This is a genomic window from Paraburkholderia aspalathi, assembly GCF_900116445.1.
Taxonomy (GTDB): Bacteria; Pseudomonadota; Gammaproteobacteria; order Burkholderiales; family Burkholderiaceae; genus Paraburkholderia; species Paraburkholderia aspalathi.
On sequence record NZ_FPBH01000008.1, the window covers coordinates 115,344 to 172,272 of the forward strand.

General features: G+C 61.7%; 56 protein-coding genes (2 of these 56 only partly in view). 32 read left to right on the forward strand and 24 right to left on the reverse strand.

Going from position 1 to position 56,929, the window contains the following annotated elements:
* Positions 1-520: the 5' portion of a LysE family translocator gene (locus BM438_RS14970; RefSeq protein ID WP_093635011.1), read on the reverse strand. 116 nt of this gene lie to the left of the window's left edge; only the first 520 of its 636 coding nucleotides appear in the window; the start codon lies at positions 518-520; its stop codon lies beyond the left edge, outside the window.
* A gap of 460 nt (positions 521-980) precedes the next feature.
* On the opposite strand from BM438_RS14970, the gene BM438_RS14975 reads away from it, so the two are divergent.
* Positions 981-1,244 (forward strand): H-NS family nucleoid-associated regulatory protein, encoded by a 264-nt coding sequence (locus tag BM438_RS14975; protein ID WP_093635012.1) that lies wholly within the window; start codon positions 981-983, stop codon positions 1,242-1,244.
* Between the two features lie 192 nt (positions 1,245-1,436).
* Here BM438_RS14975 and pcaG read toward each other — a convergent pair whose 3' ends face one another.
* Positions 1,437-2,024 carry a protocatechuate 3,4-dioxygenase subunit alpha gene (gene pcaG / locus BM438_RS14980; RefSeq protein WP_093635013.1) on the reverse strand — a complete coding sequence of 196 codons (588 nt, stop codon included), beginning with the start codon at positions 2,022-2,024 and terminating at the stop codon, positions 1,437-1,439.
* 3 nt (positions 2,025-2,027) lie between these two features.
* Positions 2,028-2,732: a protocatechuate 3,4-dioxygenase subunit beta gene (gene pcaH / locus BM438_RS14985; protein ID WP_093635014.1), complete on the reverse strand. Its 705-nt coding sequence runs from the start codon at positions 2,730-2,732 to the stop codon at positions 2,028-2,030.
* Between the two features lie 107 nt (positions 2,733-2,839).
* On the opposite strand from pcaH, the gene pcaQ reads away from it, so the two are divergent.
* Together pcaQ and BM438_RS14995 are read left to right on the forward strand one after the other, a co-directional pair.
* Positions 2,840-3,838, forward strand: a complete 999-nt coding sequence (pcaQ, locus tag BM438_RS14990) for a pca operon transcription factor PcaQ (RefSeq protein WP_093635015.1) — start codon at positions 2,840-2,842, stop codon at positions 3,836-3,838.
* A 292-nt stretch (positions 3,839-4,130) separates the two neighbouring features.
* On the forward strand, positions 4,131-5,264 hold the full coding sequence (locus tag BM438_RS14995) for a 4-hydroxyphenylpyruvate dioxygenase family protein (protein WP_093635016.1): 1,134 nt from the start codon (positions 4,131-4,133) through the stop codon (positions 5,262-5,264).
* A gap of 29 nt (positions 5,265-5,293) precedes the next feature.
* Here the strand turns inward: BM438_RS14995 and BM438_RS15000 are convergent, their stop codons facing one another.
* On the reverse strand, positions 5,294-6,226 hold the full coding sequence (locus BM438_RS15000; RefSeq protein ID WP_208620659.1) for a LysR substrate-binding domain-containing protein: 933 nt from the start codon (positions 6,224-6,226) through the stop codon (positions 5,294-5,296).
* A gap of 168 nt (positions 6,227-6,394) precedes the next feature.
* Between BM438_RS15000 and BM438_RS15005 the strand changes: the two genes are divergently transcribed.
* Both BM438_RS15005 and BM438_RS15010 read left to right on the forward strand, forming a co-directional pair.
* A complete protein-coding gene (locus tag BM438_RS15005; RefSeq protein WP_093635018.1) occupies positions 6,395-7,432 on the forward strand; it encodes a DUF1338 domain-containing protein in 1,038 nt (345 codons plus the stop codon).
* A gap of 54 nt (positions 7,433-7,486) precedes the next feature.
* Positions 7,487-10,504, forward strand: a complete 3,018-nt coding sequence (locus BM438_RS15010) for an FAD-binding and (Fe-S)-binding domain-containing protein (RefSeq protein WP_093635135.1) — start codon at positions 7,487-7,489, stop codon at positions 10,502-10,504.
* Positions 10,505-10,522: 18 nt separating this feature from the next.
* Here the strand turns inward: BM438_RS15010 and BM438_RS15015 are convergent, their stop codons facing one another.
* Positions 10,523-11,155 carry a helix-turn-helix domain-containing protein gene (locus BM438_RS15015; RefSeq protein WP_093635019.1) on the reverse strand — a complete coding sequence of 211 codons (633 nt, stop codon included), beginning with the start codon at positions 11,153-11,155 and terminating at the stop codon, positions 10,523-10,525.
* A gap of 316 nt (positions 11,156-11,471) precedes the next feature.
* Between BM438_RS15015 and BM438_RS15020 the strand changes: the two genes are divergently transcribed.
* Positions 11,472-11,765: a GYD domain-containing protein gene (locus BM438_RS15020; RefSeq protein ID WP_093635020.1), complete on the forward strand. Its 294-nt coding sequence runs from the start codon at positions 11,472-11,474 to the stop codon at positions 11,763-11,765.
* Positions 11,766-11,872: 107 nt separating this feature from the next.
* Here the strand turns inward: BM438_RS15020 and BM438_RS15025 are convergent, their stop codons facing one another.
* Positions 11,873-13,183, reverse strand: a complete 1,311-nt coding sequence (locus BM438_RS15025; protein ID WP_093635021.1) for an MFS transporter — start codon at positions 13,181-13,183, stop codon at positions 11,873-11,875.
* A gap of 381 nt (positions 13,184-13,564) precedes the next feature.
* Between BM438_RS15025 and BM438_RS15030 the strand changes: the two genes are divergently transcribed.
* Positions 13,565-14,014, forward strand: a complete 450-nt coding sequence (locus tag BM438_RS15030; RefSeq protein ID WP_054034851.1) for a MarR family winged helix-turn-helix transcriptional regulator — start codon at positions 13,565-13,567, stop codon at positions 14,012-14,014.
* A 32-nt stretch (positions 14,015-14,046) separates the two neighbouring features.
* Here BM438_RS15030 and BM438_RS15035 read toward each other — a convergent pair whose 3' ends face one another.
* The 5 genes from BM438_RS15035 to BM438_RS15055 are packed head-to-tail and all read right to left on the reverse strand — an operon-like array spanning position 14,047 to position 19,681.
* Positions 14,047-16,326: a xanthine dehydrogenase family protein molybdopterin-binding subunit gene (locus BM438_RS15035; RefSeq protein WP_093635022.1), complete on the reverse strand. Its 2,280-nt coding sequence runs from the start codon at positions 16,324-16,326 to the stop codon at positions 14,047-14,049.
* 35 nt (positions 16,327-16,361) lie between these two features.
* Positions 16,362-17,006 (reverse strand): isochorismatase family protein, encoded by a 645-nt coding sequence (locus BM438_RS15040; RefSeq protein ID WP_093635023.1) that lies wholly within the window; start codon positions 17,004-17,006, stop codon positions 16,362-16,364.
* A gap of 11 nt (positions 17,007-17,017) precedes the next feature.
* Positions 17,018-18,058, reverse strand: a complete 1,041-nt coding sequence (locus tag BM438_RS15045) for a 2,5-dihydroxypyridine 5,6-dioxygenase NicX family protein (RefSeq protein ID WP_093635024.1) — start codon at positions 18,056-18,058, stop codon at positions 17,018-17,020.
* 13 nt (positions 18,059-18,071) lie between these two features.
* Complete coding sequence (locus BM438_RS15050; protein WP_093635025.1) at positions 18,072-18,905, reverse strand: alpha/beta fold hydrolase; 834 nt, start codon at positions 18,903-18,905, stop codon at positions 18,072-18,074.
* Between the two features lie 23 nt (positions 18,906-18,928).
* Entirely contained in the window at positions 18,929-19,681 is a 753-nt protein-coding gene (locus BM438_RS15055) for a maleate cis-trans isomerase family protein (protein WP_028194760.1), read from the reverse strand.
* Between the two features lie 298 nt (positions 19,682-19,979).
* Here BM438_RS15055 and BM438_RS15060 point away from each other — a divergent pair, with 298 nt between their 5' ends.
* From BM438_RS15060 to BM438_RS15070, 3 genes are all read left to right on the forward strand, one after another.
* Positions 19,980-21,131, forward strand: coding sequence for an FAD-dependent monooxygenase (locus tag BM438_RS15060; RefSeq protein WP_093635026.1), 1,152 nt, complete (start codon positions 19,980-19,982; stop codon positions 21,129-21,131).
* 109 nt (positions 21,132-21,240) lie between these two features.
* Positions 21,241-21,756 (forward strand): (2Fe-2S)-binding protein, encoded by a 516-nt coding sequence (locus tag BM438_RS15065; RefSeq protein WP_093635027.1) that lies wholly within the window; start codon positions 21,241-21,243, stop codon positions 21,754-21,756.
* Positions 21,740-24,211 (forward strand): c-type cytochrome, encoded by a 2,472-nt coding sequence (locus BM438_RS15070; RefSeq protein ID WP_093635028.1) that lies wholly within the window; start codon positions 21,740-21,742, stop codon positions 24,209-24,211. The genes BM438_RS15065 and BM438_RS15070 overlap by 17 nt, the downstream gene beginning before the upstream one ends.
* A 20-nt stretch (positions 24,212-24,231) precedes the next feature.
* Here BM438_RS15070 and BM438_RS15075 read toward each other — a convergent pair whose 3' ends face one another.
* The 5 genes from BM438_RS15075 to BM438_RS15095 all read right to left on the reverse strand — a co-directional run bounded on the left by BM438_RS15075 (position 24,232) and on the right by BM438_RS15095 (position 29,200).
* Entirely contained in the window at positions 24,232-25,149 is a 918-nt protein-coding gene (locus BM438_RS15075; RefSeq protein ID WP_093635029.1) for a LysR family transcriptional regulator, read from the reverse strand.
* 153 nt (positions 25,150-25,302) lie between these two features.
* Positions 25,303-26,019 (reverse strand): EthD family reductase, encoded by a 717-nt coding sequence (locus BM438_RS15080; RefSeq protein ID WP_093635136.1) that lies wholly within the window; start codon positions 26,017-26,019, stop codon positions 25,303-25,305.
* Positions 26,020-26,021: 2 nt separating this feature from the next.
* The gene (gene hpaC, locus BM438_RS15085) at positions 26,022-26,558 is read right to left on the reverse strand and encodes a 4-hydroxyphenylacetate 3-monooxygenase, reductase component (protein ID WP_093635030.1); all 537 of its coding nucleotides are present in this window, start codon (positions 26,556-26,558) and stop codon (positions 26,022-26,024) included.
* 13 nt (positions 26,559-26,571) lie between these two features.
* The gene (locus tag BM438_RS15090) at positions 26,572-27,789 is read right to left on the reverse strand and encodes an acyl-CoA dehydrogenase family protein (protein WP_093635031.1); all 1,218 of its coding nucleotides are present in this window, start codon (positions 27,787-27,789) and stop codon (positions 26,572-26,574) included.
* Positions 27,790-27,862: 73 nt separating this feature from the next.
* The gene (locus BM438_RS15095) at positions 27,863-29,200 is read right to left on the reverse strand and encodes an MFS transporter (protein WP_093635032.1); all 1,338 of its coding nucleotides are present in this window, start codon (positions 29,198-29,200) and stop codon (positions 27,863-27,865) included.
* Positions 29,201-29,595: 395 nt separating this feature from the next.
* Here BM438_RS15095 and BM438_RS15100 point away from each other — a divergent pair, with 395 nt between their 5' ends.
* Together BM438_RS15100 and BM438_RS15105 are read left to right on the forward strand one after the other, a co-directional pair.
* A complete protein-coding gene (locus tag BM438_RS15100) occupies positions 29,596-30,243 on the forward strand; it encodes a TetR/AcrR family transcriptional regulator (RefSeq protein ID WP_244179371.1) in 648 nt (215 codons plus the stop codon).
* 117 nt (positions 30,244-30,360) lie between these two features.
* Positions 30,361-30,765 (forward strand): VOC family protein, encoded by a 405-nt coding sequence (locus tag BM438_RS15105; protein WP_093635138.1) that lies wholly within the window; start codon positions 30,361-30,363, stop codon positions 30,763-30,765.
* 53 nt (positions 30,766-30,818) lie between these two features.
* On the opposite strand, the gene BM438_RS45510 is transcribed toward BM438_RS15105, so the two are convergent.
* Both BM438_RS45510 and BM438_RS15110 read right to left on the reverse strand, forming a co-directional pair.
* Entirely contained in the window at positions 30,819-30,977 is a 159-nt protein-coding gene (locus BM438_RS45510) for a hypothetical protein (RefSeq protein ID WP_167378395.1), read from the reverse strand.
* A gap of 40 nt (positions 30,978-31,017) precedes the next feature.
* Positions 31,018-31,224, reverse strand: coding sequence for a hypothetical protein (locus BM438_RS15110; RefSeq protein ID WP_054034863.1), 207 nt, complete (start codon positions 31,222-31,224; stop codon positions 31,018-31,020).
* A 415-nt stretch (positions 31,225-31,639) separates the two neighbouring features.
* Here BM438_RS15110 and BM438_RS15115 point away from each other — a divergent pair, with 415 nt between their 5' ends.
* The 9 genes from BM438_RS15115 to BM438_RS15155 all read left to right on the forward strand — a co-directional run bounded on the left by BM438_RS15115 (position 31,640) and on the right by BM438_RS15155 (position 41,762).
* Positions 31,640-32,890, forward strand: coding sequence for a metal-dependent hydrolase family protein (locus BM438_RS15115; RefSeq protein ID WP_093635033.1), 1,251 nt, complete (start codon positions 31,640-31,642; stop codon positions 32,888-32,890).
* A gap of 50 nt (positions 32,891-32,940) precedes the next feature.
* On the forward strand, positions 32,941-34,311 hold the full coding sequence (locus BM438_RS15120; RefSeq protein WP_093635034.1) for an MFS transporter: 1,371 nt from the start codon (positions 32,941-32,943) through the stop codon (positions 34,309-34,311).
* A gap of 270 nt (positions 34,312-34,581) precedes the next feature.
* Positions 34,582-34,980, forward strand: coding sequence for an RcnB family protein (locus BM438_RS15125; RefSeq protein ID WP_093635035.1), 399 nt, complete (start codon positions 34,582-34,584; stop codon positions 34,978-34,980).
* A 168-nt stretch (positions 34,981-35,148) separates the two neighbouring features.
* Positions 35,149-35,883, forward strand: a complete 735-nt coding sequence (locus BM438_RS15130) for a FadR/GntR family transcriptional regulator (RefSeq protein WP_093635036.1) — start codon at positions 35,149-35,151, stop codon at positions 35,881-35,883.
* Positions 35,884-36,383: 500 nt separating this feature from the next.
* Positions 36,384-37,424 carry a sugar ABC transporter substrate-binding protein gene (locus BM438_RS15135; protein ID WP_211700927.1) on the forward strand — a complete coding sequence of 347 codons (1,041 nt, stop codon included), beginning with the start codon at positions 36,384-36,386 and terminating at the stop codon, positions 37,422-37,424.
* Positions 37,425-37,432: 8 nt separating this feature from the next.
* A complete protein-coding gene (locus BM438_RS15140; RefSeq protein WP_244179372.1) occupies positions 37,433-38,419 on the forward strand; it encodes an ABC transporter permease in 987 nt (328 codons plus the stop codon).
* Positions 38,419-39,189, forward strand: coding sequence for an ATP-binding cassette domain-containing protein (locus BM438_RS15145; RefSeq protein ID WP_093635039.1), 771 nt, complete (start codon positions 38,419-38,421; stop codon positions 39,187-39,189). Before BM438_RS15140 ends, BM438_RS15145 begins: the two co-directional genes overlap by 1 nt.
* A 334-nt stretch (positions 39,190-39,523) precedes the next feature.
* Complete coding sequence (locus BM438_RS15150) at positions 39,524-40,603, forward strand: serine hydrolase domain-containing protein (protein ID WP_244179373.1); 1,080 nt, start codon at positions 39,524-39,526, stop codon at positions 40,601-40,603.
* Positions 40,604-40,817: 214 nt separating this feature from the next.
* Positions 40,818-41,762, forward strand: a complete 945-nt coding sequence (locus BM438_RS15155) for a cupin domain-containing protein (RefSeq protein ID WP_093635041.1) — start codon at positions 40,818-40,820, stop codon at positions 41,760-41,762.
* On the opposite strand, the gene BM438_RS15160 is transcribed toward BM438_RS15155, so the two are convergent.
* Positions 41,759-42,712, reverse strand: coding sequence for a LysR family transcriptional regulator (locus BM438_RS15160; protein ID WP_093635042.1), 954 nt, complete (start codon positions 42,710-42,712; stop codon positions 41,759-41,761). The two genes, BM438_RS15155 and BM438_RS15160, sit on opposite strands and share 4 nt — an antisense overlap.
* 328 nt (positions 42,713-43,040) lie before the next feature.
* Between BM438_RS15160 and BM438_RS15165 the strand changes: the two genes are divergently transcribed.
* Positions 43,041-43,358, forward strand: coding sequence for a DUF4148 domain-containing protein (locus tag BM438_RS15165; RefSeq protein WP_093635139.1), 318 nt, complete (start codon positions 43,041-43,043; stop codon positions 43,356-43,358).
* A gap of 359 nt (positions 43,359-43,717) precedes the next feature.
* Entirely contained in the window at positions 43,718-44,839 is a 1,122-nt protein-coding gene (locus tag BM438_RS15170) for a YncE family protein (RefSeq protein ID WP_093635043.1), read from the forward strand.
* A 50-nt stretch (positions 44,840-44,889) separates the two neighbouring features.
* Here the strand turns inward: BM438_RS15170 and BM438_RS15175 are convergent, their stop codons facing one another.
* The 4 genes from BM438_RS15175 to BM438_RS15190 all read right to left on the reverse strand — a co-directional run bounded on the left by BM438_RS15175 (position 44,890) and on the right by BM438_RS15190 (position 47,088).
* A complete protein-coding gene (locus BM438_RS15175; RefSeq protein WP_093635044.1) occupies positions 44,890-45,147 on the reverse strand; it encodes a hypothetical protein in 258 nt (85 codons plus the stop codon).
* Positions 45,144-45,560, reverse strand: coding sequence for a VOC family protein (locus BM438_RS15180; RefSeq protein WP_093635045.1), 417 nt, complete (start codon positions 45,558-45,560; stop codon positions 45,144-45,146). Before BM438_RS15180 ends, BM438_RS15175 begins: the two co-directional genes overlap by 4 nt.
* 20 nt (positions 45,561-45,580) lie before the next feature.
* Positions 45,581-46,099 carry a helix-turn-helix domain-containing protein gene (locus BM438_RS15185; protein WP_093635046.1) on the reverse strand — a complete coding sequence of 173 codons (519 nt, stop codon included), beginning with the start codon at positions 46,097-46,099 and terminating at the stop codon, positions 45,581-45,583.
* A gap of 104 nt (positions 46,100-46,203) precedes the next feature.
* The gene (locus BM438_RS15190; protein WP_093635047.1) at positions 46,204-47,088 is read right to left on the reverse strand and encodes a LysR substrate-binding domain-containing protein; all 885 of its coding nucleotides are present in this window, start codon (positions 47,086-47,088) and stop codon (positions 46,204-46,206) included.
* A gap of 167 nt (positions 47,089-47,255) precedes the next feature.
* Between BM438_RS15190 and BM438_RS15195 the strand changes: the two genes are divergently transcribed.
* The 9 genes from BM438_RS15195 to BM438_RS15235 all read left to right on the forward strand — a co-directional run bounded on the left by BM438_RS15195 (position 47,256) and on the right by BM438_RS15235 (position 56,867).
* A complete protein-coding gene (locus BM438_RS15195; protein ID WP_093635048.1) occupies positions 47,256-48,107 on the forward strand; it encodes an ABC transporter permease in 852 nt (283 codons plus the stop codon).
* Positions 48,108-48,111: 4 nt separating this feature from the next.
* The gene (locus BM438_RS15200) at positions 48,112-49,158 is read left to right on the forward strand and encodes an ABC transporter ATP-binding protein (RefSeq protein ID WP_093635049.1); all 1,047 of its coding nucleotides are present in this window, start codon (positions 48,112-48,114) and stop codon (positions 49,156-49,158) included.
* A 30-nt stretch (positions 49,159-49,188) separates the two neighbouring features.
* A complete protein-coding gene (locus BM438_RS15205) occupies positions 49,189-50,289 on the forward strand; it encodes an extracellular solute-binding protein (RefSeq protein WP_093635050.1) in 1,101 nt (366 codons plus the stop codon).
* Positions 50,290-50,299: 10 nt separating this feature from the next.
* Complete coding sequence (locus BM438_RS15210) at positions 50,300-51,130, forward strand: ABC transporter permease (protein ID WP_167378396.1); 831 nt, start codon at positions 50,300-50,302, stop codon at positions 51,128-51,130.
* A 58-nt stretch (positions 51,131-51,188) separates the two neighbouring features.
* Positions 51,189-51,677 (forward strand): TIGR00725 family protein, encoded by a 489-nt coding sequence (locus BM438_RS15215; protein ID WP_143131708.1) that lies wholly within the window; start codon positions 51,189-51,191, stop codon positions 51,675-51,677.
* Positions 51,678-51,783: 106 nt separating this feature from the next.
* A complete protein-coding gene (locus BM438_RS15220) occupies positions 51,784-52,983 on the forward strand; it encodes a porin (RefSeq protein ID WP_093635140.1) in 1,200 nt (399 codons plus the stop codon).
* A 283-nt stretch (positions 52,984-53,266) separates the two neighbouring features.
* Complete coding sequence (locus BM438_RS15225; RefSeq protein WP_093635053.1) at positions 53,267-54,727, forward strand: trypsin-like peptidase domain-containing protein; 1,461 nt, start codon at positions 53,267-53,269, stop codon at positions 54,725-54,727.
* A 169-nt stretch (positions 54,728-54,896) separates the two neighbouring features.
* A complete protein-coding gene (locus BM438_RS15230) occupies positions 54,897-56,354 on the forward strand; it encodes an NCS1 family nucleobase:cation symporter-1 (protein WP_093635054.1) in 1,458 nt (485 codons plus the stop codon).
* Between the two features lie 129 nt (positions 56,355-56,483).
* Positions 56,484-56,867 (forward strand): hypothetical protein, encoded by a 384-nt coding sequence (locus BM438_RS15235; protein WP_054034881.1) that lies wholly within the window; start codon positions 56,484-56,486, stop codon positions 56,865-56,867.
* A gap of 14 nt (positions 56,868-56,881) precedes the next feature.
* Here BM438_RS15235 and BM438_RS45515 read toward each other — a convergent pair whose 3' ends face one another.
* Positions 56,882-56,929, reverse strand: partial view of a hypothetical protein gene (locus BM438_RS45515; RefSeq protein ID WP_054034882.1) — the 3' portion only. Its footprint extends 411 nt past the window's final position; only the last 48 of its 459 coding nucleotides appear in the window; the start codon falls outside the window, past its right edge; it ends in the stop codon at positions 56,882-56,884.

A 56,929-nucleotide genomic window follows, 5' to 3' on the forward strand; every position in this document is an offset into this window, starting at 1 on the left:
TGCTCGAAAAGCACAACGCGACCACGGTGTACCAGCCGGCTTCAATGGCGAAGATCGCAGGGGGCAATGCAAAGTAGCACCACAGCGGCGGATGTTGCGGAAGCAAGGCCGCGAAGATACTGCCGTAGTAGACCGCTGTTTTCGGATTGCTGAGTTGTGTACTCAAACCGATCCAGAAGGATTTGCGCACGTTGGTAGCGGCGGCTTGCGCAGCATCGAACGCGAGCGGTTTGGCCGCACCGCGCCAGATCTTCGACGCGAGGTAGATCAGATAAAGACCGCCGGCCACTTTCAAGCCGACGTACAGCCATTCCACTGTCGCCAGCAAGGTGTACAGGCCGAGCAAGGCGATACCGCTAAAGAACACGCCGCCGATGCCCATGCCGGCCGCTGTCGCGAGGCCGTCGCCGCGCGAGAGTCCGATTGCATTGCGTGCAACGATAACGAAGCTCGGTCCTGGACTCATGGCGCCGAGCAGCAGTGCGGCCAGGATCGTGACGATGGCGGTCGAAGCGGGCATTTTTGCGTGTCTCCTACAGGCGCTGATGCGGTCAGTGAAACATAGCATGGGAAGGCGCGGTTTTGTTTTTGGCCAGAGCCAACAGACCCATTAAAGCACCAATAAGAATCGAAAAAGCCGCTAAAGAATGCCAACCGAATGACCAAGTAAGCTCGCCATCGAATGCCGGCAATCAGTTGCTGCAAGCAGCGGAAATTGGATGCTAGAATGCCCTCCCATACGCTAAAGCAGCCTTGGAACACCAAGGCCGATCGGGCGCGATTCGAGCCGTTTGCCGACGAATTCCCCTAAATCCAGGATTTATTGGGCATGACCCTGATGCGAGTTCCCACGCATCGGGAGAGGCATCGCAAGTTCGATTTGCACTCAACCCATCTGATTTACGCATAGGCTTCGCGTTTTTTTGCGAAGCTTTTTGTTTTTCAAACGCGCGCACTATCAGCCGCGAAACCGGTACGTTATGAAAGAGCGAGAGGAACAACGGCTGTTCGACCTCGACGGGAATGCGCGTGAGCGCCTGATCGTGTGGATCCGCCGACGTATGGACGAATACGGCATTACGATTGAAGCGCTTGCTGAAGCAATCGAAGCCGACAAAGCCGCAGTCCGCGCTGTGATGTATCGCGATGCCTACGGAAATACGTGGGACGGTCATGGCGAAAAGCCGGATTGGCTGGCGCGCGCAATCTACGCTGGGCAGAACATCGACCATTTCCGCTGTTGAGCGGAGCCGCGGTTTTTTCTGCCAGTCGTTTTCCTGCGTGGCTGCGCGATATTGCGTTCGGCCAATTGATTCGGCATCCAAAAAAAAGCCCGCGCGGGGCGGGCTTAACCTACTCGGAGTTTCGCGATCCAGTCGCTAGACGGATCATCTCCAGTGTATGTGAAAGCTTTATGAAAGTATAGAAAATCCGCGTCACAGGTCGAAAAACACGGTTTCCTTGTCGCCCTGCATATAGATGTCGAACCGGTACACATTGGCCGTGTTCGGCTCGCGGCGCGCGATCAGCGTGCCACGCCGGTCCGCTGGAACCGCTGCCAGCACGGCATCCCGTTCGTTAGCCTCGGCTTCGTCCTCGAAATAGATGCGCGTGAAGGTGTGCAGCAGCATGCCGCGCATCGTCACAATCACATTCAGATGCGGCGCTTCGTCCGGGTTTGCGCGGCCGGGTTTCACCGTTTCAACGACAAAGCGTTGGAGCGGATCGGTGCCCGTACCGACGCGGGCGAAGCCGCGAAAACCGGTCTTCAGGGTTTCCTCGCGTGATTCCGGGTAGTGGCCGTGCGCGTCTACCTGCGACACTTCCAACATCGCATCGCCGATCACCTTGCCGTCGCCGTCGAACACCTGCCCGACGATCGTGATGTGCTCGCCGGCCGCTTCGCGGTCGGCCAGAACTGGCGTAAACAGGCTCTTGAAGGCGAAGTCGTATTGCTGCGGGCACAGACCGTAGGCGAAGTACGGTCCAACCGTTTGCGAAGGCGTTTGCTTGAGGGTCGTCATGGCTTAGCGCTCCATCGGGGTTTCGTTGCGGCCGCGCAGCACGATGTCGAAGTCGTAGCCGAGCGCATAGGCCTCCTGCGTCGTATCGAGCGAGAAGCCTGCAATCATGCGGTCGCGTGCGTGCTCGGGCGTGCCCTGAAAAATCGGGTCGAAGGCCAGCAGCGGGTCGCCCGGGAAATACATCTGCGTGACGAGGCGCGAGCCGAAATGGTCGCCGAACAGCGAGAAGTGAATATGATTCGGACGCCACGCGTTCGGATGATTGCCCCAAGGGTAAGCGCCCGGTTTGATCGTCAGAAAGCGATAGCGGCCTTCGTTGTCGGTGATGCAGCGGCCTGCGCCGAGGAAGTTCGGGTCGAGCGGCGCGTCGTGCTGATCGTTCTTGTGCACATAGCGGCCGGCAGCATTGGCTTGCCAGATTTCAACCAGCGTATTGCGCACCGGGCGGCCGCCCTCGTCGAGCACACGGCCGGTCACGATGATCCGCTCGCCGAGCGGCTCGCCGTTGCGCATCGCATTGCGCGTCAGATCGTGATCGAGCGCGCCGAGGTCTTCGGTGCCGTAAACCGGTACACGTTGGTCGCGCAGTTTTTCCTTCAGAGGAATCAGCGGACGCGTCGGGCCGCGTTTGACCGAAGAACCGTAGCCGGGATAGACGTAGGCGGGGTGGGACGCGAAGTCGCGCGCGGTGAGAAAGGAATCGTCCATCAGTGTCTCCTTCGAGAATTGTGGGATACGGCTTTATGGAGCGACTTTATCTAACCTGAGAGGTTATGCAAAATGACGTTTTCGCCCATTTCGTATAACCTGCCGTTATGCAACGCAGCCTCGCGGACAGCCGCGTCAAATTCCGTCATCTCCAGTGCTTTCTGGCCGTCGCCCAGTTCGGCGGCGTGCAGCGGGCCGCCGAAAGCTTGTCCATTACGCAGCCCGCAGTCTCCAAGACGGTTGCCGAACTGGAGGCGATTCTCGGCGTGAAGCTCTTCGAGCGCGGCCGCCACGGCGCCGTGCCGACCCGCGAGGGGCAGCTCTTCATGCCGCATGCGAGCGCCTGCGTCAGTGCGTTGCGACAGGGTGTGGACCTGCTGGCGCGCGCGGAAGGCGCGGCGGCCGCCACGCTCGAAATCGGCATTCTGCCGACCGTCGCGGCTGCGCTGGTGCCGCCGGTGCTGAAGCGCTTCGCCGCGCTTTGGCCGCGCGTGATCGTGCGCCTTGCCACGGGCGCCAACCCCGAATTGCTCGAGCGTTTGAAGGCCGGCGCGATCGAATTCGCGATCGGGCGTCTGGCGGACCCGGAACGGATGGTCGGGCTCAGTTTCGAGCAGCTTTTCAGCGAACCGTTGATTGCCGTAGTCCGCGCCGGGCATCCGTTGGCGCTGGGGGCCGGCTTGCCGGCCACGTCGCTGGAGGAATTTCCGGTGGTGCTGCCGCCGTTCGGCACGCTGATCCGGCAATCGGCTGAGAGCCTGTTGAGCGCGTGGGGCGTGCCGCCGTTGTCGGGGTTTGTCGAAGTGCTGTCGGTATCGACGGGGCGTGCGTTGACGCTGGAGAATGACGCGGTGTGGTTCGTGCCGCTGAGCGCCGTCGAATATGAACTGGGGCACGGCATGTTGGTGCGTTTGCCCTTGCAGTTCGCGGGCACCGGCGAACCTGTGGGGCTGATCCGGCGTTCGGACACGCAGCCGTCACCGGTGGGACGGGCGTTTATCGATGCCGTGCGCGAGGTTGCCCAGCTGCGCATGACGGCCGCCGCCGGCAAGCCTGCGGTCAAACGTGCGTCCAGGCGCAGCCGCGGCGGCATGTCCAGGACCTAAGGCACGCCGCCAGGCGGCACGGGAGATGCGGGAGGCGCAGTAGACGCAATAGACGCAATAGACGCCCGCCGCGGCCCGATTCTCCCCGCGTGAACCATCCAGTACAAAATAAAGTTTGCGAACGCCCCGTCACCCGGTGTACAAACACGATGCAAAAGCCGTCTCGGGCCGCATTGCCGCGGCACACCACGCATGCGGTGTCACACTGCAGGTGAAAGACGGCGCGCACCGAACAGCAGAAACATCACGAACACGCGCAACAGCGTACGAAAGACTGCACAAGGAGATTGCCATGCCCAGCGACTTGCCCACTCCAGACGCCGCGCTGCGCGCCGTGTCGGCGCCTGAGCACAATCCGCTCGGCACCGCCGGCCTCGAATTCGTGGAGTTCGCCTCGCGCGAGCCGAAGGCGCTCGGCGAGACCTTCACGAAACTCGGCTTCAAGGCAATTGCGCGCCATATCAGCAAGGACGTCACGCTGTATCGCCAGGGCGAGATGCATTTCCTGATCAACGCCGAGCCGGATTCGTTTGCCGAGCGCTACGCCGAGGAATACGGCGCTGGCATCTGCGCGATCGGCATTCGCGTGGCCAATGCGCAGCGCGCCTTCGACCGCGCGATCGAACTCGGTGCATGGGCGTTCGAAGGCGAACGCCTCGGTGCGGGCGAGTTGCTGATTCCGGCGATCCAGGGCATTGGCGATTCGCACATCTATTTCGTCGACCGGTGGCGCGGCCGTGGCGGCCAGCGCGGCGGCCTCGGTGACATCTCGATCTTTGACATCGACTTCCGTCCGATCGAGATCGATACCGCGCACGCCGATCTGAGTCACGCGGGCACCGGTCTCGTCGCGGTCGATCATCTGACGCAAACAGTCGGTGAGGGCCGGATGCAGGAGTGGCTCGACTTCTATCGCGACCTGCTCAACTTCCGCGAGATTCACGAGTTGCACGCGAACTGGCATGTGTCGGCGGAGTCGCGCGTGATGGTGTCGCCATGCGGCGCGATCCGCGTGCCTTTGTATGAAGAAGGCACGCGCCGCACGAATCTGATGCACGACTATCTGCCGGATCATCCGGGCGAAGGCGTGCAGCACATCGCGCTCGCCACCGACGATATCTTTGCGTGCGTCGAGCAACTCCTCGCGAACGGTGTCGAGTTCGTCGAGCCCCCGCCGCGCTATTACGAACAACTCGATGCCCGTTTGCCGGGTCATGGGCTCGATGTCGAGCGGCTCAAGCGCACGCACGTTCTGGTGGACGGCGAGATTGGGGCCGACGGCGTGCCGTTGCTGTTCTTTCAGACCTTTGTGCGGCGCGGTGCCGGAGAGATCTTCTTTGAGATCGTGCAACGGCAAGGTCACCACGGTTTCGGCGAAGGCAATCTGAGCGCGTTGGCGCAGGCACGCGAGCAAGCCGGCGCTTAACGCTTTGCCGTTTGCCGCTTACCGTTGAATCAATCAGTCTCGGGATTGCCCGCCAGCCCAGGATTCACCGCGCTGTACGCCGCCGCTTCCCGCAACAGCCACTCGCGAAAGCTCGTGAGCGGCTTGCCGTGACTCAACTCCGTCGGATAGACGAGGTAATACGCCGAGTCCGCGACGGCGGGTGCGTCAAGCGGAATCACAAGTCCGAGTTGTTCGAGCTGAGCGTCGACGAAAAAGCGCGGCACCAGCGCGATGCCGAGACCGGCCGCTGCAGCGCTGATCAGCATCGTGTGGAGTTCGTAGCGGACCCCTTGCATCGTCCGGTTATCGTCGACACCGAGGTTGGCGAACCACGACGCCCAGCCGTCAGGCCGGGTGGTGGAATGCAGTAGCGGGTAGTCCAGCAGATCCGCCGCAGTTTCCACGGGCCGGGCCAGCAGACTTGCCGCACACACCGGCACGACTTCCTCGCTAAACAGAAAATCGGCCGATGTGCCCGGCCATGTCGGCTTGCCGTAGTGAATCGCGGCTTCGAAATGCGTCTCGGCGAACGGGAATGTGCCGGTGCGCACACCCATATTGACCCGCACGTCCGGATACTGCGCATTGAATGCCGCCAGCCGCGGAATCAGCCATTGCGATGCGAAAGTCGGCAGCACCGCCAGTTCCAGATACCCACCGCCGCTGCCATGCGCAATGATCGACAGCGTGTCGCGGTCCAGTTGTTCGAGCGAGCGCCGCACCTGCGCGCTATAGACCTTGCCCGCCTTGGTCAGCACCACCCGCTGTTTGACGCGCACGAACAGCCGCACGCCGAGATTGCTCTCCAGCGTATTGATCTGCCGGGACACCGCGCTTTCGGTGAGGAACAGCTCGCGCGCCGCATGCGTGAAGCTCTCGTGCCGCGCGGCGGCTTCGAAAGCGAGCAGCGCGCCCATGTTGGGGATCTTGAACTTTCGCACGTTGATTCCAAAAACGCATCAAGTGGCGATTTTATCTCGCTTTACGGCGCCGCTGCGAATTTGAATAATCTCGCATCCAACGATGCCGTGCTTGCGCCTTGAAGCCATGCCGGCAAGCCATCTTCATACACACGAACGCGTGCTCACCGCACTCCGCCCGGAACCGATATGCGAAACATCAAGAATGCGAATGTCGAACAACTGCTGCTGAAATTGCTCGGCGCAGAGAAAACCGCGAGGCTGTTCGCCACTCTGAACCATCCGCAGATCCTCAATGAATGGGAGGACGGCACCGTCACCCGCGCCGAACTGGCGCAGGCGATGAACATGGCGCTGTTCGAAGACCTGCTGGCGCGCTCGGCGAATGGCCGTCGGTACACCGAGGAGGCGATCGCCGCTGGTGGCAGCGTCTACTTCGATCATGGCGCATTGCGCACGGTGCGCTGGGCGGAGAGCGGCGCGTTGCCGCCGGGTGAGGCTGCCTTCGCGCGCATCCTGCGGCCGCTCGGCTTCAGCATCAACGGCCGTTATCCGCTCGACCGTTTGGGCATGACCGGCCGCGCCTGGGCGCACGATGACGCCCCCGATGAGATCGCGCAGTTCTTCGTCAGCGAATTGCACCCCGAGCGTTTCTCGGCGGAGTTTCAGCAGGCGGTGACGAAAGTGATCGGCGCCTCTCGCGATCCGTTGACGCCGCAAGCCGCCGGCCAGTTGTGGGAGCTCGAACGCGAAGGCGTGTTGTCGCTCGAGGCGGCTCACGCATTGCTGCCGGTGATCGTCGGCGCCTTCGCGCGTCAGCATGAGACGCCACGCGAAGCCGATTACGAAGTATTGTTGAAGGAGTCGGCCGAAATGGCGTGGATCGCGACCGAAGGCAACGCCTTCAATCACGCTACCGATCGCGTCGCGGACGTGTTCAAGCTCTCCGACGACGAAAAGGCAAAGGGTCGTCCGATGAAGCCGGAAGTGGAGCGTTCGCGTTCGGGCCGCGTGTTTCAGACCGCGTACCGTGCGGACATCGTGCGGCGCGAATTTCGCGCGGCCGATGGCAGCATCGTCACGCGCGACGTGCCGGGCTCGTTCTACGAGTTCATCACGCGCAAGCGGACCTTCGATCAGGACGCGCGCCGCTGGGAAACGGACCTGCGTTTCGACGCCGGCAACGCACAGGGCATCTTCAAGATGACCGCGAGCCAGGCGGCTTAATTCGTAAGTGCAGGGCGATAGCGTGGGCGTTGAACACGAGACATGAGGGGCAAGGTGGGAACGTCATTGGATGAAGAGCAGGGCGCAGGCGTGAAGGCTTCGTTGAGCGACGCGGCTCATGGCTCGTCGAAAGCGCCGCGCGTTGCCAGGCCCTTTCAAGGGACTGCTGCTGTTATGCAGGCGCTCGAAGCTGACCTGCGCCGCAACGTACGCGGCGAAGTACGCTTCGATCAGGGCTCGAAAGCGTTGTATGCGGCGGATGCATCGAACTATCGGCAAGTCCCACTCGCCGTGGTCGTGCCATCGGACGTCGACGATCTGCTCGAAACGCTCGCCGCTTGCCGCCGCAATGACGTGCCCTTTCTCCCGCGCGGCGGCGGCACCTCGCAGAACGGTCAATGCGTGAACGTCGCGGTGGTGGCCGACGCGAGCAAGTATGTGAACCGTGTCGTGTCGGTCGACCCTGTCGCGGGCGTAGCGATCGTCGAACCAGGCGTAATCTGCGACACCTTGCGCGACGCTGCCGAAGCGCACGGCCTCACATTCGCACCCGATCCCGCGACGCACAGTCGCTGCACGCTCGGCGGCATGATCGCCAACAACTCGTGCGGCGCGCATTCGGTAATGGCCGGCAAAACGGTGGAGAACGTCGAGGCGCTGGAAATCGCGACCTTCGACGGCGCGCGTTTCTGGGTCGGGCCTACTTCGGACGACGAACTCGAACGCATCATCGCAGCAGGCGGCCGCCAGGGTGAAATCTACGCCGCGCTCAAGCAACTGCGCGACACCTACGCCGGTCAGATTCGCGCGAAATTCCCGCAGATCAAGCGGCGCGTGTCGGGCTTCAATCTCGATCAACTGCTGCCGGAAAACGGCTTCAACGTCGCGCGGGCGTTGGTCGGCACCGAGGGCACCTGTGCGGTGACCTTGCAGGCGAAAGTGCGGCTCGTAAAGAGTCCGGCGAAACGCGTGATCGTCGTGGTCGGCTTTACCGATATCTACACCGCCGCGGACGCCGTGCCGCATTTCATGCGCTGCGGGCCGATCGCGATCGAAGGACTCGACCGTGCGATCATCCGCGGCTTGCAGGCGCGCGGGTTGAAGAAGGATGAGATCGCCTTGCTGCCGGCAGGCGATGCCTGGGTCGTGCTCGAATTCGGCGCGGATACGCAAGACGATGCCGTGCATCAGGCGCACACCGCCGCGGCGTATTTTTCGTCGGGCGCAGCAGGACCGAACGTGTCGGCGATGCTTGTCGAAGATCGTGCACTTCAGGCCAAGGTGTGGTCGATCCGCGAGACGGGGGCGTCGGCGGTGGCCTTGTCGGTGGATGCGGGCACGCCCGATCCAGTGGTCGGCTGGGAAGATGCGGCAGTCGATCCCATGCGTCTCGGCGATTATCTGCGTGCGTTTCAGGCGCTGGTGGATCGATATGGCTACGAGACGAGCCTATACGGCCATTTCGGCGACGGTTGCGTCCACGCGCGCATTACCTTCGATCTACGCAGCGTGGAAGGTGTCGCGACGTGGCGTAAGTTTCTACGCGAAGCGGCGGAACTGGTGGTCGAATTCGGCGGCTCGCTCTCGGGCGAACACGGCGACGGTCAGGCCAAGGCCGAGTTCCTGCCGATCATGTACGGCCCCGATCTGATGCAGGCGATGGAGCAGTTCAAGGCGATCTGGGACCCGGCCAATCGATTGAATCCCGGCAAGGTCGTGCATGCGTATCGCGCCGACGAAAACCTGCGTATGGGGCCGGCCTACAAGCCCGTGACACTGCAAACGAAGCTCACCTTCGCGAGTCAGGAAGGTGAGGGTTTTCAGCGTGAGATCGAACGATGCATCGGCATGGGCAAATGCCGCTCGCTCGAAGGCGGCACGATGTGCCCGAGCTTTCGCGCAACACGTGAAGAGAAATACTCGACACGTGGCCGCGCGCATCTGTTCTGGGAAATGCTGCAAGGCGACGTGATCGCCGATGGCTGGCAAAGCCGCGAAGTGAAAGATGCACTCGATACGTGCCTCGCGTGCAAGGGCTGCAAATCCGATTGCCCGACGCATACGGATATGGCGTCGTACAAAGCGGAGTTTCTTTCGCATTACTACGAGACGAATCGCAGGCCGCGCCAGGCATTGTTTATGGGGCGGATTGGCGAATGGGCGCCGTGGGCGGCGCGCTTTCCGCGTTTCACGAATTTTATGACGTCGACATCGGGGTTGGCTGCAGTTGGGAAATGGGTCGCCGGTGTCGCGCAAGCACGTGAGTTGCCGAAGTTTGCTACGCAGACGTACCGGCAGATTGCTCGGCGTTCGCCTCAGACGGAGCTCGATGCTCGCTCTTCTGGCGACGTGAAGAAAGTCATCCTGTGGGTCGATACGTTCAATGATCACTTCACGCCCGAGATCGCGCAGGCCGCGGCCGATGTGCTGACGCAAATGGGGTGGCACGTCGTGCTGCCGAAGAACCGTTTGTGCTGCGGGCGTCCGCTGTATGACTTTGGCTTACTCGACCGTGCGCGCGAGTTGCTGACCACCATTCTCAATGACCTCGGAGAGGACATCGCCGCCGGCGTGCCGTTGGTCGGTCTTGAACCCGGCTGCTTATCGGTGTTCAAGGACGAACTGCTGAAGCAATTCCCCGATCACGCTTTAGCGACGCAACTGTCTGCGCAGACGTTTCTATTTTCCGATTTCGTCGCGCGTCAGCCGTTCGATTGGCCGACGCTTCCCGCGGACGTGATCGTGCACGGCCATTGTCATCAGAAGGCGCTATTCGGTATGCAAGGCGATACCGCGCTGCTGAACAAGCTTGGCGTGAAGTGGAAATTGCTCGATACGGGATGCTGCGGCATGGCGGGATCGTTCGGCTTCAACGACGAGCATCACGCGCTGTCTGAGAAGATCGGCGAAGACACGCTGTTTCCAGCGGTGCGTGCTGCGGCGGCGGCAAACGCGGAAACGATCGTACTGACCAACGGCTTCAGTTGCCGGGAGCAGATCGAACAGGGGACCGGGCAACACGCGATGCATATCGCGCAACTAGCGCAGCGGGCGTTGGCGGCGCGCCGTTAAGGGGCCGTAGCGCCGTCGCTATTTTTTCGCCGGCTCTGAGGTAGCCGACGTCTGCGGAATGTCGGCGCTGGTTGCCATCCACAACACCTCGGCGTCTTCGTCGCTGGTGGACACTGCTGCGTGGCCGGTGCGGCTGTCGAAGTAAAGGCTGTCACCTGCGTTGAGATGCGTCGGCGCGTACAACTCGGAATAGAGGCACACGCTGCCGCTGATCACGTACAGGAATTCTTCACCCTCGTGACGGCCCCAGTCATCGAAGGCATCCAATGTGTGCGCCGAAATGCGGATGCGAAACGGCAACATCGCTTTGTGCGCCAGATCCGTGGCGAGCAACTCCATCTGATAGCCGCGGTAGGCGTGACGCTGGCCTTCGTTTTTGCGGGTCAACGCGCGGCGGCCGCTCGCGCTGACTTTGGGCGTCGAACCGAACAGCTCACCGATTTCAATCTTCAGACCGAGTACGATTTTCTGCAGGACGTCGAACGTCGGGGACATCAGACCGTTTTCGACTTTGGAGAGGGTCGAGCGTGAAACGCCGCAGAGGCGGCTCGCGGTTTCGAGCGTCAAATCCTGCGCCTGGCGGGCCGCACGGACGCGGCGGCCGAGGTCGGTTGTCGATGGATCGGCGGGTTTGGTGAGGTGGGTGTCCATGGGGCTGGCTTAAATGCTCGCCTTGCGCGGCGTTCGATGTTTCCGATAATAACATTTGGGAGGGGCGGGGCTCGGTAGTGTCCGGCTCATGCGACCACCTAGCAACTTTTCCCATCGGAAACGCTGCGACGTCGGAATTCACTAGACCCTCACGCCTCCTTACCTGCCCAGACCGCCAAACAGCCGGCGACGGCGATTCCATTGCCTACAATCAGGTTACGTGCAGGACGCTTTCGAGCAACTCGATTGCAGTAGCGTTCGCAGTCGAGCCTGTGCGCCCGAATCCCGACTTGTAGTAATCGTAAGGGGAATCGTCATGGCAACTTATGTGGTTCTTGCGCAATTTACTGATCAAGGTATCCGCAACGTCAAAAACAGCGCACAACGGGCTGGTCAAGCGGCAGAGATGGGCAGGAGTTTTGGCTGTGAAATGAAAGAGATCTACTGGACGATGGGCCAATACGACATTGTCACGATCGTGGAAGCGCCGGATGAACAAAGCTTCATGTCGTTCGGCCTGGCGCTCGGCTCCGCAGGCAATGTCCGCACGCAAACGCTCCGTGCATTGAAGAAAGACGAATTCAGCGCTCTTCTCGGCAAACTCCCATAAAACAGCCCGACACCAGGCTCTCCAACCGCCTCTCTCCGCGATTCTTTTTCTACGCCGGCAAGCGTCACGATGCGCTGCGGCGAGGCGCGCGCATCGCAACGAATCGATCAGCGGTTCACGAGCTTGGCGGAATACGTCAACGCAAGCGCGCAGCCGACGATCATGCATGCGGCGAAGCCGAACAGACCTGCGCTTTGCGAATGGAACGTATCGCGCAACCAGCCGATGAAATACGTGCTGCCGAAACCGCCGAGGTTCGCGATCGAACAGGCGAAGGCGATGCCTGCCGCCGCCGCGGGCCCCTTAAGGAAGGTCGAAGGCAGCGACCACACCACAGGCATCGCAGCGGCCGCGCCCGCGTTGATCAGCGAGAACAGAATGACCGTTGCGACTGTGCCGTGGTGGCCCGCACCGGCGATAACTAGCGCAACTGCCGCGACGAGGAACGGGACCACGATATGCCAGCGACGTTCGCGCATCCTGTCGGAACTGGCGCCGCAGTAAAGCGTGCTCAGCACGGCTAACGCGTTCGGAATCGCCATCAGCCACCCGATGTGATACGGATCAGCTACACCGGTATCGCGCAAGATCGACGGCAGCCAGAAGCTCGTTGCGTACAGCCCGAGCAGCACGCACAGATCGATGAGACCGAGCGCCCACACCTTGAAATCGACGAAGGCGCCGCTCAGCGAATGACTCTTGTTGCCGGACGGCTCCGCGTCGAGATTCGCGCGCAGCGTTTTCTTCTCCGCGGCGCTGAGCCAGCGGGCGGATTCGATGTTATTCGGCAGCCACGCGAGGATCGCAATGCCGAGCGCGATCGACGGCAGCGCTTCGAGCAGGAACAGCCATTGCCAGCCGCCCAGGCCGTGCGCCCCATTGAAGAACGCCATGATCCAGCCGGAAATCGGGCTGCCGATCATGCTCGACAGCGGCAAGCCGACCATGAACAACGCCACGATGCGAGCACGGCGCGCATCGGGATACCACTGCGTCAGATAGAGCAGCACGCCCGGCAGAAATCCGGCTTCGGCGACGCCGAGCAGGAAGCGCACGGTATAGAACTGCATCGGTGTGGTGACGAACAGCGTCGCGCCCGACAGCAGACCCCAGGTAATCATGATGCGGGCGATCCACAAGCGCGCACCGACCCGCTGCAGAATCAGATTGCTCGGTACTTCGAAGAGGATATAGCCGGCGAAGAACAGACCCGCGCCGAGACCGTAGACGGTATCGCTGAACTTGAGCGCGTCGAGCATCTGCAGCTTCGCGAGACCGATGTTGATCCGGTCGAGATACGCCGCGAAATAACACAGGCAGAAGAACGTGATGAGACGGATCGTAACCTTGCGATAGAGATCGCTGTTGTCGGTGCTGCTCGTGTCGAGCACGGCACTGCCCTGATAAACATTCGCCATGACTGCCACTCCCGGAAGGTGGTGCGAAAAAAGGTGGATGTCGTGCGACAGAGATCACTCGCACTTCGCTTGCAGATGTCTGTGTATCACGCTAAAAACGTAGCGTATACACTCCAAAATACGGTGTGTAAAAATACCGGTTGAAGCGCGTAAAATTTCCTCGTTGATTCGCTCAATTCCTCGTGGAATTGCCTGCAATTCGTGCTTTTCTACGAGCATGTGCGTGCCTGTTGCACAACGGAAGTGCATGAAAAATGTAAAGCGTGTTAGCTACAAATAAGCTGCACGACGCGACAGCTTGATCAAGGTCGTATTGAGGGCCTGGTTAGAGGGTGTACACTCTTTCTCTTTCGTCTTCAGGCCGCCCGGCCTTGTACCCCTATGGCGCCGCGCAAGGATTCCTACGACTTTCACGATCAGATCGGCCACTTGTTGCGTCGTGCGTATCAACGGCACGTCGCGATTTTTCAGGAAGCGATTCCCGATTCCGATCTGACCGCCGCGCAGTTCGTCGCATTGTGTGCGGTCAAAGAGCAGCAACCGTGCTCGCTAAACGACATCGTCAAAGCAACTGCAATCGATCAGGCGACGATCCGCGGCGTCGTCGAGCGTCTGAAGGCGCGCGCGCTGATCGAGGTGGGCGCCGACCCGAACGACGGACGCAAGCTCGTCGTGCGTCCCACCGCGGCCGGCCTCGCATTGATCGAGCGCACCGTGCCGTTCGCCCAGGAGGTCACGGAGCGCACCTACGGCGCGCTGAATGCGGGCGAGCGCGTCGCCATGCTGTTTCTGCTGCGCAAAATGATGGAGTCGGACGCGGACGGCGAGTAGGCGAGTCACGCCGCGATCGTCTTGCCTGGCTCCTAAGTATTCGCCGCCTGCGCCGGTTCAGCCGCCAGCAGCTTACCGGCGGCGCGCAAACCTTCGCGCACTGTCTCTTGCGTGAACGGCGGCGCGAGCAGGCGCACGCCAGTCGCGTCGTAGATCGCATTCGCGAGCGCGGCGGGTCCAGGCACGGAAGCCGATTCGCCGGCGCCCAGCGGCGGTTCGCCTTGACGCGGCATCAGCACGATATCGACGGCCGGCAATTCCGGAAAAGTCAGGATCGGATAACTGCCCCATTCTCGGCTCGCCACCTTGCCGTCGACGAATCGCACGCGCTCCTTCAGCGAGCGGCTCAGTACCTGGATCACGTTGCCGTGAATCTGATGACGTACGCCGTCGGGGTTGATCATCGTGCCGGTGTCCTGGCCGACCGTGATGCGCTCGACCCGCACCTGCCCGGTCACACGATCCACCACGAGTTCCACTGCCCACGCCGACCATGCAGCGCCAAAACCCGGAAAGCGGCTGTGCACATAGCGTGCGTAAGCGATGCCATGTCCGCGCGCATAGCGCTCGTCAGGCGCTTCGCTGCTGCGCTTGCGATGCTTCCATCCGGCGCGCGCGGCAACCGCTTCAAGCAGTTCGGCAGCGCGTGTGTCGTTCAGATGGCGCAACCGAAATTCCAGCGGGTCGCAGCCGGTTAGGGCGGCCATTTCATCGGCGAACGAATCGTGCGCGAACGAGTTGGGCAGCGCCGATACGCCACGAAACCATGACGAACGCACGAGCGGGGCGAGATCGTCGCATACGAAACGGCGGTGCGGGCTTTCGTACGGCGAGACAGCGGTGCGGTCACCCATTTCGAAGACGCGCGCTTGTGGAGCGACGGCGCCTGTCAGCAGCGAGGCGAGCAGCGGTGCATCGTTCGACGGATAGCGCGTCACGAAGTCGTAGCCGAGCAGACGGCCGTCGTCGCTGACCGTGCCGGTGACGTCCACCACCTGGCCACAGCCTTTCGGCTCCCAAGTGTGTTCGTCGGCACGCGAGAGCTGCACGCGCACCGGCGCACCGACCGCGCGCGAGAGCAGCAGCGCATCGCCGCAGACGTCGTCCGCACAATTGCGTCCGTAGCAGCCCGCCGCTTCCATGCGGACGACGTCGATGTCGGCTTCGTCGCGTTGCAGGAGGGTCGCGAGATCGCAGCGTAGCGAGACCGGATTCTGCGTGCCCGACCAGACGGTGATGCGTCCCTTGCCGGGCTCCCGGTAGTCGGCCACCGAACACGATGGACCGATCGAGCCATGCATCTGATAAGGCCACACGTAGGTGCGCGACAGCGTGGTCGTGCCCGGCAGGCCACGCACGGATTCGACGTCGCCTTCTTCCAGCAGAGGCCGTCGTTTTGCCGGCGCAGCGGAGATCGCAGCGCCTGGATCGTCCAGAGATTCGAGCGGCGGCAGCGGCTTCCATTTCACGCGCAACTCGCGTGCGGCACGAATCGCCTGTTCTTCGCGCTCGGCCACGACGCCCACGAAATCGCCGATCACCACCACGTCTCGCACACCGGCAATATGGGCGACGGATTCGCGTTCAACCCGCTCGAAAGATGTGCCGACGAAAGCGCCGCTATCGATGCCGCTATAAGGCGGACGTACCACCCGCCCATGCAGCATGCCGGGCACGCGCATGTCATGAACAAAGGTCAACGCGCCGGTTGCCTTTGCCGGCAGATCGACGCGCGGCGATGAACGCCCGACGAGCCGGTACGTCGATGGATCCTTGACGGGCGTGCCGGTGTCGAGTTCAAGCGTCATGCTGCGGCCAGCGAGCAGTTCGGCAAACGTCACGCGTGCGCCATGCGGGTTGGCCGCGCAGAAAATCTGGGAGTCGTCAGTGGCAAGCTGTTCTATAGCGACACCGAGGCGCTGCGCAGCGAGTTCGAAGAGCGCGCCGCGCGCCTGCGCCGCCGCACAACGCAGCGGCACCGCCGAAATCTGGATCGTCGCACTGGCGATCGTGGGACCCTGATTCGGCGTGGCGGCGGTGTCGCCGAGCAGCACTGTGACGCGCTTCGCCGGCACGTCGAGTTCTTCCGCGACGATCTGGCCGAGCGATGTGCGTATGCCCGTGCCGAGATCGACGTGACCGTTGAACGCGAGGATCCGTCCGTCATCGAGTATCGCGACGAAGACTTCGGGTACGTCCGGCACGTAGGTCGAGAGGCTGCCTGGCTGTCCGGCGGCGGGCGTGACGGGCGCAGCCGGCCGCCGGATTACGGCAAGACGGCCGATGCGTGCCAGAAGTTCGGAGCGATTCACGGGCGGAGTCCCTGGATGTGCGCCACGCTCATGCGTCAACGCACGCGCTGCTCGATCGCGACCAGCGCGTCCGCGAGCGGCATCACCGCCGCGTACTTCTGCTGCATGTCAAACAGGTTCGCGTCGTGCGGGCCGATTGCGCGATCGCCGACGCAGTCGGACAACACCAGCGGCCGAAACCCATACGACATCGCATCGACAACACTGGCGCGCACACAACCACTCGTCACCGCCCCGGCCACGAGCAGCGTTTGCACGGCGCGCTGCGTAAGCCACGGCGCGAGTTGCGTGCCGAAGAACGCGGACGGCACGGTCTTGCGCACCACCAGTTCGCCTTTCGCGGGTGTCAGTTGCGGCACGATCGCGCTATTGGGATGGTCTTCGGTGAGCGTCGCCATGCCCGGCACTTTCAGTGAGAACACGTTGTCGTCGCTGCCGTCCTCTGCGTAGACGATGCGGCTGTGCGCGACCGGCCAACCCGCGGCGCGGGCGTGGGCAAGCGCCGTCACGGTACGTGCAATCGCCGGCGCGATATTGCCGCCGCCGAATGTAGACGGATCAGCAAAGCCGACCACGAAGTCGACGATCAAGAGGCCAATATTGCCTTGAACGGGCAGTGGTGTGCCGAACCCTTGCTGCTGATACACATGGGCTTCGGCGTGCGTTTGGGGAGCATTCATCGCATCAGGTCTCAGAGTGTCGATTCGATTACGCGGCCGTCGCGCACGACGACATCGTCGTCGAGCAGCACGGTGCAGTGGCGCAGCGGAATATCGATGTGGCAGGTCGTCGTGCGGCTGCCGCCGCCTTCGTTGTTCGGGCCGAGCGAGAAGAGGAAATTACCCTCGAACGCGCGCGCATCCATGCCGATGGTCGCTTCACGATCGTAGAGCCCGAGCGTCGACCAGCGCGCACGCGGCTGCAGCCCCCAGCCGATATGCGAGATCGCATAGCCTTCTGGGTCATTGAAGGTTTCCATGTAGTCGCGCAGCAACGCGGCATCGACACCGCCTTCGATCTTTGTCGCATAGCCGCCTTCAACAGTCAGCACGATCGGCTCGCTCACATAGCGTTTCTGCGGCAATAGGATGTCGCCGCGATCGATCACGATCGTGCCGTGCGCGGTGCGATCGTTCGGATAGGTCAGAGCGAATCCGCTCGGCCAGTGATCCCAGCGGCCGGGTTCGTCGACGAAACCGTATTCGGCGGTGGGGCCGAACTCGCCAAGCGGGCACACGAGCGACGTGCCAGCCGCGGACGTCACGCGCATTTCGCGCGCGGCGGAGATGCGCTTCGCGGCGCCCAGCACCCGCGTGCGGTCGGCCTGGGTCGGCACCATGCGCGCGAGCACCTCGGGAGGTTCGACTGCCAGCAGGATTTTCGTGCCGGACTTCAGGATGTCGTGCTGCTCGGGGGAGAACAGCAGGGTCATCAGATCGAGCACGAGATCGCTCGCTTTCAGCGCGGCGATCGCGGGGCCGTTGCCGGTGAGCGGCGTGGTGCCCAGATAGGCGAGCGAATCGCGGCTGAATGCCTTCTCGCCGTTCACCGGCGGCAGATCGAGCCGATTGACGATCGCGCCCATCGATTGCGTCGCGATGAGTGCGCACGACAAGGTCTGCGGATGCGTGGCCGGGCTCGTCAGGATCGTGACGCTCTGGCCGGGTTCGAGGCGGGACAGCGTGAGGACTTCCTTCCACGCTTCGATCAATTGGTAGTCGCTGACTGGCATCGACGGTTCCTTTTTACGGTCGGTAGGCGAGCGGCGCGCCGAGGAAGTCGCTGAAGGCGGCGTAAAAGCCGGCAGCGTTGTCCCACGGAATCATGTGGCCGGCGTTGGGCACGCGTACGTGCAGCATCGCCGGTGTGGCGCGCTGCAGTTCGGCGACGTCCTCATCGCGCACCACGTCGCCGTTCTGCGCGGTCATCAGCAGCGAGGGCACGGTAAGACGGGCGGCGTCCGCGTGGAAATCGTCGGTGTGGAAGCCTTCATAGGAGGCGAGGATCGCGCGCTCGTCGCAGGTATGCAGCCATTCGGCGCGCAACTGGCGTTCGGCTTCGGTCCAGGTCGGGCAGAACGCGCGCATGCCTTCCGCGTCGGTGCCGCTTCGCGCGAGCGCCATCGAATCGACGTACCAGGGCAGCTTGCCCGGATAGTCACGGCGGCCGGGCCCGGAAACCGGGGGATCGATCAGCGCCACTGAGGCGAGTCCGCGCGGCGCATGCAGCGCCGCACGCGCCGCAATGCGCGCGCCCATCGAATGGCCGACCAGGCTGAATTCACGCAGACCGAGCGCCGCGACGAACGCGGCCACGTCGGCGGCTTGTGCGTCGAGGCTGTAGTCGAGGGTCGGCGATGCCGACGACAGGCCACGGCCGCGCACGTCGAGTACATAGGTGTCGTGCGTGCGGCCCAGCACTTCGCCGACGAAGCCCCACGTGATCGCCGGGCTGGTAATGCCCGGAATCAGCACGATAGCGGGGCGATTCGCGCGTGAACCGTCGGCGCCGCCGTAGCGCAGATAGTGCTGGCGGATGCCGTTGGCCGCGACGTTCGCGCCGTACAGGAAGGTAGTCATGGTGCGTCCTCGTGCGGCGGCGGTCAGTAAGCGCCCGACAGCAGGGCGCCTGCGCCCGGCACGATCGGTTCGAGATCGAGTTCGCGCAACATCGCGTAGGTGGTGGCGATCGCAGCAGTAATTACCGGCTTGCCCGTCATGGCCTCGACCTTGGCGACCGCCGGCAGGGACGGCATCTGTACGCAGGCGGATAGCACGATTGCGTCGGCTTGCTCGAAAGGCATGCTTTTGACGATGTCGGGCAAGCGTGCGGGATCGTGACGGCCCACGTCCAGGTTGTCGGGGATTTCGAGCGCACGATAGTCGATGACTTCATACCCTTCGTGGCGGATGTAGTCGACCACGAGCTCGGTCAAGGGCTTCATGTACGGCGCCACGACGATCACGCGTTTGGCGCCGATCACACGCAGCGCATCGACCAATGCCCCGGCGCTCGTCAGGACAGGCGCCTGCCCGCCGTTTTCCGCCGTGCGCTGCGTCAGGCGCGCCTGCGACACGCGGTGATAACCGTGACCCATGGCCATGATCGCGACGAGGCAGGCATAACCGAGCACGTCGACGCGCGCATCGGACAACTCGAGGGCGCAGCGGTCCGACTCGGCGTCCATTGCCGCCAGTTCTTCCTTGACGACCTTCTTCATGCGCATCCGGCTCGAATGAAAGGTGAAGCGCTGCGGACGGATCGTCTCGCGCAGTCGCAGCATGGCCGGGATCTCCGTTTCCATCGTGGTGTTCGAGCTCGGCACGATCTGGCCGATCCGGTATGTCCTGGTCATTGTGATGCTCTCCGGTCAATGTGAGTGATGCCCGGCGCCTTGCGACGGCGAGGGGCGTCGTACGTTGAAGCAAAGTCTAGTGTGTACGTTATAAAAATTCAACAGAATAAAAATGCTCCAGACGAGCGACAGGAGGAGTGAAAGCGAGATTTCACGTATATAGGCGACAAATTCGGTGTTCGAGTGCACGTAAAATTTTTGTTGTCGAAAGAATTTCGAATGTGTACGCTACATTTAATCGAACTCAACCGGACCGTCGAAGCATGTCGCTGGGCGGGCGCACGAACAGGAGAACATCATGAGAAAAACCCGTATCGCCGTTATCGGCGCAGGCCTCGGCGGCACGGCGGCTGCCGCGTTGTTGCAACGCAGCGGTTATGACGTCAGGCTCTACGAGCAGGCTCAGGCGTTTTCACGCCTGGGTGCGGGTATTCACCTGGGGCCGAATGTGATGAAGATCATGCGTCGCATCGGCTGCGAAGACGCTCTGAACCTGATGGGCTCGCATCCCGACTTCTGGTACAGCCGTGACTGGAAAACGGCCGAAGCAATCTCGCAGATTCCGCTCGGCGATCACGCGCTCAAGGCCTATGGCGCGAGCTATCTGACGGTCCATCGTGGCGACTTTCATGCGCTGATGACCGAGGCGGTTGCGCCCGGCACGATCGTCTTCGGCAAATGCCTGAAGTCTGTCGAGGACACCGGCAGCGACGTGCGCATGACTTTCGCGGACGGTTCGGTCGAGACGGCCGACATCGTGATTGGCGCGGACGGCGTCAACTCGAAGATCCGCGATCACCTGCTGGGCTCGGAGCCGCCGCGCTATACGGGCTATGTCGCGCATCGCGCGGTCTTCCCCGCGTCGTTGCTCGGCCACAAACCGTATGACATGTGCGTGAAGTGGTGGTCGGAAGACCGTCACATGATGGTCTACTACGTGACCGAGGCGCGTGACGAGTACTACTACGTCACGGGCGTGCCGCAGGCCGAGTGGCCCACGGGGGTGTCGATGATGGAAAGCAGCCGGGAAGAAATGCGCGAGGCGTTCGCGGGTTTTCATCCGGACGTGCAGAATCTGATCGACGTGTCGCCGTCCATTACGAAATGGCCTTTGCTCGAACGCGATCCGCTGCCGTTGTGGAGCCGTGGCCGTCTGGTGCTGCTCGGCGACGCATGTCATCCGATGAAGCCGCACATGGCGCAGGGCGCGGCAATGGCGATCGAAGACGCAGCCATGTTGACGCGCTGCCTCGACGAAGTGGGCGCAACCGACTACGCGGGTGCCTTCGCGCTGTACGAAGCGAACCGTGCGACGCGCGCCTCCAAGGTGCAACTGGTCTCGCACAACAACACGTGGCTGCGCACGAATGAAGACCCGTCTTGGGTTTTTGGCTATGACGTGTTCAACGTGCCGCTCGTGTCGCCGGCCGCCGAGGTCGCTTCGGCCTGAGTGTGTGAGTGGCAAGCACGCGATATGGAAGCGCGTGGCGCCGGCGCCATAGCACGCCGCGTGCTTCCGCTGTAAGGTCGTCCCTTTTCATTTATGAACAGGCTCAGATATGGCGCATTCGAGTCCGCCCGCCGGTCCGCTGACGCTCACCGTCAACGGCGTTCGTCGTACCGTTCAGGGCGCCACGCCGGATACGCCGCTGCTGTATATCCTGCGCAACGACTTCGAACTGAATGGACCGAAGTACGGTTGCGGCCTCGGGCAGTGTGGCGCGTGCACGGTGATCGTCGACGATCAGCCGACGCGTTCGTGCGTCGTGCCCGCGAGCATTGCGATCGGGCGCGAAGTCACGACCCTCGAAGGACTTGGAACGGTCGACGCGCTGCACCCGGTGCAGCGCGCATTCATCGACGAACAGGCGGCGCAGTGTGGCTACTGCCTGAACGGCATGATCATGAGCGCGAAGGCGCTCCTCGAACGCAACCCGGAGCCTGACGACGACGCGATCCGCGACGCGCTGCGCTTCAATCTGTGCCGATGCGGCACGCACTTCGAGATCGTCAACGCGGTGCGTCGCGCTGCGCAATATCTGCGGCATGAAGGTGCGCATGAATCAGAACGGTGACGACCTCGTAGCGGTGCGTGATGATGAACGTGCGCTTGAGTCTGTGCGTGCGCAGTCTGTCGGGAACGAAAAGTCCGGTGCGGCGCTGTACCGGTCGGAACGGTATCAATGGCCCGTACGAACGAGAACGGGCGACGCAGCCGCTATGGCCTATGCGGACCTGATGGTCGAGACCGGCCACGAGCGCAACGGCACGATGACAACGTGGCAATACCGTGCGCGTCTGGAGCACGAAGAGGTTTCCACGTGCGATGACGATGTCGAGCCTACTGCGCCTTTGCTGGTATACCGGCACGCTCAAACGTCCGTGGCGGTCGAAGCTTCTGCGGCCAGGACAATTCCTGTTCAGGCGCACGCATTTGCCCGCGAATCGTTCATCGATGAACTCGCCCATGCGCTGAAACGCGATCCGGTCGCGTTGCGCCTGCAGCACCTCGACGCGCAGCGTGACGGCGGCGCACGCGAAACGATCCGCATGGTAACCGAGCGTGCCGCTTGGGGCGGGGTGCTTGCAGCTCAGGTTGAGCCGGCGTCGCCCTGGGTGCGCGGACGCGGCTTCGCGTTCGACGGCGAAGCGCTTGAGCACAGCGTGCCGCGATCGTCGGATAAGAAAGGCAGTTTGCCTGTGCGTGTCACAACGGGAGCGCCGAATCCGGGTGCCGACAGCTGGACGGCGTGGGTCGTGGACGTCGACGTGAATCGTGAAACTGGCGATGTCGCGATCAGACGCGTGGTCGCGGGCCGTGGTTCGGGCGAACCGGGTGCGGCGCGCGTCTCGGGCTTGCCGTCGTGGCAGGTGGCCGATGCGATCGAGCGCTCCACCGGCGTGCGCTTTCTTGCCCGGTCAGCCCACGATGAAACCGGCTCTGCAAACGGCGATGCCGCGGTGTCGCATGAACTGAGCGTGGTGGGAAGCGCGCTGAACGAGCCGACTGCCGGGACGGCGCGGACCTTGACGAGCGCGGAGGCCGACACGATAGAGCGTGCTGCCGCGCCCGCCGCAGCCGCGATTGCGAACGCCTTGTTCGACGCAACCGGCGTGCGTTTCCGTGCACCCCCGTTCGACGCGGAGCGCATCCGCCGCGCGTTGACTGAAGCACCTTCCGCTGTGTTGGCTGAGGCGCCTGCGCAAACACGTCGTCCGTCGCGTTGGCGGCGCTGGTTGGCCGGGGGCGGTATCGGTGGCGTGATGGGCGGTTTGATCGGCCTCGCCTGCTCGGTCCTGCCGGGGCCGGCGCCGATCGCACCGATTGCCTCCGTCGATACTTCGCTGTGGTCGCCGGCCACGCTCGGACGCGGTCGTCAGATCGCCGCCGCGGGTGATTGCGCGGTCTGCCACACCGCGCCGGGCGGCAAGACCAATGCTGGCGGCTTCGCGCTCGACACGCCGTTCGGCACTGTCTATTCGACCAACCTCACGCCCGATGCGCAGACCGGTATCGGCACCTGGTCGTACGAAGCGTTCGCGCGGGCGATGCGTGAAGGTATTGCGCGCGACGGCTCGCATCTTTATCCGGCGTTTCCATACACCGCGTTCGCCAGGATGAGCGAGTCCGACATGATGGCGCTCTACGCATATCTGATGTCGCAAGAGCCGGTCAAAAACGCGCCACCGAAAACGAACTTGCCATTCCCGCTCAATCAAAGACGGCTGGTGGCCGGCTGGAATTGGCTGTTTCATGACACACGTCCGTTCGTCCCCGACGAGACGCGCTCGGCGCAGTGGAATCGCGGCAAGTATCTGGTCGACGGCGCGGGGCATTGCGGCGCGTGCCATACACGGCGCAATGCGATCGGCGCGGAGAAGGGTGGTTTTGCGTATCTGTCGGGAGGGAGCGCGGAAGGCTGGGACGCGCCGTCGCTGGTGGCTTCGCGTGCGTCGCCGGTGCCGTGGTCCGAGGCTGCGCTGTTCGACTATTTGCGCACGGGCTTTTCTGCAGAACACGGTGTGGCGGCGGGGCCGATGGCGCCGGTCGTCGCCGGACTCGCTACGCTGCCGGAATCGGACGTACGTGCGATGGCTCACTACGTCGCGTCGTTGTCGCCACCCGTTGACGCGGAGGTGTCCGCCCGTGCTGCGGCCACGCGGGCGATTGCTACAGACGCGAATTCGACGACGACACTTGGCTTCGAAAACGGCCGCCGCATTTTCGAAGCATCGTGCGCGGTGTGTCATGCGGAATCAGGCGGCGTTGGCCATTTCGGCGTGCGCCCGTTGATGGGCTTGAACACGAGCGTTGCCCAGGCCTCACCGGACAATCTTCTGCATGTGTTGCAACATGGGATCGATCAGCCCGCGACGGAGTCGCTGGGCTACATGCCCGGCTTCGGTGATGTATTCGACGACAAGCAGATGGCCGAACTCGCGTCGTATATCCGCGCGCGCTACGCGCCGGGGCAGCCGGCCTGGCGTGATCTCGAGTCAGCGTCGGCAAGATTGCGCGCGGGGCACTAGCGCCGTCCGAGCAATTCCGGTCAATCGGCCTGATGAAACATATCGTAGATGGCGTCGACCAGCCAGGCGATTCCCGGGTCCGCCGAAAACTGCGCGTGGCAATGGACCTGAATTTCAATGGGTGGCAACGAGAAGGGCAGCGGGAGGATGCGGAAGGACTTGTTGCGGTTAAAGCGCTGAGCAATGCTTCTTGGGAAAATGACGGCGAGATCGGTGTTCTGAACGATCTCCGGCGCAACGACAAAATGAGGCAGGCGCAGCACGATATCCCGGCGCAGATTCAATTCCTCCAGCCATTGCTCGACCATCCGGTGTCCAGTTGCGTTTGTACTCGCATAGACGTAGCGCAAGCCCGCGAGGTCTTCCTTGGTTGGTTTCAGCTTGCGCAAAGGGTGACCCGCCCGCACAACGCAAACGTGTTCGTCGAAAAATAGCGTCCTGCTCACGCAACCTGAATCCAGACCCGGAACGTAACCGAGCGCGAGATCGATTTCACCGCTGCGCATCGCGGCACTCACTGAGTCGACGGAGACATTCGCAATCTCGATCCGGATACCGCGCGCAGTACGGTCGAGCATCGAGAGCAGCGGCGGCAGGAAAAAGTACTCCGACATATCCGACATCGACACGCGGAACACGCGTGTCGTCGTAGCGGGGTCGAATTTCGCGAGCTGCTGCACGGCGCCGTTGATGATCTCGAACGCCTGCGTGAGCGGTGCGTGCAAACGCAGTGCCGCATCTGTGGGCACCATGCCGCTGGGCGTGCGCACAAAGAGCGGGTCGTCGAATAAGCCACGCAGTCGACGGAGCGCGTGGCTGACCGCAGGTTGCGTGAGCCCGAGCCGTTCTCCCGCGGCGGTCAGGCTGCGTAGATCCGAAATGGCCAGAAACACGCGCAGCAGATTCAAATCCGTAATGCCAGAGTGCGACTTTGTCATGACGTTCGGATCGCGGCAGTGAAGGAGTCTGACGATCGCGTTGCGTCAGGCTCTGGCTGTTAAAACGGACGCGCAACTTTCGGTGCGACAGTATCCGGTCCGCAGAGCGGGACCTGACAGCCGCCTGCTGCTTAGGGCTATCCGCGTCCGGCTTTACGTCCGCTGCAGGTTACCGTAAATGCTGTGCATAGGGAAATGCGAGGCCGGTCCGCTGTATGGCGGGAATGCGTCGAAATCCTGCTTCATCTGCGCACGTACCGGCGAGGCCAACGCTGCGGCCAGCGCCGCGGGATCGTCGAAGACCACTTTGTTCCGCTGCATGGCGGTTGCTTGCGGAATATCTAAACCGGTCCGATAGTCGACCCGCGTATAGATTTCCAGCTCACGAATGCCGGGCAGCTGTGCCATGAGCGGAGGATGATGCTTCAGATAGTGCGTCAACCACGCATTGAAATTCTGGGCTTCTCCTTCATAGCCGACGAGATACGTGCATTTCTCAGACGGATCTCCAATGCCGCGGGCATTCGGCGTAGCAAATTTTCTCACCGCCATGAGTTGCTGCGCGACTGCAAGGCGGTCCTGGGTGGCGTCTATCGCTTGCTCCACGATCGTGTGTGCGGTACCGCCGTGTTGAAGGACCGCTTCGGCAGGATCGAGATCGTCGAAATACCACTGCAGCACCCAGCGTGGCTTCAAAGCATGTTCTTTTGACTGAGGATCGCCATTCGTCGACTCCTCAGAGCGATGGATCACGAAGCGCCGCAGTCCTTCCACGTTCTGGGACACCGCTTGAATCAACGATATATCGATGTCGCGCGGCTCCGGATGCATGCCATTGCTGTAGCCGATAAGAAACAGGCAGACTTCCACGTTCACCTCGCAGCGCTTGCTACGACGGACTGCGCCGTTGCTTCCGGCCGCACAAGGCGGTGGAACTGCCGGCCAAAGTAGATCAGTCCGTCGCCTTCCGCTCTGGTCGAGATATGCCCGATTTCTACAAACATGACTGAATGCGAGCCGACACTCTTGAGGTCGACAATCTCGCCTTCGAGACTTGCAATCGCATGCGAGAGGACCGGGGCTGACTGATGTCCGATCGTCCATGCGTGACGTGCGAATCGCTCGTCCATCGAACAGGCTGTCATGCCCGCGAAATCACGCGCGACGTCCTGGCATTCCGCCGCCAGCACATTGATGCACACATTCCGGTTGTGATGCAGAACATCGTGTACGTAACTGGCCTGATTGATACAAACGAGCATCGTTGGCGGCGCATCTGTCACGGAACAGACTGCGCTTGCGGTAATCCCGCACCGTCCGCTCGGGCCATCTGTGGTGATGATGTTGACGGCCGCGGGCAGGCACGCCATCGCATCGCGGAAACGCCGTTTGGTGTCGTCGATCGTCATGATTGTCCTCGTATCAGGGATACGGCGTTACCGGCGCGATCCCGGCAAACAGCGCGCCCGATGCGTCGTAGGTGCCTTCTCCAAGGAACGCATGCTGTGTCACGACAATTGAGTCGCGCACCAATCGCTGCAGCCGATTCTCGCGGTAGATCGCCGCGATGCCCGCCAACTGATACGCCTGCATCACGACCTCGGCGCACACTTGTGCGGCGTGAGTCGCGCTGAGGCGCATCAGATTGGCCTGATGCTGTGTCACAGGATCGCCGGCGATGATGGTCTGCCACGCCGACTCGGCAGACTCGTAGAAGAACGCGCGAGCACTGCGCCAGTTGGCCTCCGCTTTCGCAAGACCGGAGCGGTAGTAACCGCGGTCTGCAAGACGCGGGGCGCCGGTGGTGGTTTTAGTCGATCCGGACATGTCGGTCAGCAGATCGAGCGCTGCACGCGCGAGGCCGACGTTGACGGCGGCGTGCACTTGCGCCTGATACGCAACGGCGGGATAGCGGTAGAGCGGTTCGTCGATCAGCGCCTGGCCGCCGCGAACGAATGTCCATTGCTCGTCGACGAATTTGTCGCGAAGTCGCAGATCGTGGCTGCCGGTGCCCTGCATACCGACCACGTTCCAGTTCTCAACGATCTCGACCTCGTGCGCGGGGAAGACAGCGGTGAACGGTTTCCCTGCACCAGTGTCACCCGAATTGGCGGGCGTGCCGCCGATCCCTACTCCGATCCAGTCCGCGCCCTTGCAGCCGCTTGCAAATCGCCATTGGCCGCTGACCATGAAACCACCCGGCACTTTTGCGGCCGGTTGCAACGGGTAGAGTCCGCCGGCAAAAACCTGGTCCGGTCCTTTCGCATAGATGTGCTGCTGCGTTTCGATTGGGAGCGACGCGAGATAGGTATTCGCCGACCCGAACGCGGCGACCCACGCGGTCGACCCGTCGGCGATTGCGATGCGCTCGAGCATGTGCAGAAACTGTGGCGGCGGCAGCGCGTCTCCACCAAAGCGGCGCGGCGTACTTGCGCGAAAAATACCTGCGCGTTTCATCTTCGCGATCATGTCGCGCGGAACATGCGAGAGCTGATCGAACTCGTCTCTTCGTCGCTCGATTTCCTCGATCAGAACATCGAGGGAAAGGGGACCCGCGTACTCCGGATACGGATCGGCTTGATCGACGACGCGAGGTTCATAGGCGTGCGTCGGAAGGCTGGCACTTTGAAGGCTTTGCATGATGGCAGGGTGTCGGAATTGAATGATCGATCCGTCTGGTGCGGCGGCGCCACAGCGCTGCCGCTTGACGGTGTTAAGCGCTTTCTTTCGCCTGAAGTCTCAGAGCCTTCGGGAAAGTCTCAGGCGCAAGACAGGTCGCGAGCACAGTGATCAGTCCGAGAACAACGAGGTAAATGACGACTGGCGTGGCGCTACGGTAGTGAGCGAGCAGTGCGGTCGCGATCATCGGCGACAGGCCGCCGCCGAGTACGGACGACATCTCGCGGCCGATGCCAAGGCCCGAGAAACGTAGATGGACGGGCAACAATTCGCTGATGAAAGCTGGCTGAGCGCCTTCGAGGATGCCCAGTGTGATGCTGTTGGCGAGGACGAGCGCCAGGATGACTTTCCACAGCACGCCCGAGCCGAGCAGCACGAAGTAAGGGTAGGCGACCAGCACCATTGCAATCGCGCCGGCGAGATAAACCGGCTTGCGGCCGATTTTGTCCGTCACGTGGCCCATCAAGAGCGAAACGGGGATCATCAACAGCATCGATACGGTCAATCCACCCAAAATCCAGCTCGATGGCAGGCCGACAAACCGGCCGTAGGCAATCGAAAAAGCAAAGAAGATGTACGACGCAGCGCCTTCGCCAAAGCGCAGGCCGAAAACAGTCAGCACCTGACGCGGACATTGGCGAAGCACTTCGATAATCGGCATGCGGCTGTCGCGGCGCGCGGCTTTGACCTCGGCGAACTCGGCGCTTTCGTCGACGGAGCGGCGCATCCACAGCCCGAGCGCGACTAACACGGCGCTGCACAGGAACGGCACGCGCCAGCCCCAACTCAGAAAGTCGGAAGACGACAGCGTCTGGACGAGCAGAAACGCAGCAGTGGAAAGAACGAAGCCGAATGCGGCGCCGCAGGGACTCCATGCAGACAGCGCACCGCGTTTCGACGCGGGCGCGTTTTCATGGATGAGCAGAATACTGCCGCTCCATTCCCCACCCGCAGCAAGACCCTGCAAGATGCGCAGCAGGACCAGCAAGATGGGGGCCGCGATGCCGATTTGCTGATAGGTCGGCAGGAGACCCATGCAGACGGTCGCGCTGCCCATCATCAACAGCGTGAGCATCATGACCGTCTTGCGGCCGTACCGGTCGCCGATGTGGCCGCACAGCACGCCGCCAATCGGACGGGCGATGAAGCCGACCGTAAAGCCGCCGAACGCCGCAATCGTCCCGGTCAGCGGATCGGTACCGATGGGAAAGAACAGGTGGCCGAACACCAGCGCGGCGGCGGTTCCATAGAGAAAAAAGTCGTACCACTCGAGAATCTGGCCGAGCACTGCAGTCGTCACCGCGCGGCGAACCTTGCTGGTTGGACGCAGATTGGATAGGGGAGCAAGCGTAGCTGTTGCGTCAGGATTCATGGCATTTCGCAGATCACAGTGTTGGAGATCCCGCCTCTCGACAACACAGATCGGCAGGTACGACGATGCGAACGGGGCAGGCATGTCCGCACAATATGGCCGAGGTAAAGGCCGGTCAAATTCAGGACAAAAATGAACGACATGAATGGCGTGCATGACGACCCATGCAGATGCATGAAGTCATCCGGAGCGCGGCACGCCACTTCTTGCCGCTGGCGTCGACTTCGACCGACGTGATGACTTTGTGGCAAGCTTGCTCCCACATCGAGCCGGACGACCGTCTCCCGATCGAAACATTCGTTGCCACCCAACCACCTGATTGCCGTATGCCTCGACAGCCGACTCCATCGCCACTCAAACCGCGCAGAGCGCCCAGCCAGCCCCGTTCAGAACGCATGGTCGCCACCTTGCTCGAAGCGGCTGCACAGGTGCTTGAAACGAAGGGACTCGAAGGGTTCAATACGAACGCGGTCGCGGAACGCGCTGGCGTCAGCATTGGTTCGCTGTATCAATACTTTCCGAGTAAGGATGCGTTGACGATCGCGCTGATGCAGCGTGAAAGCGAACGCTTCTATCGCGATGCGCTGGTTGCTCTCGATCACCCGAGCGGACCGATCGCGCTCACGCATCTGATCGGCGTCTCAGTTCGGCAGCAGTTCGCGAGGCCTACGCTTGCACGGCTACTCGACGTCGAGGAGAGCAGGCCGCAACTGCGCATGGCGCTGGCCAGCACCGGATCGGTGCGCAGCGTGCTATTGGAGATCCTCGTGCGTGACGGTTTGCCACCGCAAGACGACGTGGCTGTCGCCGCGAGCGATCTGATGGCGATCGTCCGTGGACTCGTCGATGCCGCCGGCGAGCGCGAGGAAACGGACACGACTGGACTCACTCGCCGCGTGACGGCCGCCGTATTGGGCTATCTGACGATGATGTCGAGTGCGGGACGCAATGGCGATTCGCCTGCCGAAGACACACCGCAATCCGTGAGCAAACGCGAGCAAGCTGTACGCAAGTCGGCGGCACGCGGGCTGAAACGCCCGTAGGACGGGGCTGAGCGGCTGTCGATGTGAAGGCGGTGACGCGAGTATTGAACGCGAGCTTTTACTCGTAACATTCTCCGTATGGAACGCAACGAGCGATCCAACTCAACGGAGATCGACATGACTCATATCACCACCACCATGAAGCTCAACCACGTGAGCTTCCCCTCGTCCGATGTGAGCGCCACCGCTACTTTCTTCGAGGCTCATCTAGGCTGTACCGTCGCCGGGCGCGGCGCGAGCTGGCTTCTGAAACGTCCTGGATTCGATATCGTGATCGATGACGCCGCTGATCATCCGGTCGCGTGGCCGCATAACTTTCACATCGGCTTTGAACTGGCGACCCTCGACGATGTTCGCACGCTCTATGACGAGATGCTTGCAGCAGACGTCGTGATGAAAACCGGCGTGTTCAAGCATGAACGCGGCTCGCGATTTTTCTGTGAAGTACCGGGCGGCGTTCTCGTCGAAATCAATACCCGTTCAGATGCCGACGAGAAGTATCGAGGCACTTTCGACCTCTAACATTCTGCGCAACAGGACTGCAGACATTTTTCGTTAGCGACTTGCGCTTGCCATCAGCGCCTGTCGCGCATCACTTCCCAGCAATCGCGATGGTCCATCCGGCTAAGTTTGCGCCGTCGCGTCATTTCGCGCCAATAGTGAACGGCGACCAGCAGCACGGCGGCGCTCAACCCACACAGCCCCACAACGATTCCTGTCCACGATTCGGCCACGGAACACTCCTTGACTGTGAAACAGATCAAGCGATACGTGTCATTCGTCGTTCAGGATGCGAGCGGCAGCCTTCAGAAACATCTGTCCGTCGTGAGTAATGAGAGGGCGCTGTTGCCCGGAAGGGAGGTTCTCCAGCGTGACGAGCTGACGGTCCAGAAGCGCTTCCAGATCGGCACCGTCCAGACTCAGCCAATCCGGTGCATCCTTGAGCAGCATGAGGGTCGCGAATTCATGCGGACTGAGCATCTCCGTCTCCTGGCCAATCCTGCTTTGCTGGGAACCTGATCCGTTGGCCTCGCTACGCGAGCAGGATCGATTCGGGATGGCTACTGCAGGCTGTCACCTTGCGTTCGGGTGACATGTCGCGCGCCATGGCACTCATCTTAATGCTGAGTTGTCCAATAGATCAATATTTGGGAAAAAATTTTTCGGGATTTTTACGCTACCTTCGTGAAACCGTCGCGGCGCAGCATGACCCGTTGAGCGGCAATTGCGTGCCGCTTCGCACAACGTGTTCGTTAGCGCACAGACGTGATGCGTGTCACACTGATTCCGGTGAATATTCTGGCAGCGCTTCCATATGCTTCCACACGCCCGCCTGCATACCCGAGGTGAGTTCCGGACGCCGGGCGCTGCGATCGAAACCTGAAGGAGACAACCGTTGACCACCTTCCTCCTACGTAACGGCGCACTGCTCGACCCTACCCATCCTGATCTTTTAGAAGGCTTCGAAGTCCTCATCGAGGATGGTTTCGTCCGCGAGGTTTCCGACAAGCCGATAAAGAGCGGCAGTGCGCGCGTGATTGACGTCAAAGGCAAAACGATCATGCCGGGTTTGATCGATCTGCATGTGCATGTCGTCGCGATCGAGTTCAACCTGCCGCGCGTGGCGACACTACCCAACGTGCTGGTGACGCTGCGCGCCGTGCCGATCATGCGTGCGATGCTGCGCCGCGGCTTCACCACCGTGCGCGACGCAGGGGGTGCCGGGTATCCATTCAAGCAGGCGGTCGAGTCAGGGCTGATCGAAGGCCCGCGCCTCTTCGTGTCCGGCCGCGCGTTAAGCCAGACCGGTGGCCACGCCGATCCGCGCGCCCGCTCTGACTACATGCCGCCCGATTCACCCTGCGGATGCTGCGTGCGTGTGGGTGCGCTGGGCCGCGTGGCGGACGGCGTCGATGAAGTGCGCCGGGCCGTGCGCGAGGAACTGCAGATGGGCGCCGACCAGATCAAGATCATGGCGTCGGGCGGCGTTGCTTCACCGACCGATCCTGTCGGCGCATTCGGTTACTCCGAAGACGAGATCCGCGCGATCGTAGCGGAAGCTCAGGGGCGCGGCACCTATGTGCTCGCTCACGCCTATACGGCTGCGGCGATCGCGCGCGCAGTGCGCTGTGGCGTGCGCACGATCGAACACGGCAATCTGATTGACGATGAGACGGCCCGCCTCGTTGCGGAGCATGGCGCGTATGTTGTGCCAACCCTTGTTACTTACGACGCCCTTGCAAGCGAAGGCGAGAAGTATGGCTTGCCGCCGGAAAGTATCGCCAAGGTCGCGGACGTACACGGCGCCGGCATGCACTCGATTGAAATCATGAAGCGCGCCGGGGTCAAGATGGGCTTCGGTACGGATTTGCTCGGGGAGGCACAGCGTCTGCAAAGCGATGAATTCCGGATCCTGGCCGAGGTTCTCTCTCCAGCCGAGGTGATCGCAAGCGCGACCCTGGTTGGCGCGGAAGTGCTGGGCATGCAGGACAAGCTCGGCAGAATCATGCCGGGTGCCCATGCCGATGTGCTGGTGGTCGACGGCAATCCTCTGAAGTCCGTCGATTGCCTGTTGGGCCAAGGTGAGCACATTCCTCTCGTGATGAAGGATGGCCGGCTCTTCGTCAACGAACTCGAAAGATATTGACCGTAGTACGCTCGTCCGCGGTGCCCCACAGTCCCTATCGGAGCCTGTTCATGACGATGATTTCCGCCCGCATCGAGCGCTTGCCGTTTTCAGCTTTTCACCGCCGTCTGCTATTGATGGGCGGCCTCGGCTACACCTTCGATGCGATGGACGCCGCCGTGCTCGCTTTCCTGCTGCCCGTGTTGCGCACGCAATGGGGGCTGACGAGCGTACAGACGGGCGTACTGGGAAGCGGCACGTTCATCGGCTATTTCGTCGGCGCGATGCTGGCGGGCATGCTCGGCGATGTCATCGGCCGGCGCAAGGTCATGATGTATGCGCTTGTGATTTACTGCGTCGCGTCGCTAGCCAGTGCATTCGCGAACGACTGGGGATTTTTTCTCGCGACGCGGATCGTCGCCGGCTTGGGGACGGGCGCGGAGAGCGCCATCGTCGCGCCGTTTCTCTCCGAGTTCGTCGCGCGGCGGTATCGCGGGAGTTTCACGGGCAGCCTCGCAGGGTTTTTCTCCTTCGGCTTCGTGGCGGCTGCACTGCTCGGCTATCTGGTGATCCCGCTCGCGCCCAATGCATGGCGCGCCGTGATGGTCATCACCGCGCTGCCCATTCTGATGCTGCTGTGGTGGCGCCGTGCGTTGCCCGAGTCGCCACGCTGGCTCGAGGCGCGTGACCGGCATGCGGAAGCCGATGCGATCGTGTCGAGGATGGAGGCGGAGGTCACTCAAGCGGGCATACAATTGGAGCCGCTGTCTCCGGTGCGCGACGGAACCGTTCCGCTCGCAGCCGGACGAGCCTCGATCGTCGCGAACGTCAAGGCGTTGTGGGCGACGAAGCTCGCGCGCATCACAGCCATGACGTGGCTGATGTGGCTATCCATCACGTTTAGCTACTACGCTTTTTTCACGTGGATTCCCGGCTTGCTGGTTCAGAACGGGATGACGATCACGCGGAGTTTTTCGTATTCGCTCGTGATTTACCTTGCCCAGATCCCGGGATATTTTTCAGGCGCGTGGCTTAACGAGAAGATCGGCCGGCAGGCGACGATCGCGTCATACATGATCTTGGGCGGCGTATCGGCGCTTGGGCTTGCGTTGACGGGTACGGATGCCGGCATCATGGTGTCGGGAATCCTGCTGTCGTTCTTCATGAACGGCACCTATGCGGGCGTTTACGCCTATACGCCCGAGGTGTTTCCCACCGACGTGCGCGCAACGGGCACCGGGCTCGCTTCGTCAGTGGGCCGGCTGGGCGCGATTGCTGCGCCTATCCTCGTTGGGTACGTCTATCCGAAACTGGGCTTTGGCGGAGTGTTCGGCGCGACAACGCTGGTGCTGCTGACGGGTGCGATGGCCGTGCTACTCATGGGAGTGCCGACACGCGGAAGATCGCTCGAGGACATTGCAGCGGGGCAAATCGAACAGTAAGGAAAGTAAACTTCAGAGCCAACTCGGCTAGCGCCGTCAGCACACGTTCCGATGACGCCACTGTGTCACGCAACGCGAATCCGTGAAGCCACCAGGCGCGGTTTTGGCGAACAGGCATTCTTATGACATTATCTGCCAGCGCGGACGTGGTGAGCGTTGATGAGCGAACTACGTCGCGTAGCCATGTAATTGACACGCAGCAGGCGTTTCACGGCAGACAGAGCTTCGAGCGCCACGCTGTTATCGCGTCATTCTCTCAGAGGCAAAGCCATGAAGTTGACAATCGCCGCACCACTTTTAATCATTTCGTTACTCGGCACGTCCACAGCCGTCTTTGCGCAGCAGCATGACGACAATCACGGCCACGGCCAGCCTTCGCACGACCGACCGAATCCGGGTCACGGGGACCAGCATGGACATGGCCGCGGCCCTGCGCCGCACGATGCGTCTTTAGGAGGGCCGGGCGGTCCCGTTCCTCACAACGACTGGCACAAGGGTGAGCGGCTTCCGACGGAGTATCGCGACCGTAATTACGTTGTCGACAACTGGCACGAACACGGCCTGCAAGCGCCGCCGCGCGGGTATCAATGGGTCGGCGTGAACGGGGACTATGTACTCGCCGCCATCGCGACGGGTGTCATTGCCAATGTCCTGCTAGCCGGGCACTAGCCAATCGAGCTGGACTCGATTAGCGCCAAATGTCGCGTGCTATGCTTGGACCGGCAAGTATCTCCACGCTACCCAGCTCTATCCGTGTCGACGACGAGGTAAGTGCCATTCAGAACGCCGCACCGGTCGGCGCAAAAACTGAGCCGGACACGACCGCGATCGTTGACCATGGACTATCGTCATCTGCAGCAGCGCAAGAGCCTGCATGGCCGCATCGTGCAGGAGCTCGGCATGGATATCGTCGGCGGCAAGCTGCAGCCGGGCCAGCGCTTGCCTGCAGAGGCCGACCTGTGTGAGCGGTACGGCGTTAGCCGCCCCGTGCTGCGCGAGGCCACCCGTGTGCTCGTGGCGAAAGGGCTGGTCGTGTCGAAAACGCGTGTAGGCAGTGTTGTGAAGCCTCGCGCGGAATGGCACATGCTTGACCCCGATGTCCTGTTCTGGACGATCAACAGTGTTCCGGAAGGCGAATTCTTCAGCTCACTCCTGACCGTACGCCGCGTGATCGAACCCGCGGCAGCGGCGCTCGCCGCCACGGCTGCAACTAGCGACGATCTTGCGCGTATTGCATCGGCTTACGATCAGATGGAGCGCGCCGAAACCGCAAGCGCGCTACTGGATCCCGACCTCGAGTTTCACCGCGCCATCATGGCGGCTACTCACAACGACCTGCTGGCCTATATCGGCAACATGCTCTCGCTTGCCCTGACGGAATCGATCAAGCTGACGAGTCGTCATCCCGACACGCACGCGCTTTCGTTGCCGCGGCACAAGGCGATTCTTACTGCAATCCAGAGTCGTGACCCGTTGGGCGCGCGACATGCAAGTCTGGTCCAGCTCGACAATGCGCGCGTAGACGCCGAGCGCGTTCTGGAAACCGGCAGCCAGTTTCAAACAGAACCCTGATACGAACGGGTCGGCTGAGCCCAACCATTGAGCGAAGCGCTTCGTTCTTCCTGTCTCTTTCCTTCCAGATGCTAACTGGATAGTAATACTATTAAAGTGGCCTATCGTTCAGATCATTTCGACAACGCACGACCTGTGGCTGGCGAGTGAGGCCCATCCTGTCATTGTGTTGCGCAGCACGGCGGGACGCGAATACAGAGCACTGCGCTGCACCGCAAAAATTTAATTAGTCCGACTAGTTAAGGGTATACATCGATTAGTAGGCAATAGGGCGTGATATAGCATTTTCTGGAGGGTAGTCATGCGTACGCGCGTGCACGTGGGTTTCATGAAAGGAATGATTCCCGGCTCCGGTGCTGTTCTTGCCGGGGCTTTTCCTGCTTGCGCCGTCATGGACATTGAAGTGTTCAACAACTGAGAGACGGGAGACTGAGATGGCGCAAGCGAAGGAAGACAAAGACCAAACGGACCAAAGAAACCAAAAGGACGAAGTGCAAGGCATGCGTCGCGGCTTGCTGCAGGGCGCGGGCCTGTCCGCAGCATTGGCGCTGATGGGTGGAATGATCACACCGGCGCAGGCGGCTGAAGCCGGATCGTTCCCAGCGCACAAACGGTGGAAGATCGTATTCGTCAACCACGTCACAACGAATCCGTTCTTCGTTCCCACGCAATACGGCATTCAGGATGCGACCGCGTTGCTGGGCATGGACTATCAATGGACCGGCTCGGCCAATGCCGACATCGGCGAAATGGTGAACGCGGTCAACGCCGCGATTGCCGGCAAAGCTGACGCGATCGCCGTACCGATCGTCGATCCCAAAGCGTTCGACAAGCCCATCCAGGCCGCGCTCGACGCCGGCATTCCCGTGTTCGCCTACAACGCTGACGCGCCCTCGGGTTCGACGAATCCGCGCCTTGCCTATATCGGTCAGGATCTTTATCTGTCCGGCTACCAGATGGGCGAGCGAATTGTCAGCCTCATCGACAGCGGCCTCGTCGCGCTCTTTATCGCCACGCCCGGCCAGCTCAACATTCAGCCCCGGCTTGACGGCGCAGCGGCCGCCATCAAGAAATCGGGCAAGAAGATCGACGTGCAGACCATCGCAACCGGTGCGACCGTCAACGAAGAACTATCGAAGATCAAGTCCTTCTTTCTCGGCCACCAGGATCTCAAAGGCATGTTTGCCGTGGATGCGGGCAGCACCCAAGGCGTTGCCGAGGTGATGAAAGAATCCAATTTGCCCGCCAAAGGTGTGCACGGCGGGGGCTTTGATCTGTTGCCGCGCACGGTCGATCTGATCCACGAAGGATTCCTGGACTTCACGATCGACCAGCAACCCTATGTACAGGGTTTTTATACGGTGCTGGAGGCCTTCATCTTTCTTTCATCCGGCGGGCTCGTTGGGCCGGCCAATATCAACACCGGTCTGAAATTCGTCACCAAGGGCACCGTCGATCCTTACCTGACCACTTCGACGCGCTATGAAGGCAAAAGCACGAAGGCCCAGATCGTGCCACGCACAGGCGCGATCAAAGGGTGAGCTCTGCCGTGCCGAATCAACCCCCCGCTAAACGCCCGAGGCGCTGGTCAAGCGCGCTCGGACGTTCCAGCGAAATTCGCATCCTTGCCGTCGCACTCATCCTTTGCATCTACTTCGAGACAGTCAACCATGACTTCCTGCTGACCGGCGCGAGTCTGCAGAATCTCTCGCAGTTCATCGCCCCGGTGGCGATCATTGCCTTTGGTGAAATCATGCTGATGATCGGGGGAGAGATCGATCTTTCCGCCGGGATGGTTTTTGCGTTTGCGCCTTTCATCATGCATTTTTCTCTCGAGGCAGGTTTGCCGGCATGGCTTGCGATGTTCACCGGCGTTATTGCGGCGGGCCTCGTCGGGCTCATTAACGGCGCGGTGACGGTCTATCTGCGCATCCCATCTTTTGTGACGACGCTCGGTACGTTGTTCTTCGTGAACGGCCTCACGCTGACGATCTCGCGAGGTACACCGGTTTCGCCACCGGAGGATTCAGTATTTGCGGCGGTCATGGGGGGATGGGGATACAGCGAGATCATCTGGACGCTGGCCATTGCCGCGGTCATGCACGTGCTGCTTCGTCATACACGCTGGGGTTTGCATACGATCGCGTCGGGCGCGAATCCGCTGGGCGCGAGCGAAGCAGGGATACAGGTCAGGCGGCTGAAGCTCGGCAACTTTATTCTTGCCGCGTTACTGGCCGGTTTGACCGGGATTCTGGAGGGTTTTCGCATCACGTCGATCGATCCACAAGCGGGCGGAAATCAGATCATGTTTCTTGCCGTTGCCGCCGCCGTGATTGGCGGCACGCCGCTCGCCGGTGGATCGGGCACGATCATCGGTGGGTTGATCGGTGCGGCGGTGCTTGGCATTCTCAACGACGGCTTCACGCTGATCGGCATCAACGCCTTCACCTTCAACATGATTCTCGGCGCGGCGATCCTCGGGGCCATGATCTTCAACATCCACGTGGTTCGTCTCGCGCGCAAAGGGGAGTTGTGATGGCCGAGGTGCTGGAGGCGCTGCGCGGTGAGGATATTGTCAAACGTTTCGGCGCGGTCACCGCGCTCGACGGCGTGTCGCTGACGCTAAGACAAGGAGAGATCCTTGGCGTGCTGGGTGACAACGGGGCGGGCAAATCGACCTTGATCAAGATTCTGACCGGGTTTCATCAGCAGACCAGCGGCAAGCTTTTTGTAGGTGGCGAGGAGACCATGCTTCGCTCGGTCGATCACGCCCGTTCACTCGGCATTGAATGCGTCTACCAGGATTTGGCGCTCGCCAATTCGCTGAGCATTTATCACAACATGTTTTTGAATCGGGAGATCATACGTCGAGGCCCGTTTCGTCTCTTGAACAATCGCGCCATGCGTGCCCGTGCTGCGGAGTGTCTTGAAGAAATCGGCGTGCACGTGCCTTCGGTCGACCTGCCGGTCGAGCAGCTTTCCGGAGGACAGCGACAGGCTATCGCAGTTGCGCGTGCGGTCAATTCGAATGCCAGGATATTGCTGCTCGACGAGCCGCTCGCCGCGATGGGCGCCCGCGAGGCCGGACTGATCATCGACCTGATCCTTCGACTCAAGAATAAAGGTGGCCTGTCCATCATCATGATTATGCACAACTACGCGCAGACACTCGACATCGCGGACCGCGTGATGCTGATGCAGCGCGGACGTGTCACTTACCAGCGGGAAGCAGCCAGCACATCCGTCGAGGAACTAATGGATATCGTGCGACGCGAATATCGGGCAATGCGGGCAGCGACAAACTGACATCGCGCGGTACGTTGCCGATCGGTGTTTCCTCACCTACTTGATAGTCACCAGCAACTGTCGCCGGTCTCTAACGTGCGACATTGAATCTCTTCGTGTGTGCGAAGGGGTCTTACCCACGTGCGTCCCACTTCGTAATATTCAGCAAGATTGTGCTGATCTCCTTGCCAACGGAAAATCGGTAGTTCCGTCGTTTAAAAGCGGAGTGGACGAAATGATTCTTTGATAGCGTTCCAAGCCGCAGCGATACGTGGCCCCAAAGGGCTCGTGGAGTTAATCCTGAAACGTTCTGCGTTCGGATGGCAACAATGTGCGTTGGCTACAGGAGATAAGTTTGAAAGTTACCCGCAGGGCCTTCCTTGCACTTGCCATAGCCGACCTGCTGGCGCAGAGCCCTATCTCTTTCGCGGGCCAGTCATTCGACGCGATAGATTGGCCGGGAGCAGAGTGGGACCGCATCACGCCCGAGCAGGCAGGATGGTCGGTCGATGCGCTCGCGCAGGCCCATGCCTATGCTCAATCGATCGGCACAGCGACGCTCGTCATCGTGCATCGCGGCCGCATGCTTGACAGCTTGGGTGACATTGCTCGCAAGCTACAGGTCAATTCAGTACGTAAAAGCCTTCTCAGTGCGCTGATTGGCATCGCCGTGGCGGAGAAAAAAATCGATCTCGACGCAAGCCTGGCAAGCCTGAATATCGACGACACGCCTCCCGGTCTGACCGATGTAGAGAAAGAAGCAACGGTTCGGCAGTTACTCCAGGCGCGTTCCGGCGTATATCATCCGGCGCTTTACGAAACAGTTGGGGAGAAGCGACTGCGGCCTGCTCGCGGTAGTCATCCTCCCGGCACGTTCTGGTATTACAACAACTGGGATTTCAATGTCCTCGGTGCGATTTATGAACGTGCGGTCGGGGCATCGATTTTCGAGAGCTTCCGGCAGCGCATTGCGAGTCCGATCGGGATGCAGGATTATCGTCCGCAGGATGGGCATTACGTCCGTGGACCGGAGTCCATGTATCCGGCCTATCTGTTCCACCTGAGTGCGCGCGACCTGGCTCGTTTCGGCTTGCTATACCTTCGGTCCGGCCAATGGAACAACGAGGCTATTGTTCCCGCGAGCTGGGTCAGCGAAAGTACCCGGGCCCGGTCGGAGAATCACCTTCATTCCGGATATGGCTATCTCTGGTGGACCGGATTGGCCGATCGACGCACTGCGGTGATGGATCTGCCACCCGGTGGTTTCTGGGCCGATGGTCACGGTGGCCAGTTCGTGGTGGTCGATCCCGTGAACGACATTGTCGTCGTCCATCAGACCGACGGGCGGAAGGTCACTGAACGGCAAATGGGCCATTTGATGTGGTTGATTTATACGGCCGCCCGCGTTAGCGATCCCGGGGCCGACCCTGTTTAGGCAAGAAGGTAACGATCGTATCGCCCGCCATCTCGAACAACCAGCTACTGCTCCAAAGCGTACGCACGGTATGCCCCTTTGCGCAAAAGTGATTTCGATTTCCGGCACTTCTGAGGCCAGCGGCCCGCACCTATAGTCAGGTCAGCTTTCGGACGCTAACCCCAACTTCATGAGGGGACCCGGACGAAATCCGCCTAACCCAAAGGAGCAGACCATGTTGACCAGGACGTCCCCGGCGCTTCTCGCCGAACCCGCTACTGCAACCTTGGACGCGCAATACTTCGAGTACACGTCGTCCGCCAATCCGATCGGCGCGAAGCTCATCTCGCGCGTGCCTTTCCGCAATTTCCCGCCTTCGCTGTACGCGGATGGCGCAACGCGAGTTGTGCCGCTCGACCTCTCCGCGGAGTTGGGTTGCCCCGGCCCCGCGACCGGCCCTGGTTTGAGCGCCAATTTTCTGCGCATCAACGCAGGTGACGCATTGACGCTTGCCCCGAACGCGACCTCGCAGGTCTGCTACGTCATTAGCGGGACCGGCAGCGTGACGCAGGCCGAAACAAGCTTCCCATTCGCGCAGGGCGATTTCTTCACGCTGCCAGGCGGCGATGCTGCCGTGCTTTCCGCCGCAGCGACGGCCACGCTCTATTACGTCAACGACGCGCCGTTGCTCACCTATCTCGGCACGACCGGCGTCCGCGCGCGCTTTGCGCCGACGCTCTACCCGGCCGCCCAGGCGCAGGCGGAATTGCGCAGGGTTTCGGAAGAGGCCAATGCGGGCCGCCGCAACCGCATCAGCGTGCTGATGGGCAACGCCAATTTCCCGCAGACGCGAACGGTCACGCATGTGTTGTGGGCCATGTTCGGCATTGTGCCGCCCAACTCGATCCAGAAGCCGCACCGTCACCAGTCGATTGCACTCGACTTTATCGCCGGGGGCCAGCCAGGTGTCTATACGCTGGTGGGTACCGAACTGGACGAGAACGGCAATATCGTGAATCCGACCCGCGTCGATTGGGAAGCCGGGATGGCGTTTGTTACGCCGCCGGGATACTGGCATGCGCATTTCAATGAAACGAACGAAAACGCTTATGTGATCCCGATCCAGGATGCCGGCTTGCAGACCTGGCTGCGCACGCTCGACATTCGCTTCGCCCGTTAAGCCTTAAGCGCCAACGCGAGTCCGTCGTCCCAGTACGGCGGCTCGCCAAACATCTCGGCGTAGAAATCCACGAACGCGCGCACTTTCGACGAGACGATTTTCTTCGGCGGGTAGACCGCCCAGACTGCGGGTTCGGCTCGCCCCGTGCGTGCTTCCCATTCAGGCAGCACGTGCAGCAGGTGCCCTTCGCGCAGGGCTGTAGACGCGAGCCAAGTCGGCAGAAGAGCCAGGCCGCAGCCGGCCACAGCGAGTTCCAGTACGGCTTCGGAGTCGTCTGCGCGCAAGCGCCCTTGCAATTCCACCAGCACCTGTTCCGGCGACGCCTGTGCATCCACGACGCGGGTGAAAGACCATTTGTCGTCCGGCAGCAGGGGCAAGCGAAGCGTATCGTGCGCGGCCAGATCTTCAGGGACACGAGGCATCCCGCCGCGCTTGAAATACGCCGGGCTGCCGCAGACGATACGACGATGCGGCGCAATGCGTTTAGCCATTAACGAAGAGTCGGGCAACACGCCGATACGGATTGCCACGTCAATGCCGGCTTCGATCATGTTGAGCGTTTCATCGGTCGACACGATATCGAGGTCAATGTCGGGGTAGCGCGTCATGAACGCCGGCAGATGCGGCACGATATGCCGGCGTCCGAATGCCGAGGGCATCGTGACGCGCAGCACGCCTTGCGGTGTGAGATTCAACGATGACGTAACCTGGCGTGCGTCGTCGAGCGCCTGCAGGGCAATCATGGCGTGTTCGCGAAACAGTCTGCCGCCTTCGGTCAGAACGAGCCCTCGCGTCGACCGGTTGAAGAGGGCAATGCCCAGATCCTTTTCGAGCTCGCTGACGTAGCGCGAGACGGTCGAGGTCTTGACTGCCATTTCATGGGCCGTCTTGCTGAAGCTCTGCAGTTCGGCTGCGTTAATGAAGGCCCGTACCGCGGCAAAATAATCCATGGCTATATTTCCCGCATGAAACAACGGACGAGTTGTGACAAGTAAAAAATTCACCCTCAAAAAATGCCAGGCGACTGACTGTCAACGATCGACGTGCATGTGTCGCTGTGAGTGTCGAAGGATAACCCCTTAATCTTCACTCTTGCAGCGAGAAACGGGGGCTGCTGAAGCGAACATGACACCAATGTAATGTGAGCGTCAGCGTGCATCCATCTTCACCGTACAGAATAAGGAGCACTCACTCACGTTTCTACGAGGTGGTGAGATCGGAGGCTTCAGTCACAGTGGCGTGAAGCTGACCAAACTCAAGTTCGGGAGATATTTCATCATGAAGACCCTTATCTATGCAGCGTTGATTGCCGGCGTATTCGCCGCTCCAGTTGCCTCTTTCGCGCAGGACGCTACGGCTCCGCTAACACGGGCCGACGTACGCGCGGATCTGATTCGCGTAGAACAGGCCGGCTACCGCCCGGCCGCCAAAGACGTGCACTACCCAGACGATATTCAGGCAGCAGAGGCGCGTGTTCAAACGCAGAATGTCGCGGCGCAGGGGAGCACGGATGTAGGCGGAACGTCGGATGGCTCATCGCAGGCGGGTGCGCCGACGGCAACCGTAAATACTCACTCGATCTATTTCGGTCACTGAAGTTCGCGGACCTCACAAGCCATCGTTGATTACCTCTTTCGGCGTATTGAGTGAATCGCCGTCTGAAAATACCAACATCGGCGAGATGAGCAAGCGCCATGGAATGTTTCAGATCCATTACAGGTATGGCGTTCACTGAATGCAGACCATAAATAAGTTTTACTTTCCGATTTTCCACTGCGCCGCCATTGTGTGAGCCATACAGCCGCATCGATGGGGAATGTTGTTATCTGTTCAGATGGACATTTCTTAAGATTCCTTAAGAAATGGTTCATCGATCGAAAGCGGTGGAAAAGTCAAATACTCAGGCCAGTCCGTAGACCAGCGGTCAAGCCAATAAACGGAAAGGAGACGAATTGATGGAAAAGCGCCTGATGGCCGTGATATTGCTCGCTGCGGCCGCATTGGCCGGCTGTGGCGGTGGGGATAACGTCAGCGGACCGACATCGCCAAAGCTACTGACGAATATCGCCGTGCCCAATGCTTCGAGCCCGCCATTCAGTTTCGACATCGGCTACGTCGAGGCCGGCAAGTACTTTCTTGCTGACCGCAACAACAAAGCAGTCGATGTCGTAGACACCAAATCGAACACGTTGATCGCCCAGATCCCGGGTCCATTCATCGGTGCCGGCGCCACGACAAACGAGTCCGGTCCGGACGGAATTGTAGGTATCACCGGCACGAACACGATCTATGCCGGCGACGTCGATTCAGTCAAGGTGATCGATACGGCTGCGCAAAAGACGGTCAACACCATCACCATCAGTAATTCCGGACAGCGCGTCGACGAGGGTTGCTACGATCCTGACGATCATCTCGTGATGTACGCGAGTCCTGGAGACTCACCGCCGTTCGTCACGTTCATTTCCACGCTGACACAAACGGTGCTGGTCAAGCTGCCTTTCAACGGTTCGTCGGGGCTGGAAGCATGCACATATGATTCTGCCTCGAAGAGCTTTTTGATTAACAACGACGGGACCGCTGCCAATCCCGAGGGCGAACTCGATGTCATCACGGCCAGCTCGGCGGTGGCGGGAAGTCCTGCTGTCAGCAAGTCGTTTCCGTTGGGGAAATGCGGACCGACGGGCATCGTGCTTGGTCCGAATAACGACGTGCTCATTGGATGCGATCCACCCGCCGGCGATCCGCTCATCACGCTGATCCTCGATCGCACGAGTGGCGCAATTCAGGCCAGCCTGCCATTTGGCGGGGTGGACCAGGTCGGTTACGATCCGGCGTCCAACCGCTATTTCCTGCCGGCCCGGCACTACGTGACGAGCGGGATTGCCGCCGCCTCAGGGTTTAGTCCGCAGATGGGCGTAATCGATGGTGCATCACGGCAGTTGTTCTTTAAGATTGCGGTGGGCACAGGCGCGCATTCTGTCGCCATCGACAGTTCGCTTGGGCAAGTGTATGTGCCGTTCCAGCCCGGCGCGGCAGGCTTCCCCAACGGCGGCATTTCAGTGTTCTCGACCCACTAGACTTATCACCAACGCCCAGGCAGGCTCAGCTCGCACGATAGGGCCGTTCTTCAGGCGAGCGGCGCCTCCTGGTCTCCAACAGAGCGCTGCGGGCTACGAAGGCTGCGGTCGCGGCTGAAGTACGGCAAAGCAAACAGGTAGAGCCCCGAGAGCAACAGAAGGGCCAGCGGCAGCAGCGGCGCGTAGGTGATCCAGGGCGGCGGGAGACCGCTTCCCCGGGCCATGGCGACAAAGTTGGCGATAACCGTCAGCGTGAAGGCGATGGATATCCACCGGTGGGACCGACGAATCCAGGCGCTGGTATTCATTTCGTGCTCCTCGGCGCCTGGATCATCTTCCAGCCATTGCCGGCAGGGTCGCGGAAACCGGCATCGACGCTGCCGAAGCGGTCTATCGGCTCCTGCGTGAATTCCACGCCGCGGGCTTTCAGCTGGGTGTAGCTGGCGCGACAGTCGTCCACTGAGAGAACCAGGGGCGGCATGGCTCCCTTGGCGACCATGGCGCGCAAGGTTTGCGCAGTAGCGTCGTCGTGGATGGGTGGCCCGGGTGTGAACAGGCCGAGCTGGAACGAGGGCTGATCCGGATGCTGGACCGTGAGCCAGCGGTAGGGACCGTTGCGCACGTCCGTGTGGACGCGGAATCCGAGCTTGTCGACGTAGAACGTGAGCGCTTCGTCCTGGTTATCGACGTACAAGCCCACGACATTTACACCTTGGTTCATGGCACCTCCCTGGTTGATGGTCAGAATGTATCTTTGGCCATGCGGCGGCGCTTCTCCAAAACTGCGATGTTGAGGTCGGGGCGTTGCGCGGCCTTGAGGACGCAGGCGGGCACACGGTCGAGCAGAGGCATGTTGGCCCGAGCCTCGAGGCGCAGGGCGCTGGGGCTTTGACCGGTGATGTCACGGAAGATGCGGCCGAAAGTGCCGAGGCTCTCCCAGCCGGTGGCGAAGGCAATTTCCGTGATGCCGAGCTCGGTGTCGCGCAGGAGGGTGGTGGCCTGCTCGATGCGCCGCGTCAGCAGGTAGCGGTGCGGTGGGAGGCCGAAGGCCCGCTTGAAGGAGCGCGCGAAATGGGCCTCGGAGACGCCGCTGACCTCGGCGAGGCGCTTGACGGGCCAGGCCTCGTGCGCGGCGGCGTCCATGCGGTCCTTGGCGCGTAGCAGGCGGCGCAGCAGGGCCGGGTCTTGCAACGCGTCGGCGCCAACCGGTGTGGCGCACGAGGCAAGCGGCTGGGCGTGATGGTCTTCGCGACGGGGCATGAGGTCCGAGGGGGCCGAAGGTATCCGGCTAGTTTAGGCTCAACACGGGTACCCGCAAAGCGGCGCACTGGCGCCCGCCGATGTGTGTCTTGGCGTATCGACTCTCAGACCTTGGACAACATCCATTCCCGGAACCGCTTCAACCCCGGTTGTGTTTTCATGCGCCCCGGGAAATAGCAGAGATAGTGTCCATGATCGACGTCGATCGGGGCCGTCAGCGGCTCGACAAGCGTGCCAGCGGCGAGATTGTCGCGCACGAGAAAGGCTGGGATGAGCGCTAGTCCCAGACCGGCCTGAGCTGCCTGGATCAGCACGGAGTATTGCTCGAAGCGCGGGCCCGCAAGCACATGCATGTCGCGCACATCGTAGAACTCGGCCCATTGACTCCATACCTGTTCAGCCTGGCTGTGCAGCAGTCGGGGCACGCGCGCGGCATCCTGCAACCGGCGCAACGCATACTTTTGCTGACATTCAGGCGCGCAGACCAACAGAAAAGTACGCCCGTCGATGTAATCGCATTGGACGCCCTCCCAACTTCCATCGCCATAGCGGATAGCCGCGTCCAGATCCAACGGAAACGGATCGCCGTGCGCCAGGTGCCGGCTGAAGCTGATCGTGAGTCCCGGGGTGCTTGAAAGGAATTCCGGTAGCCGGGGAATCAGCCATTTGGTCGTGAACGTCGGCACGCTCGCGATCGTCAGCACGTCGCTCTGCCCGGCGGCGCTCATGAGTTCGAGCGACGCGTTGCCCAGGTCTCGCAACGGGGTGGCCACGCGCGCGAGGTAAAGGCCGCCCGCCCGGGTGAGCGCAAGATTGCGGCCGTCCCGAATGAAAAGCTGCACACCGAATGAATCTTCCAGGCTGGCGATCTGCCGGCTGACTGCGCTCGGCGTCAGTCCCAGTTCGCGCGCTGCTCTCGAGAAGTTCAGATGCTTGGCGGAGCTCGTGAAGGCGAGTAATTCGGTGAGGTTCGGGTAAAGGTGTTTCATCGTTCTGGCGTCGAAGTATTCCGGATGCGCACAGCGCAATGCGTGTTTTGTACGTTTTTTTCATGACGACGCCATGTCGCATCCGCACACTTGCAAGCAAATCGAAATCTTGCGCCCCGTCCTGTCAGGGCGCGCGGGTTTCCATCCGTTTCACTAGGAAAGCTTGCATGCAAACGCCTGCCGCACCGGTCATCCAGCCCCATGTTCCCGCTCGTCACAGCAGCGGGCGCTTTGCGTCGATCCAGCGCGTCGTCTTTCAGGCCGTAGTGGTGCTCTTCGCGATCTATATGCTGCTGCCGATCGCTCTGCTGCTGATCGGCGCGTTCGGTGAAACGTGGACCAACACAATGCTGCCGACCGGCGTCACCGGACACTGGTTCGCCGACCTTGCCGCCAACGCGAGTTTCCGCCGTGCTTTCGGCGTGAGCCTGATGGTCGCCCTGGCCTGCTGTTGCGCGACTGCCGTGATCGGTTTGCCGCTCGCGTATGCGCTGCACTACCACTCGCTCTCCGGGCGCGGCATGACCGCGCGGCTGGTCGCGTTGCTGCCGGTCGGGGTGCCGGCGCTCACGCTGGGCTTCGGTTACATCGCCATCTTCAGCGGCGACACGCTGCCATGGCTCGGATCGTTGTCGTTGCTGATTGCTGCCCATACGGTGCTGACTTTGCCGTACCTCACGCAAACACTGCTTAGCGACTTGCGCCACCTCGACATCGCGCGCCTCGAAGCCTGCGCTGCGACGCTCGGCGCCACGCCGCTGCGGCAGTTCTTCACGATCGTTTTGCCCAACCTCCGGCAGAGCCTGTTCTCGGGACTCGTCATGGTGGCCGCACTGTCGATCGGAGAATTTCAGGTGTCCAACCTGATCGCCGGTTTTCGCTACCGGAACTATCCGGTCGTGTTGCTGCAGGCGTTTTACGGCGCGACCGGCATGGCGTGTGCCGCCACCGTGGTGCTGCTTTGCCTAGCGGTGATCGCGACCCTGGTATCGATCAACACTGTCCGACGACTGAAGTAAAACGATGAGCCTCCATTTCGACAACGTGAGCTTTACTTATCCCGGCGCGCAACACGGTATCGAAGCCGTCACGCTGTCGGTCACGCCGGGCGAACTGGTCGCGGTGATGGGCCGCAGCGGTTCCGGCAAGTCGACAATCCTGCGCTTGACCGCGGGTCTGCTGGACGGCTATCGAGGACGCATCGCGATCGACGGGCGCGATGTGGCGGGCGTTCCGGTGTGGCGCCGCGAGGTCGGCATGGTGTTCCAGCAATACGCGCTTTTCCCGCATCTGAACGTGCTGGACAACGTGGCCTACGGGCTGCGGATGCGCGGCATCGATGCTGCGAAACGCCGGGCTCGCGCGCTCGACATGCTCGAACGGGTCGGTCTTGGCGAACACGCCGCGCGGCGTACGACCTTGCTGTCGGGCGGCCAACAGCAGCGTGTCGCGCTGGCTCGCGCGCTGGCGTTCGAACCGAAGGTGCTGCTGCTCGACGAACCGCTTGCCGCGCTCGACGCAGGCATCCGCCAGCAGCTGCGCGACGAGATTCGCACGCTGCAGCGCGCATGCGGCGCCACCACCTTGCTGGTCACGCACGATCAGGACGAAGCGTTGAGTCTTGCGGACCGCGTGGCCGTGGTCGACGGCGGGCGTGTCTTGCAGGTGGATACGCCCGAGCGTCTCTACGAGCAACCGGTATCGACGCAGGTCGCACGCTTCGTCGGTCATTCGAGCGTGATGCCGGGGCGCGTGATTGCGAACGGCACGGTCGACGTTTCCTTTGCGCTGCTGTCCGCCGATACCCGTGCTTTCCGTCCCGGCGACCAGGTCGAGGTGCTGCTTCGTCCCGAGCACGTGCAGCCCGATCCGCCAGCGGACGCTGTCAACCGGCTCGCCGGCCGCCGCGCCGAGGTGCGCTACTTCGGCGCGACGTGCCGCTACGACTTCGTTCCGGATTCCACGCAGAAGCCGCTTCTGTGCGAAGGGCGCCGTCTTGCCGAACACTCTATCGCGATCGACCCCGAGCACCTGCGCGTACTGCCCGCGCAGACCAGTCAATTTTGCTAATTCACCTTCCTTGTTTGACGGAGAACCAGAATGTTTGCAGGGCTTAGTCTTTTGTCGCGAGTCCGCCGCATCGCCACAGTTGTTTGTGCGTTGTCGGCACTGACTGCCGCGTCTGGCGCTCATGCCGCGCCGGCCGCACCGCTTTACCCCGGAGAAGAAGCGTTGTACGCGAAGGCGGCGGATGAAGGGCTCGTCGTGTCGTTCGACACCGGTCCCGAATGGGCCAACTGGAAGGCGCTGTTCGCCGAGTTCAGAAAGCGCTATCCGAAGGTCGAGATTACGTACAACGACATCGGCTCGGCGGCGACCGTGGTGGCGCTCGACAAGTCGCGGCGGCGTCCGCAGGCCGACACTGCGTACTACTTTGCAGCCTCCGCGCTGGACGCCGTCAACAAGGACGTGGTGGCGCCGTTCAAGCCGCTCAATTTCGACAAACTGCCGCCGGTGTTTCGCGAGCGCGACGGCCGCTGGTTCACGGTCCATTCGTTGAACATTGCCCTGCTGGTCAACCGGAAACTGATCAAGGACGTCCCGCAAGGTTGGGCCGATCTGCTCAAGCCTGAGTACCGTAACTCGGTGGTCTATCTGGATCCGCGTTCGACCGGCCAGGGGCAGGTCGCGGTCTTTGCTGCGGCTTATGCGTTCGGCGGTAGCGTCGACAATCCGAAGCCGGGTGCCGACTTTTTCGGCAAGTTGCGCGAAGCGGGCAACGTGATGCGTGTCGAAGGCACCACTCCCTACGCGAAGTTCGTCAAGGGCGAGATTCCGATCCTGATCGGCTACGAAAACGACGGCCTCAAGGCGAAGTACGCCGACGGTATGGGCGACGCCGTCGAAGTCGTGATCCCGAAGGAAGCCACGGTGTCCGCACCGTACGCCATGAGTCTCGTGAAGGACGGCCCGAATCAGAATGCGGCGCGTCTGTGGTTGAACCTCGTCATGAGCGACGTCGGCCAGGCGCTGTTCGCGCAAGGGTATGTGCGTCCCGCTGTGCCTGACGTGCAACTCTCCGCGGACATCCGCGCGAAGATGCCCGACGTGCCGCAGATGCATCCGCTCGACGTAGTCAAAGCCGCCGCGAAGAAAGCGGAAGTCGACCAGTTGTGGGCGCAGGCAGCGCTCGCGAAATAAGGTGCGGCAGATGGGGACTTCCTCGATGAACGAAGGGCTCGCGCGGCGCTTCGGCGCGGTTCCGGCGGGCCTCCTTCTCGCCCTGTTCTTTGCGCTGCCGCTCGGCGCATTGCTGGTCTCAGCGGCTGAGGGGAACGGCGCGGCCTTCGTGCGCCTCGCCCATGATCCGCTGGTGGTCAGTGCGCTCGGTCACTCGCTCGCGCTGGCGTTCGCTGCCGGCACCGTGTCGCTGGCGGTGGGGCTGCCGCTTGCGATGGTGCTGGCCGGACAGCCGCCGCAGCGGCGCGGCTGGTTGCTCGCGTTGCTCGGCGTGCCGTTGGCGTTTTCCGGTCTGGTGATTGCGTACGGCTTCATTCTTGCCTTCGGCCGCGCCGGTTTCGTGACGAGCATCGTCGCTCGACTCGGCGCCGACCCGGCCGCGGTCGGAGCGCTGATCTATACGAGCGCGGGACTGGTTGCGGCTTACGCGTACTACCTGATTCCACGCGTAGCGCTGATGCTTTATCCGGCGATCGCCAACCTGGACCGCCGTCCGATCGAAGCCGCGCTGACACTGGGCGCATCACCGCTGCGGGCGCTCTTCGACGTGGCGTTGCGGGAACTGTGGCCTTCGATCGCCGCGGCCTGGTGCCTCGTTACGTCGATTGCACTGGGAACCTACGGTACTGCACTCGCGCTCGCCGGGACGCAGATCAACATCCTGCCGCTACTGATGTACCTGAAACTTTCAGACGGACAGACGGATTTCCCGCAGGCAGCCGCGCTTTCGCTGGTGTTGATGGCGGTTTGTACGTGCGTTCTGGCACTAGGAGAATGCCTTGCACGGCAACGACGATACTGAATGGTCCAACGCAGCGTATCTGGCGCTGCAGAGATTGGCGGTTCACCAGACGGGGCCGATGCGGCATGCGATGCCGGTTGGATTGATCGGTCCAAGGGAAGCCACACCGGAACAACTGCAGGCGGCGAGAAGCCTGAGCTACGCGTTAGCGGGCACCGGCATGACGATCCTCTGCGGTGGCAAAGGCGGGGTGATGGAAGCGGCCGCATTCGGCGCGAAACGCGCGGGCGGCATCGTGGTCGGCCTGCTGCCCGAGGACGATGCGAACGAGGCCAATCCGTTTCTTACCGTGGCGCTGCCGACCGGATTAGGTATTACACGAAATGCGTTGATTGCGCGCGCCTCGCTCTGTCTCATCGCGATTGGGGGCGGGCTGGGCACGTTGTCAGAGATGGCGCTTGGCCTGCAATGGAACAAGCCCGTCTTCACCCTGCTAGGCGCACCTTTGGTACGGGGGGCCGAGGTGTTCGACGATGTTGATACGCTCGTCGCCAGTGTGGCGAACTGGCTTGTAGCCGCGAGACAGACGCAAACAGCCAAAGAATGAAACGGAATACGGGCGCGAGTCACCGGCTCGCGTCCGAGGTTCCGATGTAACAGGCATCTCAATCAGTTTGATCACTTCTCTCTAATAAATAGACATCCTTATCATGATGAAAAAAACCACCGTTACATTACTCGCGATGAGCAGCCTGTCGCTCACCGCATACGCGCAGAGCAGCGTGACCCTGTACGGGATTGTCGACGCGGGTCTTGGCTATACGAGCGGCCAACGCGTCGTGCAGACCAAGGGCGCGGCAGGCAAGCCGGCCGTCTACAGCAATGGATCGAGTTATGGGTTTGCGAGCGGTACCTGGTCAGGCGATCGCTGGGGGCTGAAGGGCAACGAAGACCTGGGTGACGGCCTGTCGGCGGTGTTCCAGTTGGAGAACGGCTTTAACATCGGTACGGGGCAGCTCGGTCAGGGCGGCCGCGAGTTTGGTCGTCAGGCATGGATGGGATTGTCGAGCACCAGACTCGGCAAGCTCACGCTGGGTCGCCAGTACGATCCGATCGTCGACTTCGTCGGCACCATCAGCGCGGGCACCTTCCTGACGGGCATGGGCGCGCACCCCGGCGATCTGGATAACATCGACAATCAGGCGCGCGAGAGCAACTCGATCAAGTACACGAGCCCGGTATTTTCGGGGCTTCAGTTCGGCGCACTGTACGGTTTCGGCGGTCAGGCGGGCAGCGTCAAGAACCAGAACACGTGGAGCCTGGGCGGCCAATACACGCATGGTCCGTTCGCCATCGGCGCGGCCTATATGCAGGCAACCAATGCTTACGGGGCCAATGGCGGCGCCTGGACCAGCGCGTATGACGGCACATTCGCTTCGTCGATCAACGAAGGCTTTGCGTCGGCAAAGAGCCAGCAGATCATTGCAGCTGCAAGCACATACCAGATCGGCCAGGTGACGCTCGGCGTGTCGTACAGCAATACGCAATACCAGGCCGGCAGCTTCTCGTTGTTCTCCGGCAAAGAGACGTTCAACTCGGCGGGCGCGACGGTGTCCTGGCAGGCGACGCCGGCGCTGCGTATCGCCGCAGGTTACGACTACACGCAGGGCAGTTCTATCAAGGGCGAGTCGGCGCCGAAGTACAACCAGTTCAACCTCGCCTCGTATTACTTCCTGTCGAAGCGCACGGCACTTTACGGCCTCGTCGGCTACCAGAAGGCGAGCGGCAAGACGCTCGACGCATTCGGCAATACGGTCAGTGCGACCGCTTCGGTTGGCGATGTGGGGAACGGAATTTCGTCGGCAAGCAACGTGCAAACACTCGTTCGAGTGGGTATCCGGCAGACGTTCTAAGTGTTCGGCGGCGCGCGTCGCCGCCTCGCCAATCGGCGTCACGTAAACCGGATGTCCGACACGCACTTCAAGCCGAGTCGCGGCGCTGCCGCGACTCGCTGCGCCGGCCGCAACCGGACCCCAGGATTAGCACTCCCTGTAATTTCCCCGGCCTCTCCGCTATAAATCATAGTAGGGGAGGGTCGCGTATTGTCGTACCGGCACGGTCGATACATTCGTGTATCGATCGGCCTGTGATTGCGCGCGCCTGTCCCTGGCATCACGACCGCCATGGAGGTGCATTGTGTTTGCCCCGACTCTCGCGCGCACGTTGCTCCACGCTGCTCTGATAGCGGCGTTTCTCTCCGGCTATCTGTGTCTGCCTCCGACGGCGAATGCCGCGGCCGTCGCTCCGCCGCCTGTGAAGGAGAAGCGGGTTCCACCGGCCAGCGCTTCAGCGTCGGTTGACTTCCCTACGATCGTGGAGCGATACGGACCAGCCGTCGTGAATATCAGCGCGACGGCCTCTGAGCAAGCATCGTCGGGACCCGCTCCCGCAGTGATCGATGCTGACGATCCCCTTCTTGCCTTCGTCAAGCATGTGACGCCGAAATCGCAGGCGTCTCAGGACGGTTCGGCGCGCGCCATCACGGGTATGGGCTCAGGTTTTATTGTCACCCCTGACGGCCTCATTCTGACCACCGCTCACGTGGTGGATCAAGCCGACGAAGTGACGGTCCGACTCACCGATCGACGCGAGTTCAAGGCGAAGGTGCTGGCGGTCGACGCCCAGAGCGACGTCGCATTGATTCAGATCGATGCCACGAAGCTGCCGACCGTCAAACTTGGCGACTCGTCGCGGGTGCGCGTCGGCGAATCGGTCCTGGCGATCGGCTCGCCCGACAGCTTCGCGAATACCGTTGCCGCCGGCATTGTCAGCGCCACGTCCCGCACGCTCCAGGATGGACGCAGTTTTCCCTTCTTTCAAACCGATATCGTGGCCAACCCGGACAATTCGGGCGGCCCGCTGTTCAACCGTGCCGGCGAGGTGGTCGGCATCGACGTGCAGATTTACGCGGACTCGGACAGGTCCCCCAGCCTGGCGCTTGCCATTCCGATCAACATGGCGGCCAAGGTGCGATCGCAGGTGCAAGCCGCGCAAGCGACCTCTCCTGGCGGTCTTGGCGTAGAGGTGCAGGACGTCGGCCCTGGACTCGCCGTGGCCTTCGGCCTGCCGCGACCGGCAGGTGCGCTGGTCAATTCCGTCGCGCCCGGCACAACGGCCGCCGCGAGCGGCCTCAAGCCTGGCGACGTGATCGTCCGGATCGGCGACAAGCCGATTGATCGCTCGACCGACCTCGGCGAGAACGCAGCCGCTTTGCCGCCCGGGACGAAAACCACACTCAAGCTGATCCGCAATCGAAGGCCGATGACGCTCACCGTCATGGTCGGCGTGTCCGCGGAAAGCCCCAAAGCTCGACCCGCCGAAGGCGGTTCAGGGGATCGCCTGGGCTTGAGCATGCATCCGCTGAATGAGGACGAGCGGCGCGCGAACGATCTGGCGGTGGGTCTGATGGTGGACGGCGTTGACGGGGCGGCGGCAAGCGCCGGCATCCAGCCCGGCGATATCGTCCTGTCGCTCAATGACACGCTGGTCGAAACGCAGGCGGACGTGAGCGCGCTGGAAGCAAAGGCTGGGAAACAGGTCGCCGTGCTGATCCAGCGCGGTCGCGCGCGCAGTTTTGTTTCGGTCGCGGTTAGATGACCAGCAGGCTTGCGCCGCCGCGCATTCCAACCAGGGTTAACCCATTCGAAACGAGGCGGCAAAGCACATACAGTTCTGACATACCAGCAGGCTTCAGACGCGGGTAGATCTCCGCCCGGACGTGCCGGGCGGTGTTTCCTTGGTTCCACGAGATCAAAGGAGATGACAGATGGAAATCCGCGATCCTTCCCCCGGCCTCTACAACGAAGATCTCGCGCCCGCCAGGCAGCGCAACTGGGGTGCATTCAGCATCTTCAACGTCTGGACCTCGGACGTGCACAGCCTTTGGGGCTACTACCTCGCCGCGAGCCTGTTCCTGCTGTGCGGCAGCTTTATCAACTTCGTGCTGGCGATCGGACTCGGCTCGCTGGTGATCTTCGCGCTCATGAACCTGATCGGCTACGCCGGCGAGAAAACCGGCGTGCCTTATCCGGTGCTGGCTCGCGCCTCCTTTGGCGTGTGGGGCGCCAACCTGGCAGCCATGGTGCGCGCCGTGGTGGCCTGCTTCTGGTACGGCGCGCAAACGGCGGCCGCGTCGGGCGCGATGGTCGCGTTGCTGATCCGCAGCGACAGCCTGATGGCGTTCCACAAGGGCACGCAGGTACTCGGCCACTCAGGGCTGGAGGTGATCTGCTACGTGGTCATCTGGGCGCTGCAGTTGCTCATCATCCAGAAGGGCATGGAAACGGTGCGCAAGTTCCAGGACTGGGCCGGCCCGGCGGTGTGGGTCGCGATGCTGATCCTGGCGATTGGCCTGTGCGTGAAGGCTGGCGGTTTCTCGTTCACCCACGGCATTCCGATGGACGTGCTGCTCCAGAAGACCGGCGACGCCGGCGTCAGCGGCGAGCCGGGCTCGTTCTGGGCGCTGATGGCTGTGGGCGCGACCTGGATCACCTACTTCGCAGCGCTCTACCTGAATTTTTGCGACTTCTCGCGCTACGCGAAAAATCGTGACGCTGTAAAAAAAGGAAATTTGTGGGGCCTGCCGGTCAACCTGATCGCGTTCTCGCTGGTCGCCGGCGTGACCACCATCGCCGCCTTCAAGGTGTACGGCGAAGTGCTGCTTCACCCCGAACAGATTTCCGCCAAGTTCGACAGCTGGGTGTTGGCGCTCATCGCGGCACTGACCTTCGCGGTCGCCACGCTGGGTATTAACGTGGTGGCCAATTTCGTTTCGGCGGCATTCGACATCTCCAACACGTTCCCCAAGCGGATCAGCTTCAAGAGGGGTGGCTACATCGCCGCGGCCATCGCGCTGGTGCTCTATCCGTTCGCGCCGTGGGAAGGCAACGCCGCGCATTTCGTCAACGCGATCGGCGCCACGATGGGCCCGCTGCTGGGGATCATTCTGGTGGACTACTACCTGGTGGCCAAAGGCAATATCAATGTTGCAGCGCTCTATCAGGAGCACGGCGAGTATCGCTACGAAGGTGGCTGGAACGTCAACGCGCTGGTCTCCGCCGCGGTCGGCAGCGTGTTTTCAACTTTCTTGCCTAACTTCACCAATCTGCTGCCCGTCTGGTGGAATACCTATGGGTGGTTCTTCGGCGTGGTGATCGGCGGCGGCATGTATCTGATCATGGCTACGCTGCGGCCGCGAGCGGCGATCGCGCCGACCGGTGCCTGAAGGTTTTCCTGACGCGCCGGTAGGGGCGACTCCCGGCCTCCGGCGCGCGGAACAGGCACGGCAACAATGCTTATGGTTGGCCGTCGCCGGGCATGCTAGGATTTCTCGCAAACAACTCCGGAGACTGCTATGCCGTTCATCTGCGAAAACGTTGAATGTCGCGCCGTGCTGGCCCGCGGGCAGGTTAGATCCATTCACGAGGACGCGGGGTGGTGCTTCTACTGCCCAGACTGCAAAGCGAGGAACGCGTTAAAGGATATCGGTGAGCCGGGCGGTCACGTTGAGTTGGTTCAACCGGAGAGATCCGGTCTCCCGCACAAGGTGATTGCGACGGCTCGACCGCTGGAGGACGGCAAGTACGCGGCGCAATTGCGCGTGCAAAGAGCGCTCGGTATGAAAGGGACTTACGCGGTCGAAGAACACTGGGAACAGCTCGGTGTATTCCCCGACCCGAACCAGGCTGTCGCGCATGCGAAGTCTATTGCGGCAGACCTGTTGGACCGAAAGGCCTAGTCCCGAGCGCAACCTCACGGCGCATCGACGGGAGCGAGCTTGATAAATAGTTTCGCGGCTTC

Coding starts and splice junctions, on each gene's coding strand:
- hpaC (WP_093635030.1), bottom strand. CDS start 26,558: ATGACGATCGACGACACCAAACGGCGTTTCCGCGATGCGATGGCGTGC.
- BM438_RS15210 (WP_167378396.1), top strand. CDS start 50,300: ATGGGGACTTCCTCGATGAACGAAGGGCTCGCGCGGCGCTTCGGCGCG.
- BM438_RS15220 (WP_093635140.1), top strand. CDS start 51,784: ATGAAAAAAACCACCGTTACATTACTCGCGATGAGCAGCCTGTCGCTC.
- BM438_RS15160 (WP_093635042.1), bottom strand. CDS start 42,712: ATGGATTATTTTGCCGCGGTACGGGCCTTCATTAACGCAGCCGAACTG.
- BM438_RS15175 (WP_093635044.1), bottom strand. CDS start 45,147: ATGAATACCAGCGCCTGGATTCGTCGGTCCCACCGGTGGATATCCATC.
- BM438_RS15135 (WP_211700927.1), top strand. CDS start 36,384: ATGCGTCGCGGCTTGCTGCAGGGCGCGGGCCTGTCCGCAGCATTGGCG.
- BM438_RS15020 (WP_093635020.1), top strand. CDS start 11,472: ATGGCAACTTATGTGGTTCTTGCGCAATTTACTGATCAAGGTATCCGC.
- BM438_RS15155 (WP_093635041.1), top strand. CDS start 40,818: ATGTTGACCAGGACGTCCCCGGCGCTTCTCGCCGAACCCGCTACTGCA.
- BM438_RS15025 (WP_093635021.1), bottom strand. CDS start 13,183: ATGGCGAATGTTTATCAGGGCAGTGCCGTGCTCGACACGAGCAGCACC.
- BM438_RS15065 (WP_093635027.1), top strand. CDS start 21,241: ATGGCGCATTCGAGTCCGCCCGCCGGTCCGCTGACGCTCACCGTCAAC.
- BM438_RS14975 (WP_093635012.1), top strand. CDS start 981: ATGAAAGAGCGAGAGGAACAACGGCTGTTCGACCTCGACGGGAATGCG.
- BM438_RS15105 (WP_093635138.1), top strand. CDS start 30,361: ATGACTCATATCACCACCACCATGAAGCTCAACCACGTGAGCTTCCCC.
- BM438_RS15060 (WP_093635026.1), top strand. CDS start 19,980: ATGAGAAAAACCCGTATCGCCGTTATCGGCGCAGGCCTCGGCGGCACG.
- BM438_RS14995 (WP_093635016.1), top strand. CDS start 4,131: ATGCCCAGCGACTTGCCCACTCCAGACGCCGCGCTGCGCGCCGTGTCG.
- BM438_RS15205 (WP_093635050.1), top strand. CDS start 49,189: ATGTTTGCAGGGCTTAGTCTTTTGTCGCGAGTCCGCCGCATCGCCACA.
- BM438_RS15230 (WP_093635054.1), top strand. CDS start 54,897: ATGGAAATCCGCGATCCTTCCCCCGGCCTCTACAACGAAGATCTCGCG.
- BM438_RS15200 (WP_093635049.1), top strand. CDS start 48,112: ATGAGCCTCCATTTCGACAACGTGAGCTTTACTTATCCCGGCGCGCAA.
- BM438_RS15180 (WP_093635045.1), bottom strand. CDS start 45,560: ATGAACCAAGGTGTAAATGTCGTGGGCTTGTACGTCGATAACCAGGAC.
- BM438_RS15125 (WP_093635035.1), top strand. CDS start 34,582: ATGAAGTTGACAATCGCCGCACCACTTTTAATCATTTCGTTACTCGGC.
- BM438_RS15165 (WP_093635139.1), top strand. CDS start 43,041: ATGAAGACCCTTATCTATGCAGCGTTGATTGCCGGCGTATTCGCCGCT.
- BM438_RS15145 (WP_093635039.1), top strand. CDS start 38,419: ATGGCCGAGGTGCTGGAGGCGCTGCGCGGTGAGGATATTGTCAAACGT.
- pcaG (WP_093635013.1), bottom strand. CDS start 2,024: ATGACGACCCTCAAGCAAACGCCTTCGCAAACGGTTGGACCGTACTTC.
- BM438_RS15215 (WP_143131708.1), top strand. CDS start 51,189: ATGCGGCATGCGATGCCGGTTGGATTGATCGGTCCAAGGGAAGCCACA.
- BM438_RS15190 (WP_093635047.1), bottom strand. CDS start 47,088: ATGAAACACCTTTACCCGAACCTCACCGAATTACTCGCCTTCACGAGC.
- BM438_RS15075 (WP_093635029.1), bottom strand. CDS start 25,149: ATGACAAAGTCGCACTCTGGCATTACGGATTTGAATCTGCTGCGCGTG.
- BM438_RS15015 (WP_093635019.1), bottom strand. CDS start 11,155: ATGGACACCCACCTCACCAAACCCGCCGATCCATCGACAACCGACCTC.
- BM438_RS15095 (WP_093635032.1), bottom strand. CDS start 29,200: ATGAATCCTGACGCAACAGCTACGCTTGCTCCCCTATCCAATCTGCGT.
- BM438_RS15195 (WP_093635048.1), top strand. CDS start 47,256: ATGCAAACGCCTGCCGCACCGGTCATCCAGCCCCATGTTCCCGCTCGT.
- BM438_RS15120 (WP_093635034.1), top strand. CDS start 32,941: ATGACGATGATTTCCGCCCGCATCGAGCGCTTGCCGTTTTCAGCTTTT.
- BM438_RS15100 (WP_244179371.1), top strand. CDS start 29,596: ATGGTCGCCACCTTGCTCGAAGCGGCTGCACAGGTGCTTGAAACGAAG.
- BM438_RS15235 (WP_054034881.1), top strand. CDS start 56,484: ATGCCGTTCATCTGCGAAAACGTTGAATGTCGCGCCGTGCTGGCCCGC.
- BM438_RS15170 (WP_093635043.1), top strand. CDS start 43,718: ATGGAAAAGCGCCTGATGGCCGTGATATTGCTCGCTGCGGCCGCATTG.
- BM438_RS15185 (WP_093635046.1), bottom strand. CDS start 46,099: ATGCCCCGTCGCGAAGACCATCACGCCCAGCCGCTTGCCTCGTGCGCC.
- BM438_RS15030 (WP_054034851.1), top strand. CDS start 13,565: ATGGCGCCGCGCAAGGATTCCTACGACTTTCACGATCAGATCGGCCAC.
- pcaH (WP_093635014.1), bottom strand. CDS start 2,732: ATGGACGATTCCTTTCTCACCGCGCGCGACTTCGCGTCCCACCCCGCC.
- BM438_RS15130 (WP_093635036.1), top strand. CDS start 35,149: ATGGACTATCGTCATCTGCAGCAGCGCAAGAGCCTGCATGGCCGCATC.
- BM438_RS15055 (WP_028194760.1), bottom strand. CDS start 19,681: ATGACCAGGACATACCGGATCGGCCAGATCGTGCCGAGCTCGAACACC.
- BM438_RS15050 (WP_093635025.1), bottom strand. CDS start 18,905: ATGACTACCTTCCTGTACGGCGCGAACGTCGCGGCCAACGGCATCCGC.
- BM438_RS15005 (WP_093635018.1), top strand. CDS start 6,395: ATGCGAAACATCAAGAATGCGAATGTCGAACAACTGCTGCTGAAATTG.
- BM438_RS15110 (WP_054034863.1), bottom strand. CDS start 31,224: ATGCTCAGTCCGCATGAATTCGCGACCCTCATGCTGCTCAAGGATGCA.
- pcaQ (WP_093635015.1), top strand. CDS start 2,840: ATGCAACGCAGCCTCGCGGACAGCCGCGTCAAATTCCGTCATCTCCAG.
- BM438_RS15070 (WP_093635028.1), top strand. CDS start 21,740: ATGAATCAGAACGGTGACGACCTCGTAGCGGTGCGTGATGATGAACGT.
- BM438_RS15045 (WP_093635024.1), bottom strand. CDS start 18,058: ATGCCAGTCAGCGACTACCAATTGATCGAAGCGTGGAAGGAAGTCCTC.
- BM438_RS15040 (WP_093635023.1), bottom strand. CDS start 17,006: ATGAATGCTCCCCAAACGCACGCCGAAGCCCATGTGTATCAGCAGCAA.
- BM438_RS15090 (WP_093635031.1), bottom strand. CDS start 27,789: ATGCAAAGCCTTCAAAGTGCCAGCCTTCCGACGCACGCCTATGAACCT.